Below are 40854 nucleotides of genomic sequence, written 5' to 3' on the forward strand. Positions count from 1 at the left end.
GCCGGTGGAGGAGGGGCTGGCCCGCGCCGCCGCCCGCCGCGGCGGGGAGGACCGCTACGAGCGGATGGACGTCGCCTTCCACCACCGCCTGCGCGACGGCTTCCTCGACATTGCCGCACGGGAGCCGGAGCGCTGCGTGGTCATCGATGCCGGACACCCCGTGGAAACGGTACAGGCGGCCATTCTGGACCAAGTGACCCGTCGCCTGGGAGCCTCCTGAGGTGAGCCGCGCCCGCGCGCCAGAACCGGTCGCGGAGGAGGATGCCCTCGCCCCGCGCCGCAACCCCGAACTGACCGGCCATGACGACGCCGAGCGCCTGCTGCTTGACGCTTGGAACTCCGGGCGCTTGCCACACGCCTGGTTGATCGGCGGCCCCCCGGGGATCGGCAAGGCGACGCTGGCCTTCCGCTTCGCCCGCTTCGTCCTGTCCCAGGGGCACGAGCCGCCGGACGCCGGCCTGTTCGGCGCGCCGCCGCCTCCCGCCACGCTGGCGCTGTCTCCGGACGCCCCGGTCTTCCGCCGCGTCGCCTCGGGCGGCCACGCCGACCTGCTGACCGTGGAGCGCCAGCGCGACGAGAAGCGCGATCGGTTGAAGCGCGACATCGCCGTGGACGACGTGCGCAAGATCGGCCCCTTCCTACGCAAGACCGCCGCCGAGGGCGGCTGGCGCGTGGCGGTGATCGATGGCGCGGACCGTATGAATCTCAGTGGCTTGAACGCCATTCTCAAGATTTTGGAGGAGCCGCCGTCCGGCGCGTTGCTGCTTCTGGTCAGCGACAACCCCGGCGGCATGCTGCCGACCATCCGCTCCCGCTGCCGAAAGCTGACGCTTCAACCGCTTCCTGAGGAAACGGTGCTCAACCTGTTGGCCCAGCATCGTCCGGATCTCGGCGACGAGGACCGAGCAGCGCTCGCGCGGCTGGCGGAGGGAAGCATCGGGCGGGCCATCGGGCTGGCCGAGGCCGGTGGGCTCGACCTCTACCGGGAACTCATCGGTCTGCTCGGCACCCTGCCGCGGCTGGACATCACCGCCGCCCACGCCTTTGGCGACAAGCTGACCCGCAAGCAGGACGACGGTCTGTACGAGACGGCCACCGACCTGCTCGTCTGGTGGCTCGCCCGCTTCGTCCGGTCGCTGGCCCGCGGCGCATGGCCAGCGGAGGTGGTGGCCGGGGAGGCCGCCCTGATGACCCGTCTGGCCAACGCCCGCGGCCTTGAACGTTGGGTGGAGGTGTGGGAAAAGGTCCAACGCCACTTCGCCCGTGCGGAATCCGCCAATCTCGACCGCAAACAGGTGGTCCTGAACGCCTTGGCGACGCTGGAAGCGGCTGCTACTTAACACGGACGACACACCACGCCCATCCGGACCGGCGACGCGCCGGGCCGGCGCATTCTCGGGAGAGCCTCTGACATGACCGGGTCGAAGACCTTTTACCTGACGACTCCGATCTATTACGTGAACGACGTGCCCCACATCGGGCATGCGTACACCACGCTCGCCTGCGACGTGCTGGCCCGCTTCATGCGGCTGGACGGCTATGACGTGAAGTTCCTCACCGGCACCGACGAGCACGGCCAGAAGGTGGAGAAATCCGCCATGAACGCCGGCATCGCGCCGCAGGAGTTCACCGACCGCGTGTCGAAGAATTTCCGCGACCTCGTCTCGCTGATGAACTTCTCCAACGACGACTTCATCCGCACCACGGAGCCGCGGCACATCGCGTCGGTGCAGGAGCTGTGGCGCCGTCTGGAATCGGCCGGCGAGATCTATCTCGGCAGCTACGCCGGCTGGTACTCGGTGCGCGACGAGGCCTTCTACGGCGAGGACGAGCTGACCACGTCGCCGTCGGGCAAGAAGATCGCCCCGACCGGCGCCGAGTGCGAATGGGTGGAGGAGCCCTCCTACTTCTTCCGCCTGTCGGCCTGGCAGGACCGCCTGCTGGAGTTCTACGAGCAGAACCCGGATTTCATCGCCCCCGCAGGCAAGCGCAACGAGGTCGTCGCCTTCGTGAAATCGGGGCTGAAGGACCTGTCGGTCAGCCGCACCACCTTCAAGTGGGGCATCCCGGTGCCGGGCAACCCCGACCACATCATGTATGTCTGGCTGGACGCCTTGGCCAACTACATCACCGCGGTCGGTTTCCCGGACGAGGGTGGCGAGTACGCCAAATACTGGCCGGCCAACCTGCACATGGTCGGCAAGGACATCCTGCGCTTCCACGCTGTCTACTGGCCGGCCTTCCTGATGGCCGCCAAGCTGGCCCCGCCGAAGCGCGTCTTCGCGCACGGCTGGTGGACCATCGAAGGCCAGAAGATGTCGAAGTCGCTGGGCAACGTCATCGCGCCGGAGACGCTGGTCAACACCTACGGCCTGGACCAGACCCGCTACTTCCTGCTGCGCGAGGTTCCCTTCGGCAACGACGGCGACTTCTCGCACAAGCAGATGGTGCAGAGGATCAACGGCAACCTCGCCAACGATTACGGGAACCTCGTCCAGCGCTCCCTGTCGATGATCGGCAAGAATTGCGGGGCCGCCGTGCCGCAGCCGGGCGCCTTCACCGAGGCCGACAACGCGCTGCTCGGGGCTGTCCGCAACCTGCTGCCGATCGTCCGGGCGGAGATCCAGGCGCAGGCCTTCCACAAGGCGCTGGACGCCATCTGGGCGGTGATCGGCGACGGCAACCGCTATGTCGACGAGCAGGCGCCCTGGGCGCTGAAGAAGACCGATCCGGCGCGCATGGCCACGGTGCTGTACGTGCTGGCCGAGACCATCCGCCACCTCGCCATCCTGACCCAGCCGATCATGCCGGAAGCCTCGGCGAAGATTCTGGACCAGCTGGCGCAGGGGCCGGAGGCCCGCGGGTTCGACCGGCTGGGGGCGGGCGGGGCGCTGGTCCCCGGCACGCCGTTGCCCACGCCGCAGGGCGTGTTCCCGCGCTATGTGGACGAAGCGAAGAGCTGACGAACGATGCTGGTCGATAGCCACTGCCATCTCGACTTCCCCGATTTCGCCGAGGAGCTGGACGCGGTCGTGGACCGCGCCCGGCAGGCGGGGGTGGGGCGGATGGTGACCATCTGCACCTACCTGTCGCGCTTCGACCGCATCCTGGCGGTCGCCGAGCGCTATGACGATGTCCTGTGCTCGCTCGGCGTCCATCCGCATCAGGCGGCGGAGGAGATCGCCGGGGTGACCGTCGAGCGCCTCGTCGCGCTGTCGAAGCATCCGAAGGTGATCGGGCTGGGCGAGACCGGACTCGACTACTTCTACGACAAGAGCCCGCGCGACGTTCAGCAGGAGTGCTTCCGCCGGCACATCCGCGCCAGCCTGGACACCGGCCTGCCGCTGATCGTGCACACCCGCGACGCCGACGACGACACCATGCGGATCATCCGCGAGGAGGCCGCCGGACAGCCGGTCCACGGGTTGCTGCACTGCTTCAGCTCCGGGCGTCAACTCGCTGAAGATGCTCTGGATTTCGGATTCTACATCTCGCTCTCCGGGATCGTCACCTTCAAGAAGTCGGAGGACCTCCGCGCCATCGTGAAGGACGTTCCGCTGGACCGGATTCTGGTGGAGACGGACGCGCCCTATCTGGCGCCGGTGCCGTTCCGCGGCAAGCGAAACGAGCCGGCCTACGTCGCCCACACCGCGGCTTGCGTTGCCGAGGTCAAGGGTGTGGACGCCGCGGACATGGCCCGAATCTCCACCGAGAACTTCTTCCGCCTGTTCCCGCGCGCCGGAACGGCCAATCAGGTCACCGCATGACCGGCCAGCGGGTCACGATCCTCGGCTGCGGCGGATCGCGGGGCGTTCCCGTGATCGGTCTCGGCTGGGGCTCCTGTGACCCGGCGAACCCCAGGAACCACCGGATGCGCCCGTCCATTCTGGTGGAGTGGGAGCAGGAGAGGGCCGGGCAGGGCGGTGACGTCAGCATCCTGGTCGACACCTCCCCAGATCTGCGCCAGCAGCTTCTCAACGCGGATGTGCGGCGGCTCGATGCCGTCCTGTGGACGCACCAGCACGCCGACCATGCCCATGGCATCGACGAACTCAGGGAACTGTGCCGCGCCATGCACGCGCCCATCGACGCCTTTGGCAGCGCCGATGATCTGGCCGAGTTGGAGCGGCGTTTCGGCTACTGCTTCGAGCCTCTGCGCCCCGGTGAACCCTTTTACCGCCCGGTGTTGACGCCTCGCGCCGTAGAAGGCCCGTTCGAGGTGCGCGGTCGCCGGATCGTGCCCTTCGAGCAGGATCACGGATATCTGAAGACCCTTGGCTATCGCTTTGATAAATTTGCCTATTCGACCGACGTTGTGAGGTTGGATGAAGACGCCTTCGCGGCGTTGGAGGGTGTCGAGGTGTGGGTGGTGGACTGCGCCCGGATCGAGCCGCCGCACCCGGTTCATGCCCATCTCGCCTTGACGCAGGAATGGATCGCGCGGGTGCGCCCCAAGCGGGCCTACCTGACGCACATGGACCAGACCATGGATTACGACACGCTCCGCCGGCTGCTTCCCCCCGGTGTCGAGCCCGCCTATGACGGGCTCGTCATCGAGCTTTGACCATCCGGGTCGGGACGGGAAGGGGTAGGGCGACGGCGACGGTCACTCGTCCGGCATGATGAGGCCCAGCCGTCCGGCGATGAAACGGTCCGCGGCCGCCTTGGCCGCCTGATCCGCTGTCTGAGGATTCAGCTTGAACTTCTCTCTGTAAAGCTTTGATGTTGCAGTGATGGCTGCAGGTAGAGTGTGCACCGCCGCACGGTATTCGGTCTCCGGCCAGACGTCGAAATCGCTCCAGGACCGGAAGGCGGCCACGGCCCGGCCGCGCTGCTCGGCCATTTTCTTGGCTTCGGCGGACATGGGCGCTTCCAGAAGGGTGCTTGGCACGAAGGACGCCTGAAGGTCGTCCACCTCAAACTGACGCTCGTAGCCGTGACGGATGCTGCCACGTTCGACCAGGGCCGGTTCGATCGCCGGGTCCATGTGGGCGGAGACGGCTTTCCATTCCGGCAGATCGAACACGGAGGACGAGGGATGACACAAGCCGGGCGTCTCGTCGCGCGCATTGCCCCAGAAGGCGCCAAAGGCTTCGAAGGCCGGCTGCCCATGTTTGGTGAACAGGAAGCAGGGCGCGTCCATCTCCGTGGTCGACAGGACATGGCGCAGAAACAGCAGCGACGTGCCCAGAGGGGCGCTCGCCACGTCGCCGAGATTTGCCATTTCTTCGAGAAGATAGGGGTCTCTTGGCAGACCGCGGTTCAAGATATCGTCCACCAGCTTGCGCACCGTGGCATCCTTGTCCGCCACCGGCACGGCGCCGCTCTGATAGAGATAGACCAGCCATGCCTTTGCCGGTGCACCATTGTAGCGCTGAAGCGCCACAGCGGCGGCTTTGGCATCTTTCGGAATTCCGGCGACGACCGCAGCCAGCTTTCTCTGGGCATCCGAATTCTGGGCGGCCAGGTCGGCGGCGCGCGCCTCATACAGGGTTCGACAGGCCGGGATGGCGGATGTGTCGGCGCAGGTGCCGTCACGTTCGGTCAGGAATGCTTTCTGCGCGCGCTCGATGACGTCCCGGCCATCGGCGGGCGTGTTTTCCAAGGTCTCGCGCAGAAGCGTCGCCATATCCTCGGCGGCGACCTTCAGATCGGCACTGGCACAGATGGTCCGGTCGGCGCGACTGGATGGTCTGGTGCAATCGGGCGGCGTCTGGGCCATGGCGGCGAACGGAAACAGACAAAGCGACAGCGCGGGACCGAAAAGCCACGAGGAACGAGGCATAAGGCGCAGCCTTCATCGAAGGGAATGGATATGGGAATGAGCCGAGACGATAGTCCATCGGCCAGAACGCCGAAAGGGACGGATTGGTGCCCTGCTCTCTTCGCACCGGCAGTATTTTCCATAATACAGATTATATGATCGTCTCTGACCTTGACGGCGGGGTGCCTCTACCCTTGGCGATGTCCGCAATGCACGCTACATAAAACACAGTTTGTACCCAACAGTCAGGTTCCGGTGAACGACGCCTTCGCGCCGACCTTTGCGCCGACGACATGGCGGCACCGATGCGCCGCTGCGCTGCTTGCCGCTGCCATCGGAGCCAGCGCGTGGTCGGTTCATGCCTCCACCGCCTCCGATCCCTCCACGGACGGCGAGACCGCACCGGCGCAGGCGCTTCCCGCACCGGACGATCCGCCGGTTCCCGCCGTGCCCGATCTGTCGGCGTTGCGGACGGCCTTGACTGAGTTTCATTGTGCCGAACTGGAGGTCGCCGTCGGCAAGGACCAGAGGATTGCGATCTCCGGCCTGACCGCGGGCGACACCGACCCGGACAGTCTCGCGCTGCTCGCCCAGGATTTCCTTACCGGCCAGCGGGCCGCGGTGGAGATCGAGCGGGTGTCCCCTGCCCTGTGCGAACCGCTGACCCTGATCGGCCCTTTTCGGGCTGCCAACGCCGGCTCGGCGTCGTCCTTGTCGATCCGCTTCAAGAATGCCGCCGGAACACCGTTCGAGGACGGCCAGGACTTGATGTTTGACATTGTAGCCCCTGATTTTCCAGCGCACCTGCAGGTGGACTATTTCACGTCGGACGGCGACGTGATTCATTTGTTGCCCAACCCTCTGGAGATCAGCGGCCGCGTGGAGTCCGGTGCGGTTCGCCGGCTGGGTGAGCGCGGCGCCGGAGGGCGAGTCTGGAGCATCGGGCCACCCTACGGTCACGATTTGATCGTCGTGGTCGCCAGCCCAACACCGTTGTTCGCCGCGCCGCGTCCCGAAGCCGAGGCAGCGGCGTCCTATCTTCCGGCGTTGAAACAGGCTTTGGACTCCGCCGCACCGGCCACCGTCGCCACCGCACGGTTCCTCAAAACCAGAGCGCGTTGAATGCGCCGTTGGATCAGGCCGGGAGAAGGACGAATCGCGCAAGGATGAGGGTGATGTTGTCCGGCCCGCCCGCCCCGTTGGCGAGAGCGATCAGCCGGGCACAGGCGTCTTCACCGGCAAGCGGCGGCTGTTGGGTGAGAATGCGCTGAATCACGCCCTCCGGCACGATGCCGGTCAGCCCATCCGAACACAGAAGATACAGGTCATCGGGCTGAAGATCGTGAAAGGCGATGTCGGGCTCAACCTGCTCGCCGGTGCCGAGCGCGCGAACGATGATGTTGCGATGGGGCGCTTGTCCGCGGCGTCCGTTGTCCAGCCAGACTTGGTAAAGACTGTGATCACGCGTCAGCAGGCGCAGCTCACCGTCGCGCAGGCGATACAGCCGGCTGTCCCCGGCGTGGAACACGATGACGCGGCCGGTTCCCGGCACCCGCCAGAGCCCAACCAGCGTGGTTCCCATGCCGCGCCCTTCGGCAAAGCCGCGCTGGCGGTTCAGGGTGTTGATCCGCCGGTTGGCCGCCACCACCGCGGAACGCACCGTCAATGCGGCGTCCGCAGCCGCCTTCTCCTCTTCCGCCTGGGATGGCGTCCGGCCTTCGTCGGCACGGTCCTGGGCGGCGATGACCGCGGCCACCACTTCCACCGCGGTGCGGCTGGCGATGTCGCCGCCGGCGTGCCCCCCCATGCCATCGCATATCACCGCCAAGCCGCGCGCCGGGTCGAGGTGGAACGCGTCCTCGTTGCGCGAACGGACACGGCCAACATCCGTTTGTCCGGCGGCGATCATGTCGATCAGGGCGGAATGCATCACGCGAACGGCTCCAGCGCGTTACAGCCGAACCAGCTTCCTGGAAACAGCCTTCGGCAACGCGAAAAACCGCCTCGGCTTTGCATAGGATAATGGCGGAGAGCCTGCAGATTGAACAGCAGGAAAGGACGCGTAAAAACGCCTCAGACGCTGACGTCCAGGAGCGTGCCGCGCTGCTTGCCACCGTAGCCGGTGCCGTTGGTCCGCGCCTGAACGGCCGCCGTCTGCGGGTCAACCGCCTGCCCCGATTGGGTCGCGTTGCGGGTGTCCCGCGTCTGGTCTATCTTGCCGACCGCTTGGGTGGCCTGGACTGTCTGGGTGCGAACGGTGGGGGTGGTCTGCTGCGCCGCCTGAACCGCCGGAGACATGGCCATCTGCATCGCCGGTGTGATCGGCGGCTGAGGCTTTGCCATCGGAGGCATATTGAGCGGATTTAACTGCATGTTAAGAATATGCGCCCGTGCATCCACCGATTCAAGATCCGAATCGACGCCGTGACCGATTAAAAAGCGAAGGCTGCAAGTGCCCTCGCCTTTCTGCAAACCAACGAAGGTGTCGGATCAGGCCGCCGGCTGCTGCTGGGTGATGCAGTGGATGCCGCCGCCGCCGCGTACGATGTCCAACGCCGGAACCTGCACCACCTCGCGGTCCGGGAAGGCCCGGCGTACGATCCGGAAGGCCTCGTCGTCCGCCGGATCCTCGAAGGCCGGCATGACGATGCCGCCGTTGGCGATGTAGAGATTCGTGTAGGACAAGGTCAGCCGCACGCCGTTCTCGTCGCGCCGCGCCGGCTGGCGAACCGGGATGACATTCAGCTCCCGCCCCTGGGCGTCGCGGGCGCGCTTCAGCCGGTCGAGATTGTCCTGGAACGCCTTGAAGTTGGCATCGCCGGGATCGTCGGTGGTGATCGCCATGACGACGCCGGGCTTCACGAAGAGGGCGATCTCGTCGATGTGACCGTCCGTCTCGTCGTCCTGATAGCCCTCGCCCAGCCAGATGACGCTGGAGATGCCGAGATGCTCCTTCAGCAACTCCTCGATCTCCGCCTTGCCGAGATTCGGGTTGCGGTTCGGATTCAGCAGGCATTGCTCGGTCGTCAGCAGAGTCCCCTCCCCGTCCACATGGAAGGAGCCACCCTCCATGATGAGAGGGGCTTCAAAGCGGCGCAAACTGAGATGTTCGAGCATCAGGCGCCCGACCTGCTGATCCTTGGCGCTGTCCGGGTAGTTGCCGCCCCAGGCGTTGAAGCGCCAATGGACACCGGCCACCTGCCCTTTCCCATCGGTGACGAAGCTGGGTCCGGTGTCGCGAATCCAGGAATCGCTGATCGGCAAGGGCAGGATCTCGACGCCCGGCCCGCAGGCCAACGAAGCATCGGCGACGTCGGCGGGATCACAGACCATGGTCACCGCCTCGAACCGGCTGACGGCGCGCGCGACGTCGGTGTAGGCGGCAGCGGCGGCGTCGAAAGCCCCCTCGGGCCACGTCTCGGGCCGGCACGGCCACGCCATCCAGCAGCGCGTGTGCCGTGCCCATTCGCCCGGCATGGTGAAGCCTTCCGCCGCCGGTGTCGTCATCTTTGAATCTCCTGCCAAATCCCTGAACTGTCCGGCTCTTGTGCGTGGCCGGAGCGGGGCGTCACGGCGTCACCCGTGACCCACGGTCACCCTAACCACGGAGCGGAGGATTTGGCAACGGCCACCAAAGGGGCCATCGGAATGCCCGGAAGGGCGGCGCGCTCGACCGCTCAGCGGCGGGAGGGCGGACGGTCCGAATAACGGCGCTTCGGCACCGAAAAAGGCATCGAAAAACCAAGACGAAGCATCGGGAACCATAAGAGCGCGCGCATGATACGGCCTCATTCGCTGTTGCAGATGCCCACAGAATAGCAAATGCAACGGCAAACGGCCACCCCCGCCGTCTGCGGCCGGATGGCATAGCCCCTATGAGGCGGTGTTCGGGGGTGGCAGGAGGCTTTTCAGCCCCCCTGCACCGCCATTTGCTCGTCCCGCTTCCGCTGACGGTCCTGCCGCGCCATGACGAGGCTGGCGATGAAGATGCCGGTGGCGACCACCACCATCATCAGCGTCGCCAGCGCGTTGATCTGCGGGCTGATGCCGAACTTGACGCTGGAGAAGATGACCATCGGCAGCGTGGTGGAGCCCGGCCCCGACACGAAGCTGGCGACCACCACGTCGTCGAGCGACAGGGTGAAGGCGAGCAGCCAGCCCGACACGATGGCCGGGGCGATGATCGGTAGCGTGATGACGAAGAACACCTTGGCCGGACGGGCGCCGAGGTCCATCGCCGCCTCTTCCAGGCTCTCATCCAGGCTGACGAGGCGCGACTGGATGATGACGGCCACATAGGCCATGGTGAAGGTGGTGTGGGCGATGGTGATCGTCGTCATGCCCCGCCCGTCCGGCCAGCCGATGGCCTGCTCCAGCGCCACGAACAGCAGCAGAAGCGACAGGCCGGTGATGACCTCCGGCATGACCAGCGGCGCGGTGATCATGCCGCCGAACAGCGTCCGCCCGCGGAATCGGCCGAAGCGGGCCAGCGCCAGGCCGGCGACGGTGCCGAGCACCACCGACGCGGTGGCCGACATCGCCGCCACCTTGAGCGACAGCCAAGCCGCCCCGAGAAGCTGGTCGTTCTGCAGAAGCTCCGCATACCATTTGGTGGAGAAGCCGCCCCACACCGTGACCAGCCGTGACTCGTTGAAGGAGTAGAAGATCAGCAGCGCGATCGGTACGTAGAGGAAGGCGTAGCCGAACCACAGCGCCCAGGCCAGTTTTCCCATCTGCTTCATCGCTCGGCCTCCGTCTGGCGCCCTTGGACATGCTGGAAGACCATGATCGGCACCACCAGGAACAGCAGGAGCGCGATGGCCACCGCCGAGGCGACGGGCCAGTCGCGGTTGGCGAAGAACTCGTTCCACAGCACGCGGCCGATCATCAGCGTGTCCGGGCCGCCCAGCAGCTCCGGAGTCACGAACTCGCCGACCGAGGGGATGAAGACCAGCAGCGACCCGGCGATGATGCCCGGCAACGACAGCGGCAGAGTCACCGTCAGGAACGCCTTCCAGGGCCGGCAACCAAGGTCCGCCGCCGCTTCCAGCAGCGTCGGGTCGAGCTTCTCCAGAGTCGCGTAGAGCGGCAGCACCATGAAGGGCAGATAGCAGTAGGTCATGCCGATGTAGACGGCCCAGTCGGAATAGAGCAGCTCGAACGGCTCCGTCGTCAGGCCGGTCCATTGCAGCAGGTTGTCCACCACCCCGTTGGCCTTCAGGATGCCGATCCAGGCGTAGATGCGGATCAGGAAGCTGGTCCAGAAGGGCAGGATGACCAGCATCATCAGCGGCCCGCGCTTGGCCGGCTCCGCCCTGGCGATGGCGTAGGCCATGGGGTAGCCCAGCAGCAGGCAGCAGACGGTGGTGACCAGCGCGATCTTCACCGAGTTCAGATAGGCCAGGATGTAGAGGTCGTCGCCGCCCAGCCGCAGATAGTTGGACAGGTTCAGCAGGATCTGGAGCTTGGTCGTGCCCGCGTCCTCGTCCACCAGCCAGTCGATCAGCGGCGCGTAGGGCGGCTGCGCCAGCATCGCCTCCGACAGGCTGATGCCGAACACGATCAGGAAGGGCACCAGGAAGAACAGAAGAAGCCACAGGTAGGGGATGGCGACCACCACCCCCCGCCCCCACAGGCCGATCCGGCGCAGAAGGTCGATCATTGCGTCAGCACCACCCCGGCGAAGGGACGCCAGCTCAGATGCACTTCGTCGTCCCAGGTGATCGGCATCTCGGTGCGCCGCACCACGTTGGGCGCGGTGACGCGCACCGTCTTGCCCGTCTTCAGCTCGACCAGATAGATCGACACGTCGCCGAGATAGGCGATCTCGCGCACGATCCCGCTGGTGACGTTGCGCCCGTCGGCGTTGGTCGCGGCGTTGGCCGGCGGCTCCTTGCTCAGCGCGATCTTCTCCGGGCGGACGGCGACGCCCACCGTAGCGCCGGCGGGGACCGCCACCGCGTGGTTGATGTAGAGGTCGCAGCCGGCGTCCTCGGAACGGATCAGCACATGGTCGGCCTGATCCTCCACCACCCTGCCCTCGAACATGTTCACCGAACCGATGAACTCGGCGACGAAGCGGGACTGCGGGTACTCGTAGATCTCGGTCGGCGTGCCGGTCTGGGCGATGACGCCATGGTTCATGACGGCGATCCGCGAGGACATGGTCATCGCCTCCTCCTGGTCGTGGGTGACCACGATGAAGGTGACGCCCAGCTTCTCCTGGATGTTGACCAGTTCGAACTGCGTCCGCTCGCGCAGCCGCTTGTCCAGCGCGCCCAGCGGCTCGTCGAGCAGGAGCAGCTTGGGCCGCTTGACCAGGGAGCGGGCCAGCGCCACGCGCTGCCGCTGGCCGCCGGAGAGCTGGTGCGGCTTGCGCTTGCCGAACTGGCCGAGCTGGACGAGGTCGAGGATGGCCCCCACCCGCTCCTTGATCTCGGCCTTGGCGACGCCGTCCTGCTTCAGGCCGAAGGCGACGTTCTGCTCCACCGACATGTGCGGGAACAGGGCGTAGGACTGGAACATCATGTTGACCGGCCGCTCGTAGGGCGGGATGCCGGCCATGTCGACGCCGTCGATGAAGATCTTGCCCTCGGTCGGCGTCTCGAACCCGGCCAGCATGCGCAGCAGGGTCGTCTTGCCGGAGCCGGAGCCGCCCAGCAGGGCGAAGAACTCACCCCGGTAGATCGACAGGCTGACCTCGTCCACAGCGACGAAATCGCCGAAGGTCTTGGTCACCTTCTCGATTCGCACATAGGGCTTCTGTCCCGGGTCCTGCCAGGGTTCCAGGCGCGTGGGCTTGCGGATCGGCTGGACAGCCATGCGGCTCCTCTCGGCGTCCTCTTCTCAAGGGAACGCCCCGGCCGTTCCCGATGGGAAGCGACCAGGGCGCGTGTCGTGCGTGCCGGTTCGCGGCGCGCTTACTTGCCGGTCTTGACCTTGGTCCAGACGCGGGTGCGGGCGCGGTCGGTGGTCTGCTTGATCGACTTCAGGGCGAACAGCTTGAGGCTGCTGTTCTCCGGCAGGAAGACGGCGGGGTTGGTCTTCACCGCTTCGTCAACCGAGGCCAGCGAGGCCGGAACGGCGTTGGCGTAGCTGACCGTGTTGGAGATCGCGGCGGTGTTCGCCGGGTCCAGGATGAAGTTGATGTAGGCGTGCGCGCCCTCCTTGTTCGGCGCGTCCGCCGGGATGGCCAGCGTGTCCCACCACACCTGCACGCCTTCCTTCGGCGTGATGTATTCGACCTTCACGCCGTTCTTGGCTTCCTCGGCGCGGGCCGCACCCTGGATGGCGTCGCCGTTGTAGGCCATGACGACGCAGGCGTCGCCGCCCGCCAGGATGTTGATGTTCTGGCCGGTGACGAACTGCTTGATGTAGGGGCGGACCGCCAGCAGCGTCTTCTCGACCTTGTCCAGATCCTCCTTCTTCTCGGAGTTCGGATCGAGGCCGAGGTAGTTCAGCACCGACGGGATCACGTCGATGGCCGAATCCATCACGGTGATGCCGCAGGCCGCGACCTTCTTCGCCACCTCCGGCTTGAAGATCAGGTCCCAGCTGTCGAGCGGGACGTCGGGGGCGACGGCCTTGATCTTCTCCGGGATGATGGCGATGCCGACCGTTCCGCCCAGATAGGGCACGGCGAACTTGTTGCCGGGGTCCGAGTTCTCGAGGAGCTTGAGAACCTTCGGATCGACGTTCTTCAGGTTCGGGATCTTTGCCTTGTCAAGCGGCGCCACGACCTTCGCCTGGATCATGCGCGACAGGGTCGGCTCGGCGGTGGGGACGATCACGTCGTAGCCCGACTTGCCGACCAGCACCTTCTGCTCCAGCAGTTCCAGGCTGTCGTACAGATCCACCTTGGTGTCGTAGCCGGTGGCCTTCGTGAAGTCCGCCAGCGTCGATTCGCCCAGATAGTCGTTCCAGATGTAGATGTTGACCGGCTTCTTGGCCTGGGCCAGCGCCGGGCCGGCGATGGCGATCGCCGCGACGGCGCCGATGACGCTGAGAGCGAAACGTTTCATGCAGAAAGCCCCCGAATTCTGGATCGTTCGTCAGTTCGTGACTGGTCGACTTTTTTCCATTCGACGTGGGAGGCGGCGTGCGTTGCACGGCGTCCCCGGCGCGAGCGCTATTGCACCCACGGGGCGGTTGGTTGTCAACGGTTTGCGGGGGATTTTCAGGGTTTTGCGGAACGCAAACGCCCCCTTCCGCGGCAGCGGCGGAAGGGGGCGGAAAAATGCTCAAACGTTCAGCAGAAGATTCTCGCGTTCCCAGGAGCTGATCACGCGGTGATAGGCCTCGTATTCCGCCTCCTTCACGCAGGTCACCGCGTCCAGGAACTTCTCGCCCAGCACCTCCTTCAGCGGCTTGCAGGCGTTGAACTTCTGGAGCGCGTCGCCCTGGTGGCGCGGCAGGGTGAAGGCCAGCCGGTAGGCGGACCCCTTCACCGGGTCGGTCGGCTCCAGCCCCTGCGCCATGCCGAGATAGCCGCAGGCCAGCGACGCGGCGATGGCGAGGTACGGATTCGCGTCGGCGCCGGCCACCCGGTTCTCCACCCGGCGCGAATCGGCGGGCGAGACGGGAACCCGCAGGCCGGTGGTGCGGTTGTCGCGGCCCCAATGCACGTTGATCGGCGCGTCGGAGTTCGGCACCAGCCGCCGGTAGGAGTTCACGTTCGGCGCCAGCAGCGGCATCGCGTGGGGCAGATACTTCTGCAGCCCGGCGATGTGGGACATGAACAGCGGCGTGTCCGCCCCGTTGGCGTCGGAGAACAGGTTGCGTCCGGTGTCCGCATCGACCACCGACTGGTGGATGTGCATGGCGCTGCCCGGCTCGTTCTGCATCGGCTTGGCCATGAAGGTCGCGTAGACCTGATGGCGCAGCGCCGCCTCGCGCGCCGTGCGCTTGAACAGGAAGGCCTGGTCGGCCAGCTCCAGCGCGTCGCCGTGGTTGAAGTTGATCTCGATCTGCGCCGCCCCGGCCTCGTGGGTCAGGGTGTCGATGTCGATGTCCTGTGCCTCGCAGAAGTCGTAGACCATCTCGAAGATCGGATCGAACTCGTTCACCGCGTCGATGCCGAAGGCCTGCCGCCCGCTCTCCACGCGCCCGTTGCGCCCGACCGGCGGCACCAGCGGGTAGTCGGGGTCCTTGTTGACCTGGACGAGGAAGAATTCCAGCTCCGGCGCCACCATCGGCTTCCAGCCGCGCTCCTCGTAGAGCGACAGCACCCGCTTCAGGACATGGCGGGGCGAGAAGTTCACCGGGCTGCCGTCGGCGTAGACGCAGTCGGTGATGACCTGGGCGGTCGGCTCCTCGTACCAGGGGACGAAGCGGATCGTCCGTTCGTCCGGGATCATGTAGATGTCGGAATTCTCGTCCGAGGTGACCGAATCGTCCTCCGGATACTCCCCGGTCACGGTCTGGACGAAGATCGCCTCGGGCAGCCGCAGACCGCGGTCGCGCAGGATGCGCAGGAACTTCTCGGCGGGCACGATCTTGCCGCGCGCGATGCCCGACATGTCGGGCACGAGGCATTCCACTTCGGTGATGCGGTTCTTCTTGATGAAGTCTTCCATGAAACCCATGAACGTATGGACCGCACCGGACGGTGGGCAGCCCCTCCCTGCTGTGAATGACCGCCTTACTATGATCCCGCACCCCCTCCTCGCGCCAGAGGGGAACAAAGATCCTGCCCATATGACCGCCGGAATCATTGACGTGGCGGGAGTCCCTCCCCTAACTCGGCGGTCATGCAGACATCATCCCATATCCGCTCGTGGTACGCCGACACCGCGACTCCGCACCCGCAGCACCCGGTGCTGGAGGACTCGCTGTCCTGCGACGTCTGCGTGATCGGCGGCGGCTACACCGGGCTGATGACCGCGCTGGAACTGGCCGAGCAGGGCTACGACGTGGTTCTGCTGGAAGCCAACCGCGTCGGCTGGGGCGCCTCGGGCCGCAACGGCGGGCAGATCATCACCGGCTACAACAAGTCGATGAGCACCATCGAGCGCTGGGTCGGAGCGGAGGATGCCCGGCGCCTGTGGGACCTCGGCGAGGACTCCAAGGCGCTGATCGCCGAACGGGTGGCGAAGCATGCCATTCCCTGCGACCTCACCTGGGGTTTCGCCCACGCGGCGGTGAAGCCGCGCCACATGGACGACGTGGCGGCAATGGAGCGCGAGATGCGCGACCGCTACGGCTACAACAAGGTCCGCACGCTCGACCGCGAGGCCATGCGGGCGGTGGTGGGCAGCGACGCCTATGTCGGTGGGTTGGCCGACGACGGGAGCGGCCATCTGCATCCGCTGAACTACGCGCTGGGCCTTGCCGGAGCCGCCGGGCGGGCCGGCGTTCGGGTTTTCGAGGACAGCCGCGTCACCGCCATCGACACCGGGGACCGGCCCGTCGCCACCACCGCGAAGGGCCGGGTGACGGCGCGTTTCCTCGTTCTGGCCGGGAACGCCTATCTGGGGGCGCTGGCGCCGCGCCTGTCGGCCGTGGTGATGCCCGTCGCCACCTACATGATCGCCACCGAGCCGTTGGGCGAGGCCACCGCAACGTCCCTGCTGCCGACCAATCTGGCGGTCAGCGACATGAACTTCGTGCTCAATTACTTCCGCCGCTCCGCCGACCACCGGCTGCTGTTCGGCGGCGGCGTCAGCTATTCCGGGCTGGATGCGCCCGGGCTGAAGATCGCCATGCGCTCCAAGATGCTGGCGGTTTTCCCGCAGCTCCGCGGCGCGGCGGTCGATCATTTCTGGGGTGGTCATGTCGCCATCACCATGAACCGCATGCCGCATGTCGGACGGCTGACGCCGACCACCTATTTCGCCCACGGCTATTCTGGTCACGGGGTGGCGCTGGCCGGCATGGCCGGACGGGTCATGGCGGAGGCGATCCGCGGCACGGCCGAGCGGTTCGACGTGTTCGCCCGCGTGCCCCACCTGCCCTTCCCCGGCGGGCGGCGATTCCGCACACCCGCCCTTGTCCTTGCGATGCTCTGGTTCCGGCTGCGCGATCTGCTGTAACCTGCCCGTCCCATTCCCGCTTCCGGTCCCCGCCCATGTCCGACGTCACCGATCCCGCAACCGGAAGCACGGAAGGCGCTGCCAGTGCGGCGCCGATGCGCGACACGCATTTCGATTTCGAGCACAAGGTCTTCAGCCTGTCCGGCGCCTTCTTCTGCATCGATCCGTCCTCCAAGCAGCCGGTGCTCCACATTCTGCTGGGGGATCTGAAGGCCGCCCTGCCCTTCAACACTTTGATGGAATCCTTCGACATCAAGGAGGACAGCCGCGACTCCAAGCTGCTGGACGTGGTGGAAAAGGGCCTGGCCTATGTGAAACAGATCCGGCCCGGCGAGCAGATTCCTGGAGAGTTGCTGGACGGCCGCGCCTCCTGGTCGGTGGAGGAAAAGCACCGGAACATCGCACGGGGGCGTCTGACGGTGCAGCTCGTCTCCTCGATCTCCGGAAGCGAGATGATCGTCGTGAAGGCCGACGAGTTGGAGCAGATCGTCGAGGACCCGCAGACCAAGCAGCGCGTCAAGGCCGCCTTCAAGGACATCGCGGCGAAGCTCGATCTGAAGGACAATTACGAGCAGTACCTGACCGACCGCATCGAGGACCTGACCCAGGAACTGTCCTACATCGAGGCGTTGCGCGACCGTTTCAACGCCATCCGCGCCATCAGCGGCAAGCTGACCCGGCTGACCCAGATCTACCGGACCGACCGCACCCTGTGCAACGAGGTCGCGCGCATGCAGGGGCTGCTGGGCAAGCCGTTGAAGGACTATGATGCCGTCTTCGAGCAGGCGGACGCCCAGACCGGCGAGATCTTCGGCGCGTTGAAGTCCTTCGACACCACCGTGACCTTCATCCGCAAGATTCGCGACGACCTGCGCGCCAAGCTTCTGGAATGGGAAGACATCCTCCAGGCCTGGGACACCACCCCGATGGAGAAGTCCACCGTCGTCGAGCAATTGCAGAAGCAGACCTACCGCTTCCTTGCCAACCGCTTCATCGAAACCAAGGTCTGGATTCGTAAGTAGCCGAATTCCTCGTCATCCCCCGCCATTGCCGTGGCCAGACATTCGGATGACTGCGATGATCGGAGTTGGCTTGTCACCGCAAGGGGCTTGGCGAAACATCCCTTCACCCGCGCTTCTAGGATGGCTGCCTCGGAGGGCGTCGCCATGAGAAGAATCAGACTGTCCTTATGGGGAATTTTAGCGGTCTTGACGGTTTTATGGATTGCTGGCGAACCGCGAGTGTTTCTGACGAACAGCTTTTTCGGTCTTCGCGCTGCGTTGGTCCAGTACAGCGGAATCATCGCCATCGGTTGCATGGGCATGGCGATGGTCCTGGCGCTGCGGCCGCGCTGGCCGGAGGGGTGGTTCGGCGGTCTCGACAAGATGTACCGCCTGCACAAATGGCTGGGCATCGCCGGCCTCGTCGCGGCGGTCGTCCATTGGCTGTGGGCCCAGGGGCCGAAATGGGCGGTGGGCTGGGGGTGGCTGACCCGGCCGCAGCGGGGACCGCGGGCGATTCCCGACAGTTCCCTCGAACAGTCGCTCCGCAGCCTGCGCGGCACCGCCGAGTGGCTCGGCGAATGGGCCTTCTACGCGGCCGTGCTGCTGATCGCGCTGGCGCTGTTCAAGCGCCTCCCCTACCGGCTGTTCTTCAAGACGCACCGCCTGCTGGCGATCGTCTATCTCGTGTTGGTTTTCCACGCCGTCGTACTGACCGACTTCGCCTACTGGAGCGCGCCCATCGGCTGGGTGATGGCGCCACTGCTCGCCGCCAGCGCCTGGGCCGCCGTCGTGGTGCTGCTCGGCCGGGTCGCCGCCGACCGGCGGATTCCCGGCACGATCAGCGCCCTCCATTACTTTCCGGGTGTGCGCACGCTGGAGGTCGCCATCGACGTTCCGCAGGGCTGGCCGGGCCACAAGGCGGGCCAGTTCGCCTACGCCACCTCGGACAACGCGGAGGGCGCCCATCCCTACACCATCGCCTCGGCCTGGGACGACGCCCACCGGCGGATCACCTTCGTGGTCAAGGAACTGGGCGACCACACCCGGCGTCTGCGGGAACGGCTGAGGGTCGGCCTGGCGGTGACGGTGGAAGGGCCTTACGGCTGCTTCACCTTCGACGACTCCTGCCCGCACCAGATCTGGGTGGGCGGCGGCATCGGAGTCACCCCCTTCATCGCCCGTATGAAGTTCCTGGCGGCGAACCCTGAACGACCACCGCAAACCGTCGATTTCTTCCACACCACCAACGAATACGACGAGGAAGCGATCGCGAAGCTCACCGCCGACGCGGCGGCGGCGGGGGTTCGCCTCCATGTCCTGATCGACAGCCGCGACGGCCGCCTGGATGGCGAACGCATCCGTGCCCTGGTGCCGGAATGGCGTGAGGCGAGCGTCTGGTTCTGCGGCCCGACGGGCTTCGGCCGGGCGCTGCGGCACGACTTCGCGGCCCATGGCCTGCCGGTGGACCAACGCTTCCACCAGGAACTCTTCGCGATGCGCTGACCCCGAGGAAGCCCTACGCTTCCGGCTCGCGCAGCAGAGCCCCCTGGCGCAGCAGTTCGCGCTGGATGGCGCCGACCGGGATGTCGCGGGTGCGCTCGCCGCGCCGCGCCGCCATCGACGCGCAGACCCCGGCGGCCTGCCCCGTCGCCATGCAGGTGGGCGTCACCCGGTAGGAGGAGTGGGCCTCGTGGCTGCCGGAGATGCAGCGGCCGGCCACCAGCAGTTTCTCCGTCCCCTTGGGCAGCAGGGCGCGCATCGGCACCTCGTACCATTCGCCGGAGGGAACGCGCTTCAGCACCGTGCCGCGGCCCGTCGGGCTGTGGATGTCCACCGGGTAGGTGCCGCGTGCGATGGCGTCCTTGAACTTCGCCGCGCCCAGCACGTCGTCCGCGGTCATGGCGTAGTCGCCGACGATGCGCCGCGTCTCGCGGATGCCGATTCCGGTGCCGGTCTGGCAGGTGTAGGAGTCGGCGAATCCGGGGGCGTATTTGCGCAGGAAATTGGCGATCTGCGCGGCCTGCCGATGGCTCTCCCACTCAGCGCGGGTCAGGTCGAAGACGTTGGTGCCCAGCGCGCCGGTGACCCGTGTGCAGTTAAGGGCGATCTCTCCGGGGTGGGTGGTGGCGAAGAACAGGATGTCCTCGCGCGCCAGATCGAGGTCGCCGTTGGCGGTGGCCTTCGACACCAGGTCCCAGAGCCCGTGCACGCCGCGCCATTGCGTCGGATGCTCCCGCACATAGCCGTTGAAGGCGTCATGGTCGAAGCCGACCATACGGAACATCAGAGTCATGGGCTGGGTCAGCCCGTCCTCCTCCCGCCCGACCTCGTAATCGCAGCCGGCCAGCGCCGCGATGTCGCCGTCGCCGGTGCAATCCACGATCACGTCGGCCTCGATGACCACCGGGCCGGACTTCGTCTCGAAGACCACCGCGTCGGGTTTTCCGGGTTCGCCGAGGACGGTGGAGGCGAAGGCGTGCAGCAGCACCTTCACGCCGGCCTCGTCGAGGATCTGCTGGGCGGTGACCTTCAGCACCTCCGGGTCGAAGGGAACGGTGAAGCCGGTGTCCGGCGAGGGCGGGATGGCCCCCTGGTTGGTGTAGAGCCGCCCCAGGAAGACGGCCAGCGCCCCGCCCACCACCGGCTCGCCGGGGCCGTGGTCCTGCGGCATCAGGCGCGTGTTGTCGACGACCGCCACCGAGCCGCGCTGGGTGTAGAAGCTCATCCAGGGCATGACGAGCGCCGCCGTGGCGTTGCCGCCGAGAAAGCCGTAGCGCTCCACCAGGATGGTGTCGGCTCCCGACTGGGCGGCGCCGATGGCCGCCCCCATGCCGGCCGGGCCGCCGCCGACGACGAGGACGTGGCAGCGCGCTACCTTCATGGCGCGGCGCGGCGGCAGGGTGACGGATTCAGGATTCGGGGGACAGGGCAGAACGGGCAAGACTGGCTCCTTTCGTCATTCCGCAGGCTCGGCCGCGTGCTCGGCGCACGGCGCCACCGTCCGCAGGGCCAGCGGCGCCGTCTCGCGGGCGCGCTCCATCAGCACGGGAATCCGGTCGCGCAGCAGTCCCTTCTGCTCCGCGCGGTGATCCCACAGGCGGTCGAGGTCGGCGAGGAAGGTTCCGGCGGTGGTGTGGGACACGGTTGCCCGCGGCTCCAGCCCCACCGAGGACAGGAAATCCGACACCTTGGAGGCGTAGGGCAGCGCGATCAGCGGCGTGCCGGTGATGGCCGCGAAGATCAGGAAATGCAGCCGCATCCCCACGGCCATCTCGAAGTGATCCATCAGTCCGATGATCTGGCGCGGCGTGTAGCGGTACTGCAGCAGGTGGGCGCGCTCCGACACGGCCATGCGGCCCATGACGCGGTGCGCCTCGCGCACGTCGGCGCGCTCCATCGGCACGAACACCACGTCGGCGCCGAAGCGCTGCACGATGTAGTCCGCCGCCTCGGCCAGAAGCTGGTGATAGGCCGCGTCGCTGAGTTCCGGCGCCGCGGCGCCCTGTTCGCGCACCGACAGGCCGACCAGGGGGCGGCCGCGCGGGATGCCGGCCTCGGCCAGCATCTCCTCGGTGAAGGGCTCCGGCGTCAGCAGCAGCGCTGGATCGGCGGTGACCGTCACCGGGACCTGCACGCCGATCTCCTCGATCAGCCGCTTGGCGCTCGGTTCACGGACGGTGATGCCGGTCATGCGGTCGAGCCCCTCGCGCACCGCGTCGCGCTCCACGCGGTCCTTCAGCGGACCGACGCCGATGGCGAAGGTGTAGGTGGGTACTCCCAGATTCTGCGCGATGGTGACCTCGCGCAGATAGGTCTGCGCCTCGCTGTCGTAGAGGATGCCGCCGCCACCCAGAAGCAGAAGGTCGAGCCGCTCCACCTCCGGGGTGATCTCGTCGCGCATGGCTTCCCGCGGGTTCAGGACGCGCTCGACCGCGTGGTTCTCGCGGGTGTGGGCGGCGTTGCGGGAGAAGACCACCACCTCCACACCGGGCACCGTGGCGCGCAACTGCTCGATGGCCGATGTGAGGATCGCCTCGTCCCCCAGATTCAGACCGCCGTATGAACCTGAAATGCCTATGACCGTCATCCGAATCCCCCTGCCGCACAGAAGCCGTGCGCCTATGTCTTCGGGTGCAACCCGACCGGCTGGCGAAGGTTCCGTGCGACCGGTACTCTGCGGTCGCGCTCATCCGGAGTTGGACGGACTGGACGTTGGACGCGCTGGACAGGACCGACGATGCAAAGACCCAAGCTGTTTCTCGATCTCGACGGCGTTCTGGCCGATTTCGACCGTGGGGTGAAGGCGGTCACCGGCAAACGCCCGGAGGAGATCCCGATGAAGGTCATGTGGCGGGAACTGTCCCGCCATCCCGACTTCTTCGGAACGCTGGAGTTCATGCACGACGCGCAGGATCTTTGGCGATTCTGCGAACCTTACGCGCCGACCATCCTCACCGGCTTGCCGCTCGGCTCCTGGGCGCCGGAACAGAAACGGCGCTGGGTCGCGCATATGCTGGGTCGCCATGTGCGAGTCATCACCTGCATGGCCCGCGACAAGCATCGCCATGGCGGGCCGGGCACGGTCCTGGTGGACGACCGCGAGAAGGCCCGCGATCCCTGGACCCAGGCGGGCGGCGACTTCATCCTCCACACCAGCGCGAAGGAGAGCATCGCCGCCCTGAAGCGCCTGGGCTTCACCGGCTGACCGGCATCACTCCGCCGGCAGCCGCTTGCCCTCGCTGCGCGTCTTGAGAAGTGAAACCACCACGCCGCCCGCGATCAACGTCAGCGTCACGCCCAGCGAGATCAGCGGGTCCGGTTTGCCGAAGATCTGCGTGTAGAAGATCTTGCCGCCGATGAAGACCAGCACCAGCGCCAGCGCGTATTTCAGGTAACGGAAGCGGTGGACCATCGCCGCCAGCGCGAAGTAGAGCGCACGCAGTCCGAGGATGGCGAAGATGTTGCTGGTGTAGATGATGTAGGGATCGGTGGTGATGGCGAAGATGGCCGGCACGCTGTCCACCGCGAAGATCAGGTCGGCGAACTCGACCATCATCAGCGCCAGGAACAGCGGTGTTGCGAGGAGCGCGGTCCGACCATCCGGACCCGTCTCCCGCACAAAGAAGTTCTGGCCGCGGAAACCGTCGGTGATCCGCATATGACGGTTCAGGAAGCGCAGCGCCAGATTGTTGGCGAGGTCCGGCTCCTTGTCCACGGCGAACAGCATCTTCACACCGGTGATCAGCAGGAAGGCGCCGAAGACATAAAGCACCCAGTGGAATTCGCTGACCAGCGCGGCGCCGGCGGCGATCATCAGGCCGCGCATCACGATCACGCCCAGGATTCCCCAGAACAGCACGCGGTGCTGGTAGGTCCGCGGGACCGCGAAGTAGGTGAAAATCAACGATATGACGAAGACGTTGTCGAGCGACAGGCTCTTTTCGATGAAGAAGCCGGTGTAGTACTGGGCCGCCGCCGCGTCGCCCATCGACCACCAGACCCAGCCGCCGAACAGAAGGGCGACGGTGATGTAGAAGGCGGAAAGGCGAAGGCTTTCCCTCACGCCGATCTCGCGGTCACGGCGGTTGAGGATGCCGAGGTCGAAGGCCAGCAAGGCCAGAACGATGCCGATGAAGGTCAGCCAGACCCACACCGGTTTTCCCATGAAATCGAGAAAGACGGGAGCGACAAGGGAATCCATAAACAGCCCCACTTGATTGCGCTGCGTCTGCAGTGAATTCAAGCGGGATCCGACATCACGGCTGACGCCTCAGCCGTCAGAGGGGCCCGGACCCGAACGCCACGCAAGTGGTGTTGCTGTTTTTCCGTTCAAGGCCTGCTCAGCGCCTGCGTTCGGCGAGTCGATCAACTATCGACGGAAAACATCCTCCGTTTTCCGCTGGCTCAGCACCGTTGTGCCACGGTGAGCGGTCGCTTTGATGCATCCGGGCCACAGGGGATGCAAGAACTCGTCATTGGCAAAACACTTATGGTTGCCTTTCCGGCCATCGCTCTTGTGCCAATGGATTCAATCTGCCAAGAACACGGAAAAATCCACACGCGCAAAAGCACCAGGAGTTTCGCATGAACCAGGCCGAGCTCATCGAGACCGTCGCAACCAACGCCGGCATCCGCAAATCCGATGCGGCGAAGGTCGTCCAGTCGGTGTTCGAAGGCATCTCCTCGGCTCTCGGTCGTGGCGAGGATGTGCGTCTTGCCGGGTTCGGCATTTTCGAAGTCGCCGAACGCGCCGCCCGCGAGGGGCGTAACCCGCGCACCGGCGAGGCGGTGCAGATCGCCGCGTCCAAGGCGCCGCGGTTCAAGCCGGCCAAGCAATTGCGCGACGTGGTGAACGTCTGATCGACATCGCCCAAATCCACGGCTGATCCACAGGGGAACGGAGCTGAACGCGGCCATGACCATCGAAGCATCGGAACTGCAGGCCCTGACCGCCAAGGTCGTTTCGGCCTATGTCGGCAACAACACGGTGCCGGTCGCCGACCTGCCGGCGCTCATCCTCAACGTGCAGGCGGCCTTCAACGGTCTTGGTGAAGACAAGTCCGCACCGGCCAAGGCCGAATTGGTCCCCGTGGTGCCGATCAAGAAGTCGGTAACCCCGGAATACATCGTCTGCCTGGAGGACGGGAAGAAGTTGAAGATGCTGAAGCGGCATCTGAAGACCGTCTACGACATGTCCCCGGATGATTACCGTGCCAAGTGGGGCCTGCCGGCGGAATATCCGATGGTCGCCCCGAACTACGCCAAGGCCCGGTCGGAGATGGCCACGAAGCTCGGCCTGGGCCGCAAGCGGGTCGTGCAGGATTAACCCTCAGCCCTTCGCGGAGCATTCAAGAACGGGCGCATCCACAGGGTGCGCCCGTTCTTGCGGCCGGCGGCCACGGACTGACTCCGCAGGAGCGATCAAGGCGCTCCAGTTTCCTTCCTGAACTCTGACCCTTGAACAAACCGACGGCCCCTTTGTCCGGTCCCATCAACACCCCTCATCGATGCTCCGCGGGTGACGACGCATCTCCGTTGCCGAGCGGGCGCTGCATCAGGACACTGTCCACCCAGCGCCCGAACTTGAATCCAACCGCCTTCAGCAGGCCCGCCGGCTCGAAGCCAAGGCTGCGATGCAGACCGATGGACGGGGCGTTGCCGCTGTCGCCGATCACCGCAATCATCTGGCGACAACCAGCCATTGCACAGCGGTCGATCACCGCCAAGAGCAAGGCCCGGCCCGCACCGCGCCCCATGCAGTCCGGGGCGAGATAAATCGAATCCTCGACGCTGTAGCGGTATGCGGTGCGCAGCCGGTAAGGGCCTGCATAGGCATACCCTATGACCCTGCCGTCCATCTCCGCAACGACATAGGGCATGCCCCGGGCCAGCACGTCGTCCCGCCGACGGGCAAGCTCTTCCAGGCTGGGTGGAACCTCCTCGAAGCTGGCCGTGCCGGTCAGGACATGGTGGGTGTAGATCGCCTCGATGTGCACCAGATCGCCCGGTCGGCTGTCGCGGATGTTCATGGTGAGATCTCTCGCCTCGCGTCTTCATGGGTTTCTTCCCGGAATAGCACGACTGCTGACCTGCGGAACACAAGCGTCGCCGCTGGTCGCGGTTGCTCCGCGCCTCTCTCACCCCTGAGGAACGTCCTATGCCGGGAGGCAGCCACCATTAGCCTATATGGCCATAGCTTATGAAAAATATACCGAACGCCGACCGAGTGATGACAAAGCGGAGAGAAACGCCTCTGCCTTCTCCTCAAACGAAAGCCGTCATATTTTCGCCAATCTCCCAAAAGTTCTTCCGATCTTTTTGGCATTCATAAGGACCGAATAGTCCGGATATACGCCAAAAAATATTGCTGCACCGCCGTTTCAAGGCTTGATCCAACTTGGTGGTGGCGGCACAGTATCAATGTCTGATTGACGTGTTCCTGGATAATTTCGGCAAATCCCCACAATAAAAATGCCGAAGCGATGGGCGTCTGCGAACGGCCATCGAAAAGGTTCCGCGGCAAGAGACGGTGGAGCGTTGGAGAGAGGAGGCCGGTGTGCTCAAGAAACTCCTGACTGGTGAAAACGCCAGCCTGACCCGCTATGTCGAGGAGTCGAAGCGGTTCCCCATCCTAGCCCCCGACGAAGAGCGCGAGCTGGCCGTCGCTTGGCGCGACCGCGGGAACGGCCATGCGCTGGAGCGTCTGGTGGGCAGCCACCTGCGGCTGGTCATCAAGATCGCCCGCGGTTTCGGCGGCTACGGCCTGCCGCTGGTCGACCTCGTCGCCGAAGGCAACGTGGGTCTGATGCAGGCCGCTCAGAAATTCGATCCGGGACGCGGTTTCCGTTTCGCGACCTACGCCACCTGGTGGATCCGCGCGGCCATACAGGAATACATCCTGCACAGCTGGTCCCTGGTGAAGATGGGCACGACCGCCGCGCAGAAGAAGCTGTTCTTCAACCTGCGCCGCCTGAAGAGCCAGATGCAGGAACTGGAACAGGGCGACCTGTCCCCGTCCACCGTCACCGCCATCGCGACCGAACTGGATGTGCCGGAGCAGGAGGTGATCGAGATGAACCGCCGGCTGTCGTCCAACGACAGCTCGCTCGACGCTGCCATGTCCAGCGACGGCGAAACCAACTGGCTGGAGCTTCTGGCCGACGACCGCCCGACCCAGGAGAGCGTGATCGCCGACGCCGACGAACTGGCGCTGCGCCGCAGGCTGGTTGGACAGGCCCTGGAGCGTCTGGACGACCGTGAACGCCGCATCCTGTTCGAGCGCCGCCTGAAGGAGGACCCGTCCACTCTGGAGTCGTTGAGCCAGCAGTTCTGCGTGTCGCGCGAGCGGGTACGCCAAATCGAGGTGCGAGCCTTCGAGAAGCTGCAAAAGGCGGTCCTCAGCGCCGCCCAGGCGCTGCGCCGCGCACCGGCCCATATGGCCGCCTAATGTAAACGAACAGACAGTCTCACGACGGTTCACGACATACCGGCGGATGCCAAACGGCTCCGCCGGTTTTCTTTTTTACTAACGTCTGATGATTTGTTGTGCCTGCGACAACGCTGCCGGTTTTCACACCCACCGTAACCCTCCATAGTGCCGACCGCAGGTTAGTTACTTTGCATTAAAAACAAGTTGCGCTAATCTGATGCGGTCCCATTTTCGCGGGGAAATTGATCCATGTCGCATTCTGCCCAGACACAGTCCATTCTCGACCGCATCTCCTTCTTGCGTATCGACGAACCCACCAAGGCAGTCCTTCGGGAATTCCAACCCCATCTCGCCCAGCGCATCGATCAGATCCTTGAGGAATTCTACGGCTACCTGCGCTCGGTCCCGCAGGTCGCGACGCTGCTCGCCAATCCCACGGTGGTCAGCCGGGCACGCGACATGCAGAAGCAGCATTGGCTGAAGAATGTTTTCACCGGCACCTTCGACGATGCCTACATGGCGCAGGTGCTGAAAATTGGGCAGGCCCACCAGCGCATCGGTCTGGAACCGCGCTGGTACACCGGAGCCTATTGCTTCACGCTGAACAAGCTGATCGATCTCGCCTATCAAGTCTACCGCAAGAAGCCGGAGAAGCTCGCCCAGCTGATGCAGGCGATCAACAAGGCGGTCTTCCTGGACATGGATCTGGCGACCTCGGTTTACGTCGACCTGAACACCGCCGCGATCATCTCGCGGGAGTTGGGAACCACCGCCGACTCGTTCGAGCGCGAGGTGAAGAGCGTGGTGCAGGCCGTGGCCTCCGCCGCGCAGCAACTCCAAGGCACCGCCCAGAACATGAGCCGCACCGCCGAAGAGACCAGCGCTCAGTCCACCCAGGTCGCTGCGGCGGCGGAGGAAGCCTCCGTCAACATCCAGACCGTCGCTGCGGCGGCGGAGGAGCTGACCGCCTCCATCGGCGAGATCAGCCATCAGGTAACCCAGTCGGCCGCCATCGCCGGCGAGGCCATGTCACAGGCGGAGCGCACCAACAACACCGTGCAGGGACTCGCCGACGCCGCCAGTCGGATCGGCCAGGTGGTGAAGCTGATCCACGACATCGCCAGCCAGACCAACCTCCTCGCCTTGAACGCCACGATCGAGGCGGCCCGCGCCGGCGAGGCCGGCAAAGGCTTCGCGGTCGTGGCCTCGGAGGTGAAGAGCCTCGCCAACCAGACCGCCAAGGCGACGGAGGAGATCAACTCCCAGATCGGCGCGGTTCAGGGTGCGACGCAGGATGCGGTGCTCGCCATCCGCTCGATCTCCGAAACCATCGCGCGGATCAACGATATCTCGACCTCCATCGCCTCGGCCATGGAGGAGCAGGGCGCCGCCACCACCGAAATCGCCCGCAACGTCCAGCAGGCGTCGATCGGCACCCGCGAGGTCAGCGAGACCATCGTGCGGGTCAATTCCTCAGCGTCGGACACGGGGTCGGAAGCGCGCAGCGTCCTGTCGGCGACAAACGAGCTGTCCATTCAATCGCACAATCTGCGGGCCGAGGTCGATCGCTTCCTGGCGCGGGTCCGGGCCGGCTGATCGTTTCAACGGACTGTGACCGGCGGCCTGATCAATGCCGCCGACTCACTGAGTTGAACGGCACTGAGTTGAACGACCCGTTTTCATGCGGGCGACACGGGCGTTGCCGTCAGAGAACGGTGCGGAGAACCGTATCGCTGACCTTGATCTTCGCCGCATTGGCCGCCGAACGGAGATCGTCGAGCGAACGCCAATGGCTACGGCCGCCGATGGTCGTCAAAGCACCATTCTGCATCGCCACGAAAAGGCCGGTGCGCCCGAGGTTGACAATCTTGATCATCGCGCGGTCCCTCCTCCCTCCTGGCGCTTTCTCTCGGCTTGAGAGTCGCGCCTTGTCGCCGAACGGCTGCGTCTTTGCTCCAAATCGTTTAGAGACTTATCAAGAATCATCCTATTTCGTCAACAATGACGATCGTCATATTCTTTCGGTTGTGGAATTCGTCCGTATGAGGCGATTACAAAATTATTTTCGTAAATTTTTCTCTTTCTGTTGCGTTTCACAGGAAGGTTTTGCTCGGCGAGACTTTCATCGGGCGCGGGGAACGCCGCCAGCGTCGATCCGTTCATTCCATCAGATGGTATGAAGTCCGGAGGAGGAATGGACGCCGCCACCGCGTCGCAGGATGTCATCAGCCTGCCCGTCGCAATTCGCCCGGCCTGCCGCACCGACCTGCCGGATCTCGAATGGTTCGGGCTGCACACGCCGCACCGGGAAATCCTCGCCACCGCCTTCCGTGCCCAGGAACGCGGTAGCGGAGCCTTGCTGGTGGCGGAGATCAACGGTTTTCCTGCCGGCCAGATATGCATCGACTTCCAGCGCAAACGGCATCTGCGCCGCGCCACGCTGTGGGCGTTGCGGGTGTTCCAGCCCTTCCGCAACCGCGGCATCGCCACACGGCTGATGGCCGCCGCCGAGGGCACCGCGCTCGATCACGGCTATTCGGAATCGGAACTGGGCGTGGATCGGGACAACGCCGGGGTCCTCGCCTTCTACGAGCGGCTGGGATACGAGTTGCGCGGCACCGAACGGGGACGCTATTCCTACCGCACCCCGGCCGGCGAACTGGTCCAGGTGCCCATCGATCAGTGGATTATGCGCAAACCCCTGTTCAGCCGGACGGCATGGCAGATTGGCGCCGGCTTTGCGCGGGTCACTCCGCCGCCAGCGCTATGAGCCGGGCCGGGCGACGGCGTGGCAGACGGATGCGCGCGCCGTCCAAAATGTCCGCCAGTTCCCGTGCGGAATCGGTGGCCATGCTCAGGGCGACCAGGGGAAGCCAGCGGTCGAACACTTGGGTCGTCACATCGCCTTCCCCAGCCTGCATGGCGGCCAGCGCGTCCAGAACCGCCAATTCGTCCATCCCGACCCGCGAACAGGAGGGGCAGCGGAACGCCGGCCGGCCGGCGTTGGTCACGGCGAAGGTTCCCAGGAGAGCGAACAACGGCAGCAGAGCCGACGACGGCACGCCGGCCACACCGAAGCTGGCCCGCATGGCGGCCATCGCGCCCGCCGTGCCGTGACGGAACCACTGCCGGAAACCGGTCAGCAGCGCACGCTCGGCCGTTGTCAGATCGGACACCGTCCAAGGGGACAACCTTCCCTCGCTCACAGAATCGCACATGTTGACCCCTCCCGACTGAAGTGACGGAGCCAATCTTAGACGACTCGCACATAGATTGCGAGTCATTCGCATTTGCATCTCGTGGACCTTCTGACGCAGGGCGCCCAAAGCGGGAAGCTGTGACAAAGCCCCGTGACATAAGCCGGCCTGTCCTGATGGAAAGGTGGGGTTAACCATATTCCGAGACCCTTCACACGCCCGCAGACAGGAGCGTGGAAGGATGAGGCGGACAGTCGGACAGGCGCTGCTCGGATTGGTGGCGGCGTTGGCAATGCTCGGTACGGCGCAGACCGCGGCGGCCCAGATTCACCTGAACCCGGCCTATGGCGACGGTGCCCTGCTCGGCCCGACCGTGGCCCGGGGCGCGGTGGTGTGGAGCCATGGCCGGTCGGTGGACGTGGAGGATTCGAACGCCCCCACCCCGCTCTACATGAAGACCATGAAGGACGCGGGGTGGGACGTGTTCCGGCTGGATCGCATGCGGGTCAGCGACACGCTGCCGAACAGCTCCCGCGCGCTGGCGGGTTATGCCGACCAGTTGAAGGACCGCGGCTACCGCAAGGTCGTGCTGACCGGCCAGTCCTTCGGAGCCTTCCTTTCGCTGATGGCCGCCGGACAGAGCGACCGGGTGGACGCCGTCGTCGGCACCGCCCCCGCCGCCTTCGGCAACTTCTCCGACTCCTACGACAGCTTCCGCGACAACGCGGCGCAGCTCTGGCCGATCCTGCGCGGCATCCACAACGCGCGGGTGATGCTGTTCTTCTTCCACGGCGACGATTTCGACCCGGGCGGACGCGGGGAATCGGCGCGCGGCATCCTGTCCTCGCGCGGGCTGGACCACATCGTGGTCGATCAGCCGGCCCTGCTGACCGGCCATGGCGCCGCGACGACCGGCATGTTCGTCCGGCGCTTCGGCACCTGCATCCTGCGTTTCGCCGAGGCGCCGCCGCGCCGGGGCGACCCCTCCTGCGACGAATCCTGGGGCCGCACGCCGAGCGCGGAGCTGATGCGGGCCGCGGCGCCGGAGCCGCGCACCGGCAGCGGCACCTCCTCCTCGGCGGGCACAGGCGCCCGCTCCTTCCTTGGCGTCTGGTACGGCGCCTACATCAACGGGCGGGAGATTGCGCTGGCGGTGGACCGGGTCGACGGCGACGCCGTCTATGCCGACTATGTGCTGGGGCCGGGCATGGAGGCCGACCAGCCGATGGAGCGCGCCCAGCGCAAGGGCCGCATCGAGAACGACGAGCTGGTGTTCGACGAGAAGGGGCGCAACGTGTTGCGCTACAGCGTCCGGACGGACGGGCGCCTGTCCGCCACCTGGCTGGACCGCTCCGGCAAGGGCCGTCTGGAGACGACGCTTCGCCGGATGGAATGAGCAATCACAGACGGTGGGCGATCACAGCCGGCGGGCGAGCGCCAGAAGCCCGCCGGCGCCGATCATCAGGCCGCCGGTCAGACGGTTGAGGGTCCGGGCCGCGGACCCGCTGGTCAGGCGGGCGCCGATGCTGTTGCCCCCGGTGGCGTAGGCCATGATCCAGCCGAACTCGATCACCACCATGATCGCCACCAGCGCCACGAGCTGCGGCATCAGCGGGGCCGCCGGGTCGATGAACTGCGGGAAAAGGGCGGCCATGAAGACCAGCGCCTTCGGGTTGCTGAAGGCAACCAGCAGCCCACGCAGGAACAGGCGATGGGCCGGGGCTTCCTCCGCCGCCGCGGCGCCGCTGACGCGCGGCGAGCCGTCCGGCACCGGCGCCCGCCACGCGGCGATGCCGAGCCAGGTCAGATAGGCCACGCCCGCCCACTTCACCGCCTGGAAGGCCGGCTCCGATGCCGCCAGCAGGGCGCCGAGTCCCAGAACCGACAGGGTGGCCATCGTCGTCAGCGCCACGCACATGCCGAGCCCGCCCCAGGCCGCGCGGCGCACGCCGTAGCGCAGGCCGAGACTCATCGCCAGCAGCATGTTGGGGCCGGGGGTCATCGACAGCACGAAGGCCGTTGCGAAGAAGAATCCGAGAGTCTGCCAGTTCATCGCCGTCTTCCGAAGGGGTCCAGGATGTCACCACGGCGCGGCGCGTCTGGCAAACGCCGCCTGTGCAAAGCTGGTCAACGCCGGTCCCGATTGGGCCGCCCTGGATTGCTCCCAACCGGAGCACGGTAATCCCACGGCGGCGTGCGCAGCCACTCCTCCAGGCTGCCCGGCGCCGCCGGGCCTTTCATATCCGGCCGCTCGGCCGACTGGATCGACTCGGGAGGATTCGAGCCGAGAAGCGCGCCGGGCCACACCCGCCCATCCCGGTCGACCCGCGCACGGTAGCGCAACCCCATGGAGGCGACGAACTCCCCCTGCCCGGTCGGGCGCCCGAACGCGAACCCGCCGACGTAGCGGTGACCGTCCGGCAGGGTCAGCATCCCCGGGCCGGTGGCAAGGCCATGCCGGAAACGGCCCTGGAAGATCGTCCCATCCGCGCGACCGCTGCGTCCAGGCCCCTCCGCCCGACCATCGACGAAGACCGCCTCGGTCCAATCCGCCGGCTCCGCCCCATCGAACATTTCAAGAATGCCGGCACCGTGAGCGAAACCATTGCGGCAGGCGCCGCTCCAGCGGACGGACCTCCCCCGGCTCGGATCAGGGTCGCGGACGCGGCAGCCGCTGACCGGGTCGGTCAGAACCCGCTCCGCCGTTTGCCGCTCCTTCCCTTGGACGGGGCTCGACAGGAACGCGCCCAGCGACAGAGCCGCCAGTCCGGCGAGCAGGAACCGGGTTCGCATGATCGGACACTCCGCATGCGCGCACAGCCTTGCGCGGGAGCGGATCCAATCACCGTGAGGAGGCCGCCGTCTGTGCCCTGCCTCTCACTTCACGCCGGTTTCGTCCAGCGGGCCGCCGCCACGTCGTCCGAATCCTTGGCCTCCACCCAGCGTTCACCCTCCGGAGTGGCCTCCATCTTCCAGAAGGGCGCCCTTGTCTTCAGCCAGTCGATCAGGAAGTGGCAGCTTTCAAAGGCCGCCTCGCGGTGGGCGCTGGCGGTGGCGACCAGCACGATCCGGTCGCCCGGCTCCAGCCGCCCGTAGCGATGGATGATCAGCGCGTCGTCGAGCGGCCAGCGCGCCCGTGCCTCCGCCTCGATGGCCTCCAACTGCCGTTCGGTCATGCCGGGATAATGCTCCAGCGTCATGGCGCTGACGGATTCGCCGCCGGCCATGTCGCGAACCAGCCCGACGAACAGGGTCACCCCGCCGATGCCGGTCTTTCCGCCGGTCATCGCGGCCAGCTCCGCACCGACGTCGAAGTCCTCGCTCTGCACCTTCACCGTCACGGCAAGGTTTCCTTTCTCAGCCGCCGGTGACGGGCGGGAACAGGGCCACCTCGTCGCCGGGGCCGACCGGGTGGTCGTAGGGCACATGCTCCTGGTTCACCGCGACCTTGACCACCGTGCTGTTGGCGAGCGCGTCGGCGTGCTTCGGGCTGCGGGTCTTCAGCCACGCCACCAGGGTGCCGACGTCCCGGACCTCCGCCGGCAGGTCCACCGTCTCGGTCGCCACGCCGATCTTGGTGCGCAGCCAGGCGAAATAGAGGATCTTCATCACCGAACCTCACTGAAAGGCAGGAAATCCACGATCATCCCCGGCTCGACGCGGGTGATCTCTTCCGGCAGTTCGACGAGCCCGTCGGACTCGACCATCGACGACAGGATGCCCGCCCCGTCGCGCGGGTGCTTGACCGCGGTCAAAACCCCGTCGGCGGCGCGGGCGAGCGTGGCCCGCACATACTCGCGCCGCCCCGCCTTCTTCTTGTAGGTAAAGCCCGCGCGCAAAGGGAACAAGGCGGGCGCCTCGTCCGCCGCCCCCATCAGCCGGAGCAGGATCGGGCGGGCGATGCGCAGGAAGGTGACCATGACCGCCACCGGGTTGCCCGGCAGACCGATGAAGACCGCTCCCTTGGCCGTGCCCAGCGCCACCGGCCGTCCCGGCTTGATCGCCAGCCGCCAGAAATGCAGGCCGCCCAACGCTTCCACCGCCGCCTTGACGTGGTCCTCCTCCCCGGTGGACATGCCGCCGGAGGTGATGAGAACGTCGTGCGTCTCCGCTGCTTCGGCCAAAGCGCCGCGAACGGCGTCGAGCCGGTCGGGCAGAATGCCCAGGTCGGTCACGCGGCAGCCGAGTTGGCGCAGCGAGGCGATCAGGGCGAAGCGGTTGGCATCGTAGATGCAGCCGGGCTCCAACGGCACGCCCGGCTCCCGCACCTCGTCTCCGGTGGAGAAGACGGCGACACGCAGAGCCGTGCGCACCGTCACCTCCCGCCGCCCCAACGAGGCGAGCAGGCCGATGTCCTCCGCCCGCAGCCGGCGTCCGGCGGTTAGGACGGTGCTGCCCTGTGCCATGTCCTCCCCAGCCCGGCGACGGTTGGCGCCGCGGCGGATGCCGGGGGGAATGGCGACGGTGCCCTCCCCCGCCTTGCAGTCCTCCTGCATCAGCACCGTGTCGAAGCCTTCGGGCATCGGGGCGCCGGTGAAGATGCGCACCGCCTCGCCGCGCCGCCCCGGACGGTCCAGCGCGTGGCCGGCGGCGACGCGCGCCGTGACCGGCAGCAGCGTGGCCGCCTCGGGCGTCAGGTCGTCGAAGAAGACGGCGTAGCCGTCCACCGCCGAATTGTCGTGGGGCGGCACGTTGAACGGAGCGACGACATCCTCGGCCAGCACATGGCCCAGCGCGTCGGCAAGGCCGATCCGGCGAGCCTCCGTGACGGGGCGGAGGCGGCCGGAGAGAAGCTCCAGGGCCCGATCCACCGCCATCATCTCCCCGCCGAAGGCGAAGCAATCGTCGCTAAGCTGAGCCATCGCCCCACTCCACCCCGCACACCGCTGTCCGACAACCTTATGTCGGACCACCCTGCTTCAGGCCGTCCGCCGTCTCAGACAGCCTGCCCCGTTGCCCTGCACCGGTCCAGCGCGCAACGCTCGATGATGAAGGACGCGATGGCCTCCTCGTCGTTCAGGTCGAACACGGGTACCCCGGCGTCCGGCACCGGCCCGTCGCTGGCGATCGCGACGATGCTCGGATCGTCGCGCGCGATCAGCGACTTGCCCACCGAGGCACGCCACACCTCGATCTTCTCGTGCGGCTCGCGTTTGAAGCCTTCGATCAGCAGAAGATCGACCGGCGACAGCTTCGGCAGCAGTTCGGTCAGGGACAGTTCCGGCTCGTCGTTTCGGATCTCATGCATCAGCGCCCAGCGGCGGGGCGAACTGACCAGCACCTCGGTGGCGCCGGCCTCGCGATGGTTGTGGCTGTCCTTGCCGGGATGATCGATGTCGAAGCCCTTGTGCGCATGCTTCATGGTCGAAACGGTCAGGCCACGCCGGATCAGCGCCGGGATCAGGCGAACGATCAGCGTCGTCTTGCCGCTGCCGCTCCACCCCGTCAGGCCGAACATCTTCATGGAAGCCCCTATCCTCCGCCTTGCCGCCCATCGCTGCGCGGGCGTTCCCCGGTCACATAGCAGAAACACACGGGCATGCGAACGGACAAACCGGATTTGTGGTCCGCTCTGCCGCCAGCCGGAAAGCCGTTTACGATAAAAAGCGACTCGGCCCCAAAACGCGGCTCAGCCCGGCGTGCGGGCCGGGTTGCCCGGCGCGCCCTTCCGGGGCTTGGCCGGCTGGTGGGCCATCATGTGCTTCAGCCCGGCGCGCATGTAATCCCAGCCGGTGACGAAGGTGAGGATCGCCGCCACCCACAGGCCCAGCGTGCCGATCAGCGTGACCGGGATGTGGACCGGGCCGTAGTCGCCGACGATCAGGAAGCCGATCGCCACCATCTGGATCGTCGTCTTCCACTTGGCCATCCAGGTGACCGGCACCCCGACGTTCAGCCCGGCCAGATACTCGCGCAGGCCGGACACCAGGACCTCGCGCAGCAGGATGACCACGGCGGCCAGCACCGACAGCCCAGACAGCCGGGCGAAGGCGACCAGCATGATCAGCGTCGCGGCGACCAGCAGCTTGTCCGCGATGGGGTCGAGGAACTTGCCGATGACGCTTTCCTGCTCCCAGGCGCGGGCCAGATAGCCGTCGAACCAGTCGGTGATGCAGGCCGCGGCGAACAGGGCGCAGGCCGTATAGGCGGCCCACGCCTCGGGCACGTAGAACAGCCCGACCACGACGGGAATCACCGCGATGCGCGACAGGGTGAGCAGGTTCGGCAGGCTGGTCAGCATCGGTCGCAACTCTGGAATCGGGGGAAACGCGCGGTGGGCGGCGTCATTCTAACCGTCTGAATGGAAATGATCGTATATCTTTTTCGCCACTGTCTTGCTGATCCCTTCGACCGACTCCAAATCCGCCAGACCGGCGCGGGAAACGGCGACGGCGCTCCCGAAATGGTGCAGCAGGGCTTTCTTCCGGCTGGGTCCGATTCCGGGAATCTCGTCGATCATCGATTTTCCCAACGCCTTGGTGCGCTTCGCCCGGTGGGTGCCGATGGCGAAGCGGTGCGCCTCGTCCCGCAGCCGTTGCAGGAAATAGAGCACGGGATCGCGCATTTCCAGTTGGAACGGCGCGCGGTCCGGCATGAAGAAGCGCTCGCGCCCGGCGTCGCGGTCCGGCCCCTTGGCGATGCCGACCAGCGTCACGTCGTCGATCCCCAGATCGGCCAGCACGCCCAGCGCCATGTTGAGCTGCCCGATGCCGCCGTCGATCAGCACCAGATCGGGCCAGGTGCCCTGAGTCCGCTCCGGGTCCTCCTTGATCGCCCGGCCGAAGCGGCGGGCCATGACCTCGCGCATCATCGCGAAGTCGTCCCCGGCGGCGCCCTCGGTCTTGATGTTGAACTTGCGGTAGGCGTTCTTGATGAAGCCCTCCGGCCCGGCGACGATCATGGCGCCGATGGCGTGGGCGCCCTGGACGTGCGAGTTGTCATAGACCTCGATCCGTTGCGGCGGGCCGTCCAGCCCGAACACCGTCGCCACCCCGTCGAGCAGCCGCGCCTGGGAGGAGCTTTCGGCCAGCCGCCGCCCATGGGCCTCCCGGGCGTTGGTCAGGGCGTGCTCGACGATGCGGCGCTTGTCGCCCCGCTTGGGCGCGGCCAACTCCACCCGATGGCCGGCGCGCAGCGCCAGGGCCTCGGTCAGCAGCTCCTGCTCCGGCAGGTCGTGGCTGACCAGGACGAGTCCGGGGGCGGCCTTGTTCTCGTAGAACTGGGCGATGAAGGCGGCCAGCACCTCCGGAGTCTCGGCGCTCTTGTCGTGGCTGGGGAAATAGGCGCGGTTGCCGTAGTTGCGCCCGCCGCGGAAGAAGAACACCTGCACGCAGGTCATCCCGCCCTCCGCATAGGCGGCGATCACGTCGGCGTCCTCGATCACCCCTTCGACGTTGATGTCCTGGTGCGCCTGCACCGCGGTCAGCGCGCGGATACGGTCGCGGTAGCGGGCGGCGGTCTCGTAGTCGAGATGCTCCGCCGCTTTGGTCATCTCTGTGACGAACTCCGTCTGGATGTCCCGGCTCTTGCCGGACAGGAAGGCGCGGGCCTGATCGACCTGCGCCTGATACTCCGCCGGGCTCACCCGCTCCACGCAAGGCGCGGTGCAGCGCTTGATCTGAAATTGCAGGCAGGGCCGCGTGCGTGCGGCGAACACCGTGTCGGCGCAGTTGCGCAGCAGGAAGGCGCGCTGGAGCGCGGTGATCGTCCGGTTGACCGCCCCTGCCGAGGCGAAGGGGCCGAAGTAGTCGGCGTCGCGCGACCGCGCGCCTCTATGCTTGGTCAACTGCGGATAATCATGGTCCTTGGTGATCATGATGTGCGGGAAGGTCTTGTCGTCCCGCAGCAGCACGTTGTAGCGCGGCATCAACCGCTTGATCAGATTCGATTCGAGAAGCAGCGCCTCGACCTCGGTGTGGGTCGTGACGAACTCCATGGTCTCCGTTTCCGAAACCATGCGCTGCAGCCGCACGGGCAGGCGGTTGACCTGGGTGTAGTTGAACACCCGCCGCTTCAGGTTCTTGGCTTTGCCGACATAGAGCACGGCCCCGTCGCCCGCCAGCATGCGGTAGACGCCGGGCGTCTGCGGCAGGGTCTTCAGGTGGTCGCGGATCACCTCCGCCCCCCGGGCGAGATCGGCGGGGCGCCGTCGCGGGGGTGGCGTGTTGTCCACGCCTCGGGTATCCGCGCCTGGTGCGTTGGCGCCCCGAAGGTCGGCGCCCAGAAGGTCGGCGCCCAGAAGGTCGGCGTTGTCCGTCTCCGGGAGGATGAGGTCCGTGGGGGTTTCTGCGGTGTCGGCCATGTCTCGAATGTCGTCGGGTCCGGGGAGGGGGTCAACCACCCCCTGTCCTGAATGGTTAAGACGAACGATCCACCTCTTCAGTGGGCATCCGTCGGGATATCCACGACTCCTGTGGATAAGTGTGTCGATAACCCAAGGGTTACCCCAGCGGAACCAAGGTGGCCCAAGGGATTCCAAAGCTATGCACAAAAATTGGGCATTTCACCTAAGACGTTGTTTTTACTGGAGACACCCCGAGTCAAGTCGGCACTTTGGCGCTGCGCCGCTATTTTTCCGGATCGTGCAAACAGCCCCTTGCGCCGATGAGGCCGGATGTGTACAACGCGCGGTCCTCTTGCCGGGGCGCCCAGCCCACCAAGGGGTTGTCCGCTGAACGGCCAGACGACTCCTGGCCGAACCGCCTATTCCGTTGGCACGAATCCCAAGGACGGCTGCGCCCATCCCAAATGCTCGCCACCGTCGAGCGCGACCATTTGCCCGGTGACCGACGGCGCGTCGATGAGGAAGCGCAAAGCCGCGCAGATCTCTTCCGGCGAGGGGCCGCGCCTCAGCGGAGTCGCGTCACGCTGCGCGGCGAACTCCTCATCTGTCTGCCGGACATTTTTCAACGTCGGGCCTGGTCCGATCGCGTTGACCCGGATGCGCGGGGCAAGCGCCATGGCGAGCGTCTGGGTCAACGTCCACAGGCCGGCCTTCGACAAGGTGTAGGAGATGAAGTGCGGGGTGAGGTTCCACACCCGTTGATCGATCATATTGATGATCAATCCCTCCGCGTCGCCCGGCACCTGAGCCGCGAAAGCTTGGCTCAACACGAAAGGAGCACGAAGATTCGCCTCCATGTGGCGGTCCCAGGACTCGCGGGTCACATCCCCCACCTCGTCCCGCTCGAAGCGGGAGGCGTTGTTGACCAGCAGCGACAGCGTGCCCAGCCGCTCGACGGCTTCGGGCACCAGCGCCCGCGCGTCCATCTCGCGCTCCAGGTCGGCCTGAAGCGCCACGGCAACGCCGCCCTGCCCGACGATCTGCGTCACCACCGCGTCGGCCTCGCTGCGGGAATGCCCGAAATGCACCCCCACCCGCCAGCCACGCGCCGCCAGATCGAGCGCGATGGCGCGTCCGATCCGCTTTCCCGCCCCGGTGACCAGGGCCGCTTTCCTCTTGATCTCCACCATGCCGCCATAGGTACCCTGCCACCCGTTCCGGTCAAGGGGGATCCCATCGGGTCGAACTCCGGACCGGTAGAAGACGCGCGGAGCAAGGTGCGGCCATGCTGAGGGAAGCCTTCGAGTATCTGACCACGCCCTGCCCGCCGTTGGCACGCCGCTATGGCTATCTGGCGGAAGCGCTGGCTCTCGGCGCCCGCCACCGGCGCCAGCGTCGAGCCTGGACTCCCCACGTCGAGGCCTGCCGCCGTTTCGTTCAGGAGGCCGCTGAGCGGACGCCGCGGGGCGGGCGGGCGCTGGTGGCAGGGTCCGGCTTGCTGATCGAGGTCCCGTTATCGGCACTGGCCGAGCGATTCAGAGAGGTGGTGCTGGTCGACATGGTGCACACCCATGCCGCTCGCCGACAGGCGCGGCGCCATTCCAACGTCCGTCTGCTCACCCTCGACGTTACGGGGGCGCTGGCGCCGCTGGACGCGGCCCTCTCCGACGGTTCGCCGCTTCCCTCTGCGGCGCCGCCGGACCTGCCGGGGGAGCGGTTCGCTTTCGCCGTGTCCTGCAATCTCCTGTCGCAGCTTCCCCTGCTGCCTTTGGACGCCATCGGCCGCAAGGCACCGAACACGCCGGAGGCGGAGCGGGAGCGCTTCGCCCGCACCCTGGCGCTCAATCACCGCTGCTGGCTTGCCCGCGTCGCCGAACAGGCCGCGCTTTTCACCGATACGGAGAGTTCCTGGTTGGAGAACGGCGCGATCCAGGAGCGCGAGGACTCCCTCTGGGGTCTCGACCTGCCCGCCCCCGACAGGACCTGGGATTGGGACATCGCCCCGGCCCCGGAGGAGGACCGGCGGCTCAGCCTGCGTCACCGGGTCGGCGCGTGGTTCACTCTTCCGGCCCCGACCGGTCCAGACCCAACTGGGCCCTGACGGCGTGGCAGGCGTCGCTTCCCGCCGTGAATTCACGGCAGACCAGGGGACGATGCTCATAGACGCTGCAAAAAACGGATTCGCCGAGGGTTCCCATCAGGGCGACGCAACGGTTGCCGTTGCACCGCATGCGTCCGTCCTCCTTCAGATGCTCCATGATGTCTTCACCGTCCCAATCGCCGATGAAGGTGGGCCATTCCCAGGAATAGGAGCAACAGGCTCCGCAGCTTTCGCAATCCGGTACACCATCCTGCGTCAGCATAGCACTCCCCATTCTTCCCCGTTTGTTCCCACGCCCCCCCCAGGCACAATGCCCGGACACGACGAGAAGCCGGCGCTTCCCACAGGGGAAAGCGCCGGCCTTGCCGTTCATGAAGCCGATTGTCAAGTGTGTTTGAGCCCTGCTCCGTGCACGTCCTTGGATGGTGTGGCGTGTGCCGTGGTGACCTGGCGGCGACCTACTCTCCCACGTCTTAAGACGCAGTACCATCGGCGCTGAGGCGTTTCACGGCCGAGTTCGGAATGGGATCGGGTGTTGGGAGCCT

General features: G+C 66.2%; 42 protein-coding genes and 1 rRNA gene (1 of these 43 only partly in view). 17 read left to right on the top strand and 26 right to left on the bottom strand.

Annotated elements, in window-relative coordinates; all coding sequences use genetic code 11:
- The 5 genes from tmk to AC1DVI_RS03530 all read left to right on the top strand — a co-directional run.
- Nucleotides 1-220, top strand: the 3' end of a protein-coding gene (gene tmk / locus AC1DVI_RS03510) for a dTMP kinase (protein WP_476956770.1). 413 nt of this gene lie to the left of the window's left edge; the window shows 220 of its 633 coding nt (coding positions 414-633); its start codon lies beyond the left edge, outside the window; its stop codon occupies nt 218-220.
- Between the two features lies 1 nt (nt 221).
- Nucleotides 222-1340 carry a DNA polymerase III subunit delta' gene (locus AC1DVI_RS03515; RefSeq protein WP_476956771.1) on the top strand — a complete coding sequence of 373 codons (1119 nt, stop codon included), beginning with the start codon at nt 222-224 and terminating at the stop codon, nt 1338-1340.
- A gap of 72 nt (nt 1341-1412) precedes the next feature.
- On the top strand, nt 1413-2963 hold the full coding sequence (gene metG, locus AC1DVI_RS03520; protein WP_476956772.1) for a methionine--tRNA ligase: 1551 nt from the start codon (nt 1413-1415) through the stop codon (nt 2961-2963).
- Nucleotides 2964-2969: 6 nt separating this feature from the next.
- Nucleotides 2970-3767: a TatD family hydrolase gene (locus tag AC1DVI_RS03525; protein WP_476956773.1), complete on the top strand. Its 798-nt coding sequence runs from the start codon at nt 2970-2972 to the stop codon at nt 3765-3767.
- Nucleotides 3764-4564 (top strand): MBL fold metallo-hydrolase, encoded by an 801-nt coding sequence (locus tag AC1DVI_RS03530; protein ID WP_476956774.1) that lies wholly within the window; start codon nt 3764-3766, stop codon nt 4562-4564. The genes AC1DVI_RS03525 and AC1DVI_RS03530 overlap by 4 nt, the downstream gene beginning before the upstream one ends.
- Nucleotides 4565-4606: 42 nt before the next feature.
- Here the strand turns inward: AC1DVI_RS03530 and AC1DVI_RS03535 are convergent, their stop codons facing one another.
- Nucleotides 4607-5785, bottom strand: coding sequence for a lysozyme inhibitor LprI family protein (locus tag AC1DVI_RS03535; protein ID WP_476956775.1), 1179 nt, complete (start codon nt 5783-5785; stop codon nt 4607-4609).
- A gap of 234 nt (nt 5786-6019) precedes the next feature.
- On the opposite strand from AC1DVI_RS03535, the gene AC1DVI_RS03540 reads away from it, so the two are divergent.
- A complete protein-coding gene (locus AC1DVI_RS03540) occupies nt 6020-6886 on the top strand; it encodes a DUF4384 domain-containing protein (protein WP_476956776.1) in 867 nt (288 codons plus the stop codon).
- A 13-nt stretch (nt 6887-6899) separates the two neighbouring features.
- On the opposite strand, the gene AC1DVI_RS03545 is transcribed toward AC1DVI_RS03540, so the two are convergent.
- The 8 genes from AC1DVI_RS03545 to AC1DVI_RS03580 form a co-directional block, all read right to left on the bottom strand.
- Nucleotides 6900-7694 carry a PP2C family protein-serine/threonine phosphatase gene (locus tag AC1DVI_RS03545; protein ID WP_476956777.1) on the bottom strand — a complete coding sequence of 265 codons (795 nt, stop codon included), beginning with the start codon at nt 7692-7694 and terminating at the stop codon, nt 6900-6902.
- Nucleotides 7695-7837: 143 nt separating this feature from the next.
- Nucleotides 7838-8068 carry a hypothetical protein gene (locus AC1DVI_RS03550; RefSeq protein WP_476956778.1) on the bottom strand — a complete coding sequence of 77 codons (231 nt, stop codon included), beginning with the start codon at nt 8066-8068 and terminating at the stop codon, nt 7838-7840.
- Nucleotides 8069-8254: 186 nt separating this feature from the next.
- On the bottom strand, nt 8255-9271 hold the full coding sequence (locus AC1DVI_RS03555) for an agmatine deiminase family protein (RefSeq protein ID WP_476956779.1): 1017 nt from the start codon (nt 9269-9271) through the stop codon (nt 8255-8257).
- A 401-nt stretch (nt 9272-9672) separates the two neighbouring features.
- Nucleotides 9673-10506, bottom strand: a complete 834-nt coding sequence (locus AC1DVI_RS03560; RefSeq protein ID WP_014240466.1) for an ABC transporter permease subunit — start codon at nt 10504-10506, stop codon at nt 9673-9675.
- Entirely contained in the window at nt 10503-11426 is a 924-nt protein-coding gene (locus AC1DVI_RS03565) for an ABC transporter permease subunit (protein ID WP_476956780.1), read from the bottom strand. Before AC1DVI_RS03565 ends, AC1DVI_RS03560 begins: the two co-directional genes overlap by 4 nt.
- Nucleotides 11423-12586 carry an ABC transporter ATP-binding protein gene (locus tag AC1DVI_RS03570; RefSeq protein WP_014240468.1) on the bottom strand — a complete coding sequence of 388 codons (1164 nt, stop codon included), beginning with the start codon at nt 12584-12586 and terminating at the stop codon, nt 11423-11425. Before AC1DVI_RS03570 ends, AC1DVI_RS03565 begins: the two co-directional genes overlap by 4 nt.
- Before the next feature lie 98 nt (nt 12587-12684).
- Entirely contained in the window at nt 12685-13785 is a 1101-nt protein-coding gene (locus AC1DVI_RS03575) for an extracellular solute-binding protein (RefSeq protein ID WP_149165881.1), read from the bottom strand.
- A gap of 219 nt (nt 13786-14004) precedes the next feature.
- Complete coding sequence (locus AC1DVI_RS03580; protein WP_476956781.1) at nt 14005-15348, bottom strand: glutamine synthetase family protein; 1344 nt, start codon at nt 15346-15348, stop codon at nt 14005-14007.
- Nucleotides 15349-15513: 165 nt separating this feature from the next.
- Here AC1DVI_RS03580 and AC1DVI_RS03585 point away from each other — a divergent pair, with 165 nt between their 5' ends.
- The 3 genes from AC1DVI_RS03585 (at nt 15514) to AC1DVI_RS03595 (ending at nt 19301) form a co-directional block, all read left to right on the top strand.
- On the top strand, nt 15514-16794 hold the full coding sequence (locus tag AC1DVI_RS03585) for an NAD(P)/FAD-dependent oxidoreductase (RefSeq protein ID WP_476956782.1): 1281 nt from the start codon (nt 15514-15516) through the stop codon (nt 16792-16794).
- Between the two features lie 35 nt (nt 16795-16829).
- Entirely contained in the window at nt 16830-17816 is a 987-nt protein-coding gene (locus AC1DVI_RS03590) for a hypothetical protein (protein WP_476956783.1), read from the top strand.
- Nucleotides 17817-18035: 219 nt separating this feature from the next.
- A complete protein-coding gene (locus tag AC1DVI_RS03595) occupies nt 18036-19301 on the top strand; it encodes a ferredoxin reductase family protein (protein ID WP_476956784.1) in 1266 nt (421 codons plus the stop codon).
- Between the two features lie 13 nt (nt 19302-19314).
- On the opposite strand, the gene AC1DVI_RS03600 is transcribed toward AC1DVI_RS03595, so the two are convergent.
- Both AC1DVI_RS03600 and AC1DVI_RS03605 read right to left on the bottom strand, forming a co-directional pair.
- The gene (locus tag AC1DVI_RS03600) at nt 19315-20739 is read right to left on the bottom strand and encodes an FAD-dependent oxidoreductase (protein WP_476956785.1); all 1425 of its coding nucleotides are present in this window, start codon (nt 20737-20739) and stop codon (nt 19315-19317) included.
- Nucleotides 20740-20754: 15 nt separating this feature from the next.
- Nucleotides 20755-21885 carry a polysaccharide pyruvyl transferase family protein gene (locus tag AC1DVI_RS03605; RefSeq protein WP_476956786.1) on the bottom strand — a complete coding sequence of 377 codons (1131 nt, stop codon included), beginning with the start codon at nt 21883-21885 and terminating at the stop codon, nt 20755-20757.
- 150 nt (nt 21886-22035) lie between these two features.
- On the opposite strand from AC1DVI_RS03605, the gene AC1DVI_RS03610 reads away from it, so the two are divergent.
- Nucleotides 22036-22503, top strand: a complete 468-nt coding sequence (locus AC1DVI_RS03610) for an HAD family hydrolase (protein ID WP_149165886.1) — start codon at nt 22036-22038, stop codon at nt 22501-22503.
- A 6-nt stretch (nt 22504-22509) separates the two neighbouring features.
- Here the strand turns inward: AC1DVI_RS03610 and AC1DVI_RS03615 are convergent, their stop codons facing one another.
- Complete coding sequence (locus AC1DVI_RS03615; protein WP_476956787.1) at nt 22510-23499, bottom strand: TerC family protein; 990 nt, start codon at nt 23497-23499, stop codon at nt 22510-22512.
- A gap of 332 nt (nt 23500-23831) precedes the next feature.
- Here AC1DVI_RS03615 and AC1DVI_RS03620 point away from each other — a divergent pair, with 332 nt between their 5' ends.
- Both AC1DVI_RS03620 and AC1DVI_RS03625 read left to right on the top strand, forming a co-directional pair.
- Nucleotides 23832-24158: an HU family DNA-binding protein gene (locus AC1DVI_RS03620; RefSeq protein ID WP_476956801.1), complete on the top strand. Its 327-nt coding sequence runs from the start codon at nt 23832-23834 to the stop codon at nt 24156-24158.
- A 55-nt stretch (nt 24159-24213) separates the two neighbouring features.
- Nucleotides 24214-24624: a Ros/MucR family transcriptional regulator gene (locus tag AC1DVI_RS03625; protein ID WP_476956788.1), complete on the top strand. Its 411-nt coding sequence runs from the start codon at nt 24214-24216 to the stop codon at nt 24622-24624.
- 175 nt (nt 24625-24799) lie between these two features.
- Here AC1DVI_RS03625 and AC1DVI_RS03630 read toward each other — a convergent pair whose 3' ends face one another.
- Nucleotides 24800-25327 (bottom strand): GNAT family N-acetyltransferase, encoded by a 528-nt coding sequence (locus tag AC1DVI_RS03630; RefSeq protein WP_149165889.1) that lies wholly within the window; start codon nt 25325-25327, stop codon nt 24800-24802.
- Nucleotides 25328-25854: 527 nt separating this feature from the next.
- Here AC1DVI_RS03630 and rpoH point away from each other — a divergent pair.
- Together rpoH and AC1DVI_RS03640 are read left to right on the top strand one after the other, a co-directional pair.
- Nucleotides 25855-26745: an RNA polymerase sigma factor RpoH gene (gene rpoH, locus AC1DVI_RS03635; RefSeq protein ID WP_035673897.1), complete on the top strand. Its 891-nt coding sequence runs from the start codon at nt 25855-25857 to the stop codon at nt 26743-26745.
- A gap of 231 nt (nt 26746-26976) precedes the next feature.
- Nucleotides 26977-28323 carry a globin-coupled sensor protein gene (locus AC1DVI_RS03640; RefSeq protein ID WP_149165890.1) on the top strand — a complete coding sequence of 449 codons (1347 nt, stop codon included), beginning with the start codon at nt 26977-26979 and terminating at the stop codon, nt 28321-28323.
- Between the two features lie 109 nt (nt 28324-28432).
- Here AC1DVI_RS03640 and AC1DVI_RS03645 read toward each other — a convergent pair whose 3' ends face one another.
- Entirely contained in the window at nt 28433-28603 is a 171-nt protein-coding gene (locus AC1DVI_RS03645; protein WP_170295888.1) for a hypothetical protein, read from the bottom strand.
- A gap of 318 nt (nt 28604-28921) precedes the next feature.
- On the opposite strand from AC1DVI_RS03645, the gene AC1DVI_RS03650 reads away from it, so the two are divergent.
- Nucleotides 28922-29497 (top strand): GNAT family N-acetyltransferase, encoded by a 576-nt coding sequence (locus AC1DVI_RS03650; RefSeq protein WP_149165891.1) that lies wholly within the window; start codon nt 28922-28924, stop codon nt 29495-29497.
- Here the strand turns inward: AC1DVI_RS03650 and AC1DVI_RS03655 are convergent.
- The gene (locus AC1DVI_RS03655; protein ID WP_476956789.1) at nt 29475-29903 is read right to left on the bottom strand and encodes a hypothetical protein; all 429 of its coding nucleotides are present in this window, start codon (nt 29901-29903) and stop codon (nt 29475-29477) included. The genes AC1DVI_RS03650 and AC1DVI_RS03655 overlap by 23 nt on opposite strands.
- Before the next feature lie 262 nt (nt 29904-30165).
- Here AC1DVI_RS03655 and AC1DVI_RS03660 point away from each other — a divergent pair, with 262 nt between their 5' ends.
- Nucleotides 30166-31320: an alpha/beta fold hydrolase gene (locus tag AC1DVI_RS03660; RefSeq protein WP_476956790.1), complete on the top strand. Its 1155-nt coding sequence runs from the start codon at nt 30166-30168 to the stop codon at nt 31318-31320.
- A gap of 21 nt (nt 31321-31341) precedes the next feature.
- Here the strand turns inward: AC1DVI_RS03660 and AC1DVI_RS03665 are convergent, their stop codons facing one another.
- From AC1DVI_RS03665 to AC1DVI_RS03705, 9 genes are all read right to left on the bottom strand, one after another.
- Nucleotides 31342-31977 carry a LysE family translocator gene (locus AC1DVI_RS03665; RefSeq protein ID WP_145626695.1) on the bottom strand — a complete coding sequence of 212 codons (636 nt, stop codon included), beginning with the start codon at nt 31975-31977 and terminating at the stop codon, nt 31342-31344.
- A gap of 74 nt (nt 31978-32051) precedes the next feature.
- Nucleotides 32052-32717, bottom strand: coding sequence for an MORN repeat-containing protein (locus tag AC1DVI_RS03670; RefSeq protein WP_476956791.1), 666 nt, complete (start codon nt 32715-32717; stop codon nt 32052-32054).
- 89 nt (nt 32718-32806) lie between these two features.
- Nucleotides 32807-33265 carry a molybdenum cofactor biosynthesis protein MoaE gene (locus AC1DVI_RS03675; protein WP_476956792.1) on the bottom strand — a complete coding sequence of 153 codons (459 nt, stop codon included), beginning with the start codon at nt 33263-33265 and terminating at the stop codon, nt 32807-32809.
- 16 nt (nt 33266-33281) lie between these two features.
- Entirely contained in the window at nt 33282-33533 is a 252-nt protein-coding gene (gene moaD / locus AC1DVI_RS03680) for a molybdopterin converting factor subunit 1 (protein WP_349597096.1), read from the bottom strand.
- Nucleotides 33533-34786 (bottom strand): molybdopterin molybdotransferase MoeA, encoded by a 1254-nt coding sequence (gene moeA / locus AC1DVI_RS03685; protein WP_476956793.1) that lies wholly within the window; start codon nt 34784-34786, stop codon nt 33533-33535. The genes moaD and moeA overlap by 1 nt, the downstream gene beginning before the upstream one ends.
- Nucleotides 34787-34860: 74 nt before the next feature.
- Entirely contained in the window at nt 34861-35388 is a 528-nt protein-coding gene (gene mobB / locus AC1DVI_RS03690; RefSeq protein WP_149165898.1) for a molybdopterin-guanine dinucleotide biosynthesis protein B, read from the bottom strand.
- Between the two features lie 165 nt (nt 35389-35553).
- The gene (pgsA, locus tag AC1DVI_RS03695; RefSeq protein WP_109071245.1) at nt 35554-36165 is read right to left on the bottom strand and encodes a CDP-diacylglycerol--glycerol-3-phosphate 3-phosphatidyltransferase; all 612 of its coding nucleotides are present in this window, start codon (nt 36163-36165) and stop codon (nt 35554-35556) included.
- A gap of 48 nt (nt 36166-36213) precedes the next feature.
- The gene (gene uvrC / locus AC1DVI_RS03700) at nt 36214-38226 is read right to left on the bottom strand and encodes an excinuclease ABC subunit UvrC (protein WP_476956794.1); all 2013 of its coding nucleotides are present in this window, start codon (nt 38224-38226) and stop codon (nt 36214-36216) included.
- A 401-nt stretch (nt 38227-38627) separates the two neighbouring features.
- Complete coding sequence (locus AC1DVI_RS03705; RefSeq protein WP_476956795.1) at nt 38628-39398, bottom strand: SDR family oxidoreductase; 771 nt, start codon at nt 39396-39398, stop codon at nt 38628-38630.
- A 95-nt stretch (nt 39399-39493) separates the two neighbouring features.
- Here AC1DVI_RS03705 and AC1DVI_RS03710 point away from each other — a divergent pair, with 95 nt between their 5' ends.
- Nucleotides 39494-40309, top strand: coding sequence for a hypothetical protein (locus tag AC1DVI_RS03710; protein ID WP_476956796.1), 816 nt, complete (start codon nt 39494-39496; stop codon nt 40307-40309).
- Here the strand turns inward: AC1DVI_RS03710 and AC1DVI_RS03715 are convergent.
- Together AC1DVI_RS03715 and rrf are read right to left on the bottom strand one after the other, a co-directional pair.
- Nucleotides 40266-40571 carry a YkgJ family cysteine cluster protein gene (locus AC1DVI_RS03715; protein WP_476956797.1) on the bottom strand — a complete coding sequence of 102 codons (306 nt, stop codon included), beginning with the start codon at nt 40569-40571 and terminating at the stop codon, nt 40266-40268. The genes AC1DVI_RS03710 and AC1DVI_RS03715 overlap by 44 nt on opposite strands.
- A gap of 183 nt (nt 40572-40754) precedes the next feature.
- Nucleotides 40755-40854, bottom strand: a 5S ribosomal RNA gene (rrf, locus tag AC1DVI_RS03720); the annotation flags it as partial.

Source organism: Azospirillum sp. P4_B5, from assembly GCF_056402275.1.

What these genes read in the sequence shown, in the direction of transcription:
- mobB (WP_149165898.1), bottom strand. Translation starts at nt 35,388, where the DNA reads ATGAAGATGTTCGGCCTGACGGGGTGGAGCGGCAGCGGCAAGACGACG.
- AC1DVI_RS03605 (WP_476956786.1), bottom strand. Translation starts at nt 21,885, where the DNA reads ATGACGGTCATAGGCATTTCAGGTTCATACGGCGGTCTGAATCTGGGG.
- AC1DVI_RS03710 (WP_476956796.1), top strand. Translation starts at nt 39,494, where the DNA reads ATGCTGAGGGAAGCCTTCGAGTATCTGACCACGCCCTGCCCGCCGTTG.
- AC1DVI_RS03625 (WP_476956788.1), top strand. Translation starts at nt 24,214, where the DNA reads ATGACCATCGAAGCATCGGAACTGCAGGCCCTGACCGCCAAGGTCGTT.
- AC1DVI_RS03555 (WP_476956779.1), bottom strand. Translation starts at nt 9,271, where the DNA reads ATGACGACACCGGCGGCGGAAGGCTTCACCATGCCGGGCGAATGGGCA.
- AC1DVI_RS03590 (WP_476956783.1), top strand. Translation starts at nt 16,830, where the DNA reads ATGTCCGACGTCACCGATCCCGCAACCGGAAGCACGGAAGGCGCTGCC.
- AC1DVI_RS03580 (WP_476956781.1), bottom strand. Translation starts at nt 15,348, where the DNA reads ATGGGTTTCATGGAAGACTTCATCAAGAAGAACCGCATCACCGAAGTG.
- AC1DVI_RS03630 (WP_149165889.1), bottom strand. Translation starts at nt 25,327, where the DNA reads ATGAACATCCGCGACAGCCGACCGGGCGATCTGGTGCACATCGAGGCG.
- AC1DVI_RS03550 (WP_476956778.1), bottom strand. Translation starts at nt 8,068, where the DNA reads ATGGCCATGTCTCCGGCGGTTCAGGCGGCGCAGCAGACCACCCCCACC.
- uvrC (WP_476956794.1), bottom strand. Translation starts at nt 38,226, where the DNA reads ATGGCCGACACCGCAGAAACCCCCACGGACCTCATCCTCCCGGAGACG.
- AC1DVI_RS03585 (WP_476956782.1), top strand. Translation starts at nt 15,514, where the DNA reads ATGCAGACATCATCCCATATCCGCTCGTGGTACGCCGACACCGCGACT.
- AC1DVI_RS03660 (WP_476956790.1), top strand. Translation starts at nt 30,166, where the DNA reads ATGAGGCGGACAGTCGGACAGGCGCTGCTCGGATTGGTGGCGGCGTTG.
- AC1DVI_RS03665 (WP_145626695.1), bottom strand. Translation starts at nt 31,977, where the DNA reads ATGAACTGGCAGACTCTCGGATTCTTCTTCGCAACGGCCTTCGTGCTG.
- AC1DVI_RS03705 (WP_476956795.1), bottom strand. Translation starts at nt 39,398, where the DNA reads ATGGTGGAGATCAAGAGGAAAGCGGCCCTGGTCACCGGGGCGGGAAAG.
- AC1DVI_RS03650 (WP_149165891.1), top strand. Translation starts at nt 28,922, where the DNA reads ATGGACGCCGCCACCGCGTCGCAGGATGTCATCAGCCTGCCCGTCGCA.
- AC1DVI_RS03670 (WP_476956791.1), bottom strand. Translation starts at nt 32,717, where the DNA reads ATGCGAACCCGGTTCCTGCTCGCCGGACTGGCGGCTCTGTCGCTGGGC.
- AC1DVI_RS03530 (WP_476956774.1), top strand. Translation starts at nt 3,764, where the DNA reads ATGACCGGCCAGCGGGTCACGATCCTCGGCTGCGGCGGATCGCGGGGC.
- AC1DVI_RS03565 (WP_476956780.1), bottom strand. Translation starts at nt 11,426, where the DNA reads ATGATCGACCTTCTGCGCCGGATCGGCCTGTGGGGGCGGGGGGTGGTG.
- AC1DVI_RS03715 (WP_476956797.1), bottom strand. Translation starts at nt 40,571, where the DNA reads ATGCTGACGCAGGATGGTGTACCGGATTGCGAAAGCTGCGGAGCCTGT.
- AC1DVI_RS03570 (WP_014240468.1), bottom strand. Translation starts at nt 12,586, where the DNA reads ATGGCTGTCCAGCCGATCCGCAAGCCCACGCGCCTGGAACCCTGGCAG.
- moeA (WP_476956793.1), bottom strand. Translation starts at nt 34,786, where the DNA reads ATGGCTCAGCTTAGCGACGATTGCTTCGCCTTCGGCGGGGAGATGATG.
- AC1DVI_RS03645 (WP_170295888.1), bottom strand. Translation starts at nt 28,603, where the DNA reads ATGATCAAGATTGTCAACCTCGGGCGCACCGGCCTTTTCGTGGCGATG.
- AC1DVI_RS03545 (WP_476956777.1), bottom strand. Translation starts at nt 7,694, where the DNA reads ATGCATTCCGCCCTGATCGACATGATCGCCGCCGGACAAACGGATGTT.
- AC1DVI_RS03640 (WP_149165890.1), top strand. Translation starts at nt 26,977, where the DNA reads ATGTCGCATTCTGCCCAGACACAGTCCATTCTCGACCGCATCTCCTTC.
- AC1DVI_RS03575 (WP_149165881.1), bottom strand. Translation starts at nt 13,785, where the DNA reads ATGAAACGTTTCGCTCTCAGCGTCATCGGCGCCGTCGCGGCGATCGCC.
- AC1DVI_RS03535 (WP_476956775.1), bottom strand. Translation starts at nt 5,785, where the DNA reads ATGCCTCGTTCCTCGTGGCTTTTCGGTCCCGCGCTGTCGCTTTGTCTG.
- moaD (WP_349597096.1), bottom strand. Translation starts at nt 33,533, where the DNA reads ATGAAGATCCTCTATTTCGCCTGGCTGCGCACCAAGATCGGCGTGGCG.
- AC1DVI_RS03525 (WP_476956773.1), top strand. Translation starts at nt 2,970, where the DNA reads ATGCTGGTCGATAGCCACTGCCATCTCGACTTCCCCGATTTCGCCGAG.
- pgsA (WP_109071245.1), bottom strand. Translation starts at nt 36,165, where the DNA reads ATGCTGACCAGCCTGCCGAACCTGCTCACCCTGTCGCGCATCGCGGTG.
- AC1DVI_RS03610 (WP_149165886.1), top strand. Translation starts at nt 22,036, where the DNA reads ATGCAAAGACCCAAGCTGTTTCTCGATCTCGACGGCGTTCTGGCCGAT.
- metG (WP_476956772.1), top strand. Translation starts at nt 1,413, where the DNA reads ATGACCGGGTCGAAGACCTTTTACCTGACGACTCCGATCTATTACGTG.
- AC1DVI_RS03560 (WP_014240466.1), bottom strand. Translation starts at nt 10,506, where the DNA reads ATGAAGCAGATGGGAAAACTGGCCTGGGCGCTGTGGTTCGGCTACGCC.
- AC1DVI_RS03615 (WP_476956787.1), bottom strand. Translation starts at nt 23,499, where the DNA reads ATGGATTCCCTTGTCGCTCCCGTCTTTCTCGATTTCATGGGAAAACCG.